The 57,671-nt window shown below is 57.3% G+C and carries 48 protein-coding genes and 2 tRNA genes (1 of these 50 running past the window's edge); 16 read left to right on the forward strand and 34 right to left on the reverse strand.

The window, feature by feature from the left end; genetic code table 11:
* Positions 1-356 precede the first annotated feature (356 nt).
* Complete coding sequence (gene katG / locus ACR0DH_RS14900) at positions 357-2,558, reverse strand: catalase/peroxidase HPI (protein WP_480550267.1); 2,202 nt, start codon at positions 2,556-2,558, stop codon at positions 357-359.
* A gap of 393 nt (positions 2,559-2,951) precedes the next feature.
* Between katG and ACR0DH_RS14905 the strand changes: the two genes are divergently transcribed.
* On the forward strand, positions 2,952-4,571 hold the full coding sequence (locus ACR0DH_RS14905) for a GMC family oxidoreductase (protein WP_480550269.1): 1,620 nt from the start codon (positions 2,952-2,954) through the stop codon (positions 4,569-4,571).
* A gap of 6 nt (positions 4,572-4,577) precedes the next feature.
* Here ACR0DH_RS14905 and ACR0DH_RS14910 read toward each other — a convergent pair whose 3' ends face one another.
* Positions 4,578-5,423 carry an SDR family oxidoreductase gene (locus ACR0DH_RS14910; RefSeq protein ID WP_480550271.1) on the reverse strand — a complete coding sequence of 282 codons (846 nt, stop codon included), beginning with the start codon at positions 5,421-5,423 and terminating at the stop codon, positions 4,578-4,580.
* A gap of 87 nt (positions 5,424-5,510) precedes the next feature.
* Here ACR0DH_RS14910 and ACR0DH_RS14915 point away from each other — a divergent pair, with 87 nt between their 5' ends.
* Positions 5,511-6,143 carry a class I SAM-dependent DNA methyltransferase gene (locus tag ACR0DH_RS14915; RefSeq protein WP_480545319.1) on the forward strand — a complete coding sequence of 211 codons (633 nt, stop codon included), beginning with the start codon at positions 5,511-5,513 and terminating at the stop codon, positions 6,141-6,143.
* A gap of 67 nt (positions 6,144-6,210) precedes the next feature.
* Here the strand turns inward: ACR0DH_RS14915 and ACR0DH_RS14920 are convergent, their stop codons facing one another.
* From ACR0DH_RS14920 to ACR0DH_RS14930, 3 genes are read right to left on the reverse strand one after another with little or no spacing between them, the layout of a single operon-like run.
* Positions 6,211-6,990: a carnitinyl-CoA dehydratase gene (locus ACR0DH_RS14920; protein WP_170534515.1), complete on the reverse strand. Its 780-nt coding sequence runs from the start codon at positions 6,988-6,990 to the stop codon at positions 6,211-6,213.
* Positions 6,987-9,002 carry an acetate--CoA ligase family protein gene (locus tag ACR0DH_RS14925; RefSeq protein ID WP_480550273.1) on the reverse strand — a complete coding sequence of 672 codons (2,016 nt, stop codon included), beginning with the start codon at positions 9,000-9,002 and terminating at the stop codon, positions 6,987-6,989. The genes ACR0DH_RS14920 and ACR0DH_RS14925 overlap by 4 nt, the downstream gene beginning before the upstream one ends.
* Complete coding sequence (locus tag ACR0DH_RS14930; protein WP_480550275.1) at positions 8,999-10,159, reverse strand: acyl-CoA dehydrogenase family protein; 1,161 nt, start codon at positions 10,157-10,159, stop codon at positions 8,999-9,001. The genes ACR0DH_RS14925 and ACR0DH_RS14930 overlap by 4 nt, the downstream gene beginning before the upstream one ends.
* Before the next feature lie 77 nt (positions 10,160-10,236).
* Between ACR0DH_RS14930 and ACR0DH_RS14935 the strand changes: the two genes are divergently transcribed.
* Positions 10,237-11,178, forward strand: a complete 942-nt coding sequence (locus tag ACR0DH_RS14935; RefSeq protein WP_480550277.1) for a GlxA family transcriptional regulator — start codon at positions 10,237-10,239, stop codon at positions 11,176-11,178.
* On the opposite strand, the gene ACR0DH_RS14940 is transcribed toward ACR0DH_RS14935, so the two are convergent.
* Entirely contained in the window at positions 11,175-12,164 is a 990-nt protein-coding gene (locus ACR0DH_RS14940; protein ID WP_480545308.1) for a sterol desaturase family protein, read from the reverse strand. The genes ACR0DH_RS14935 and ACR0DH_RS14940 overlap by 4 nt on opposite strands.
* A gap of 21 nt (positions 12,165-12,185) precedes the next feature.
* Complete coding sequence (locus tag ACR0DH_RS14945; protein WP_480550279.1) at positions 12,186-12,941, reverse strand: class II aldolase and adducin N-terminal domain-containing protein; 756 nt, start codon at positions 12,939-12,941, stop codon at positions 12,186-12,188.
* A gap of 111 nt (positions 12,942-13,052) precedes the next feature.
* Between ACR0DH_RS14945 and ACR0DH_RS14950 the strand changes: the two genes are divergently transcribed.
* From ACR0DH_RS14950 to ACR0DH_RS14970, 5 genes are all read left to right on the forward strand, one after another.
* Complete coding sequence (locus tag ACR0DH_RS14950; protein WP_480550281.1) at positions 13,053-13,913, forward strand: LysR substrate-binding domain-containing protein; 861 nt, start codon at positions 13,053-13,055, stop codon at positions 13,911-13,913.
* Positions 13,914-14,059: 146 nt separating this feature from the next.
* On the forward strand, positions 14,060-15,862 hold the full coding sequence (ade, locus tag ACR0DH_RS14955; RefSeq protein WP_480550283.1) for an adenine deaminase: 1,803 nt from the start codon (positions 14,060-14,062) through the stop codon (positions 15,860-15,862).
* Complete coding sequence (locus ACR0DH_RS14960) at positions 15,859-17,319, forward strand: AMP nucleosidase (RefSeq protein WP_480550285.1); 1,461 nt, start codon at positions 15,859-15,861, stop codon at positions 17,317-17,319. The genes ade and ACR0DH_RS14960 overlap by 4 nt, the downstream gene beginning before the upstream one ends.
* Before the next feature lie 130 nt (positions 17,320-17,449).
* The gene (locus ACR0DH_RS14965) at positions 17,450-17,737 is read left to right on the forward strand and encodes an HU family DNA-binding protein (RefSeq protein ID WP_170453278.1); all 288 of its coding nucleotides are present in this window, start codon (positions 17,450-17,452) and stop codon (positions 17,735-17,737) included.
* 1,436 nt (positions 17,738-19,173) lie between these two features.
* Positions 19,174-20,061 (forward strand): DMT family transporter, encoded by an 888-nt coding sequence (locus ACR0DH_RS14970; protein ID WP_480550287.1) that lies wholly within the window; start codon positions 19,174-19,176, stop codon positions 20,059-20,061.
* Here ACR0DH_RS14970 and ACR0DH_RS14975 read toward each other — a convergent pair.
* Positions 20,037-20,558 (reverse strand): glutathione peroxidase, encoded by a 522-nt coding sequence (locus ACR0DH_RS14975; protein ID WP_480550289.1) that lies wholly within the window; start codon positions 20,556-20,558, stop codon positions 20,037-20,039. The genes ACR0DH_RS14970 and ACR0DH_RS14975 overlap by 25 nt on opposite strands.
* A gap of 142 nt (positions 20,559-20,700) precedes the next feature.
* On the opposite strand from ACR0DH_RS14975, the gene msrB reads away from it, so the two are divergent.
* Positions 20,701-21,147 carry a peptide-methionine (R)-S-oxide reductase MsrB gene (msrB, locus tag ACR0DH_RS14980; RefSeq protein WP_170534495.1) on the forward strand — a complete coding sequence of 149 codons (447 nt, stop codon included), beginning with the start codon at positions 20,701-20,703 and terminating at the stop codon, positions 21,145-21,147.
* Positions 21,147-21,656, forward strand: coding sequence for a peptide-methionine (S)-S-oxide reductase MsrA (gene msrA, locus ACR0DH_RS14985; protein ID WP_480550291.1), 510 nt, complete (start codon positions 21,147-21,149; stop codon positions 21,654-21,656). The genes msrB and msrA overlap by 1 nt, the downstream gene beginning before the upstream one ends.
* Positions 21,657-21,687: 31 nt before the next feature.
* Here the strand turns inward: msrA and ACR0DH_RS14990 are convergent, their stop codons facing one another.
* The 8 genes from ACR0DH_RS14990 to ACR0DH_RS15025 form a co-directional block, all read right to left on the reverse strand.
* Positions 21,688-23,691: a hydantoinase/oxoprolinase family protein gene (locus ACR0DH_RS14990; protein ID WP_480550293.1), complete on the reverse strand. Its 2,004-nt coding sequence runs from the start codon at positions 23,689-23,691 to the stop codon at positions 21,688-21,690.
* Positions 23,692-23,762: 71 nt separating this feature from the next.
* The gene (gene queG / locus ACR0DH_RS14995) at positions 23,763-24,800 is read right to left on the reverse strand and encodes a tRNA epoxyqueuosine(34) reductase QueG (protein ID WP_480550295.1); all 1,038 of its coding nucleotides are present in this window, start codon (positions 24,798-24,800) and stop codon (positions 23,763-23,765) included.
* Positions 24,801-24,865: 65 nt separating this feature from the next.
* Entirely contained in the window at positions 24,866-25,531 is a 666-nt protein-coding gene (fzlA, locus tag ACR0DH_RS15000; RefSeq protein WP_170534489.1) for an FtsZ-binding protein FzlA, read from the reverse strand.
* Positions 25,532-25,589: 58 nt separating this feature from the next.
* Positions 25,590-26,324: a monofunctional biosynthetic peptidoglycan transglycosylase gene (gene mtgA / locus ACR0DH_RS15005; protein WP_480550297.1), complete on the reverse strand. Its 735-nt coding sequence runs from the start codon at positions 26,322-26,324 to the stop codon at positions 25,590-25,592.
* A 39-nt stretch (positions 26,325-26,363) separates the two neighbouring features.
* Positions 26,364-27,278: a Hint domain-containing protein gene (locus ACR0DH_RS15010; protein ID WP_480545295.1), complete on the reverse strand. Its 915-nt coding sequence runs from the start codon at positions 27,276-27,278 to the stop codon at positions 26,364-26,366.
* A gap of 186 nt (positions 27,279-27,464) precedes the next feature.
* Positions 27,465-31,997, reverse strand: a complete 4,533-nt coding sequence (gltB, locus tag ACR0DH_RS15015; RefSeq protein WP_480550300.1) for a glutamate synthase large subunit — start codon at positions 31,995-31,997, stop codon at positions 27,465-27,467.
* Positions 31,994-32,428 (reverse strand): GFA family protein, encoded by a 435-nt coding sequence (locus tag ACR0DH_RS15020; protein ID WP_480545293.1) that lies wholly within the window; start codon positions 32,426-32,428, stop codon positions 31,994-31,996. The genes gltB and ACR0DH_RS15020 overlap by 4 nt, the downstream gene beginning before the upstream one ends.
* A 27-nt stretch (positions 32,429-32,455) precedes the next feature.
* Positions 32,456-33,889: an NAD(P)-dependent oxidoreductase gene (locus tag ACR0DH_RS15025; RefSeq protein WP_480550302.1), complete on the reverse strand. Its 1,434-nt coding sequence runs from the start codon at positions 33,887-33,889 to the stop codon at positions 32,456-32,458.
* 229 nt (positions 33,890-34,118) lie between these two features.
* Here ACR0DH_RS15025 and ACR0DH_RS15030 point away from each other — a divergent pair, with 229 nt between their 5' ends.
* The gene (locus ACR0DH_RS15030; RefSeq protein ID WP_480550304.1) at positions 34,119-34,922 is read left to right on the forward strand and encodes an undecaprenyl-diphosphate phosphatase; all 804 of its coding nucleotides are present in this window, start codon (positions 34,119-34,121) and stop codon (positions 34,920-34,922) included.
* On the opposite strand, the gene ACR0DH_RS15035 is transcribed toward ACR0DH_RS15030, so the two are convergent.
* Positions 34,923-35,906: a complex I NDUFA9 subunit family protein gene (locus ACR0DH_RS15035; protein WP_480550306.1), complete on the reverse strand. Its 984-nt coding sequence runs from the start codon at positions 35,904-35,906 to the stop codon at positions 34,923-34,925.
* 201 nt (positions 35,907-36,107) lie between these two features.
* On the opposite strand from ACR0DH_RS15035, the gene ACR0DH_RS15040 reads away from it, so the two are divergent.
* A tRNA-Leu gene (locus ACR0DH_RS15040) sits at positions 36,108-36,194 on the forward strand.
* 101 nt (positions 36,195-36,295) lie between these two features.
* Here ACR0DH_RS15040 and ACR0DH_RS15045 read toward each other — a convergent pair.
* The 9 genes from ACR0DH_RS15045 to ACR0DH_RS15085 form a co-directional block, all read right to left on the reverse strand.
* Positions 36,296-37,558 (reverse strand): O-antigen ligase family protein, encoded by a 1,263-nt coding sequence (locus ACR0DH_RS15045; RefSeq protein ID WP_480545289.1) that lies wholly within the window; start codon positions 37,556-37,558, stop codon positions 36,296-36,298.
* Between the two features lie 76 nt (positions 37,559-37,634).
* Entirely contained in the window at positions 37,635-39,479 is a 1,845-nt protein-coding gene (locus tag ACR0DH_RS15050; RefSeq protein ID WP_480550307.1) for a GumC family protein, read from the reverse strand.
* A 294-nt stretch (positions 39,480-39,773) separates the two neighbouring features.
* Positions 39,774-41,000 (reverse strand): flavin monoamine oxidase family protein, encoded by a 1,227-nt coding sequence (locus ACR0DH_RS15055; RefSeq protein WP_480550309.1) that lies wholly within the window; start codon positions 40,998-41,000, stop codon positions 39,774-39,776.
* 17 nt (positions 41,001-41,017) lie between these two features.
* Positions 41,018-41,854, reverse strand: a complete 837-nt coding sequence (locus ACR0DH_RS15060) for a sterol desaturase family protein (RefSeq protein ID WP_480545286.1) — start codon at positions 41,852-41,854, stop codon at positions 41,018-41,020.
* Positions 41,854-42,408, reverse strand: coding sequence for a TetR/AcrR family transcriptional regulator (locus ACR0DH_RS15065; protein ID WP_480550311.1), 555 nt, complete (start codon positions 42,406-42,408; stop codon positions 41,854-41,856). Before ACR0DH_RS15065 ends, ACR0DH_RS15060 begins: the two co-directional genes overlap by 1 nt.
* A gap of 158 nt (positions 42,409-42,566) precedes the next feature.
* A complete protein-coding gene (locus tag ACR0DH_RS15070) occupies positions 42,567-43,163 on the reverse strand; it encodes a rhomboid family intramembrane serine protease (RefSeq protein WP_480550313.1) in 597 nt (198 codons plus the stop codon).
* Positions 43,164-43,209: 46 nt separating this feature from the next.
* Positions 43,210-44,316 (reverse strand): saccharopine dehydrogenase family protein, encoded by a 1,107-nt coding sequence (locus ACR0DH_RS15075; protein ID WP_480550315.1) that lies wholly within the window; start codon positions 44,314-44,316, stop codon positions 43,210-43,212.
* Positions 44,309-45,022, reverse strand: a complete 714-nt coding sequence (locus ACR0DH_RS15080) for a DUF4166 domain-containing protein (RefSeq protein WP_480550317.1) — start codon at positions 45,020-45,022, stop codon at positions 44,309-44,311. Before ACR0DH_RS15080 ends, ACR0DH_RS15075 begins: the two co-directional genes overlap by 8 nt.
* A gap of 42 nt (positions 45,023-45,064) precedes the next feature.
* Entirely contained in the window at positions 45,065-45,628 is a 564-nt protein-coding gene (locus tag ACR0DH_RS15085) for a GbsR/MarR family transcriptional regulator (protein ID WP_480550319.1), read from the reverse strand.
* Between the two features lie 246 nt (positions 45,629-45,874).
* Between ACR0DH_RS15085 and ACR0DH_RS15090 the strand changes: the two genes are divergently transcribed.
* A complete protein-coding gene (locus ACR0DH_RS15090; RefSeq protein WP_480550321.1) occupies positions 45,875-46,846 on the forward strand; it encodes an alpha/beta fold hydrolase in 972 nt (323 codons plus the stop codon).
* A 72-nt stretch (positions 46,847-46,918) separates the two neighbouring features.
* Here the strand turns inward: ACR0DH_RS15090 and ACR0DH_RS15095 are convergent, their stop codons facing one another.
* Both ACR0DH_RS15095 and ACR0DH_RS15100 read right to left on the reverse strand, forming a co-directional pair.
* Positions 46,919-48,898 carry a bifunctional 2',3'-cyclic-nucleotide 2'-phosphodiesterase/3'-nucleotidase gene (locus ACR0DH_RS15095; RefSeq protein ID WP_480550323.1) on the reverse strand — a complete coding sequence of 660 codons (1,980 nt, stop codon included), beginning with the start codon at positions 48,896-48,898 and terminating at the stop codon, positions 46,919-46,921.
* Positions 48,899-49,175: 277 nt separating this feature from the next.
* Positions 49,176-49,251 (reverse strand) — tRNA-Lys (locus tag ACR0DH_RS15100).
* Between the two features lie 211 nt (positions 49,252-49,462).
* Between ACR0DH_RS15100 and dapF the strand changes: the two genes are divergently transcribed.
* Positions 49,463-50,305 carry a diaminopimelate epimerase gene (gene dapF, locus ACR0DH_RS15105; protein ID WP_480550350.1) on the forward strand — a complete coding sequence of 281 codons (843 nt, stop codon included), beginning with the start codon at positions 49,463-49,465 and terminating at the stop codon, positions 50,303-50,305.
* Entirely contained in the window at positions 50,302-51,558 is a 1,257-nt protein-coding gene (gene mtaB, locus ACR0DH_RS15110) for a tRNA (N(6)-L-threonylcarbamoyladenosine(37)-C(2))-methylthiotransferase MtaB (RefSeq protein WP_480550351.1), read from the forward strand. Before dapF ends, mtaB begins: the two co-directional genes overlap by 4 nt.
* Before the next feature lie 143 nt (positions 51,559-51,701).
* Here mtaB and ACR0DH_RS15115 read toward each other — a convergent pair whose 3' ends face one another.
* The 3 genes from ACR0DH_RS15115 to petA are packed head-to-tail and all read right to left on the reverse strand — an operon-like array spanning position 51,702 to position 54,438.
* Positions 51,702-52,490, reverse strand: coding sequence for a cytochrome c1 (locus tag ACR0DH_RS15115; RefSeq protein ID WP_170534384.1), 789 nt, complete (start codon positions 52,488-52,490; stop codon positions 51,702-51,704).
* A 17-nt stretch (positions 52,491-52,507) separates the two neighbouring features.
* A complete protein-coding gene (petB, locus tag ACR0DH_RS15120; RefSeq protein ID WP_480550353.1) occupies positions 52,508-53,839 on the reverse strand; it encodes a cytochrome b in 1,332 nt (443 codons plus the stop codon).
* Positions 53,840-53,853: 14 nt separating this feature from the next.
* Complete coding sequence (petA, locus tag ACR0DH_RS15125) at positions 53,854-54,438, reverse strand: ubiquinol-cytochrome c reductase iron-sulfur subunit (RefSeq protein WP_480550355.1); 585 nt, start codon at positions 54,436-54,438, stop codon at positions 53,854-53,856.
* A 458-nt stretch (positions 54,439-54,896) separates the two neighbouring features.
* On the opposite strand from petA, the gene ACR0DH_RS15130 reads away from it, so the two are divergent.
* On the forward strand, positions 54,897-55,340 hold the full coding sequence (locus ACR0DH_RS15130) for a c-type cytochrome (protein ID WP_480550357.1): 444 nt from the start codon (positions 54,897-54,899) through the stop codon (positions 55,338-55,340).
* Between the two features lie 43 nt (positions 55,341-55,383).
* Here ACR0DH_RS15130 and ACR0DH_RS15135 read toward each other — a convergent pair whose 3' ends face one another.
* The 3 genes in view from ACR0DH_RS15135 to ACR0DH_RS15145 are tightly spaced (each overlapping or abutting the next) and all read right to left on the reverse strand, a layout consistent with a single transcriptional unit that may run on beyond the window.
* On the reverse strand, positions 55,384-56,880 hold the full coding sequence (locus ACR0DH_RS15135; protein ID WP_480550566.1) for a mannitol dehydrogenase family protein: 1,497 nt from the start codon (positions 56,878-56,880) through the stop codon (positions 55,384-55,386).
* Positions 56,880-57,653, reverse strand: a complete 774-nt coding sequence (locus ACR0DH_RS15140; RefSeq protein ID WP_480550359.1) for an L-iditol 2-dehydrogenase — start codon at positions 57,651-57,653, stop codon at positions 56,880-56,882. Before ACR0DH_RS15140 ends, ACR0DH_RS15135 begins: the two co-directional genes overlap by 1 nt.
* Positions 57,650-57,671, reverse strand: the 3' end of a protein-coding gene (locus tag ACR0DH_RS15145) for an ABC transporter ATP-binding protein (protein ID WP_480550361.1). The gene runs 983 nt beyond the window's last position; 22 of the gene's 1,005 nt are visible here — the last part of the coding sequence; the start codon falls outside the window, past its right edge; its stop codon occupies positions 57,650-57,652. The genes ACR0DH_RS15140 and ACR0DH_RS15145 overlap by 4 nt, the downstream gene beginning before the upstream one ends.

A 57,671-nucleotide genomic window follows, 5' to 3' on the forward strand; every position in this document is an offset into this window, starting at 1 on the left:
CGGTCTCTCCCGAGCGTCTCAACCGTCTCTCCGGCCCGTCTCCGCCATCTCTAGCATCCCAGCAACAACCTCAGCGCCGCCGGTGAAGGGGTATTTACGGATTAGGTCAGACACCTGCAACCCCCATTTTGAAAAAACTTCACATTTCTCGGCAGAAACTTGTCCAGGTCAATGAAAACAACAGGTTAGCTTCAGAAACTTCGCAGAAAACCTGCTGACCCATTGCTTCGATCCCAGCAAAGACCAACCATCCAGTGGATTCGTACCCAATGCTTGGTATGCACACCAGAGCCGGGTCAAAGAAAACGCCGCCCGAGTCTCCTCGGGCGGCACAACTTGCTTGAATAATAGTAGGCTTACTTCAGATCGAAGCGGTCCGCGTTCATCACCTTGTTCCAGGCCGAGACAAAGTCACAGACGAATTTGCCCTCGGCACCGGCCTGACCGTAGACCTCGGCCAACGCCCGCAATTGCGAGTTCGAACCAAAGACCAGATCGACACGAGTGCCTGTCCACTTGACCTCGCCACTCGTGCGGTCGCGTCCTTCGTATACGCCTTTGCCAGACGGCTTCCATTCTGTGCTCATGTCCAGAATGTTGGTGAAGAAGTCTGTACTGAGCGTTCCAACACGATCTGTAAACACGCCATGTTTGCTGTCGCCAAAGTTGGCGCCCAGTACACGCAAACCGCCCACAAGCGCTGTCATCTCGGGTGCTGACAGAGTCAGCAGCTGTGCACGGTCGACCAACAGCTCTTCTGGCGAAACAGTGTATTCAGCCTTCTGATAGTTACGGAATCCGTCAGCGGCAGGCTCCATCACGGCGAAACTGTCCACATCCGTCTGCTCTTGCGTCGCATCGGTGCGGCCCGGAGTGAACGGAACCTCGACATCCTGACCACCAGCTTTCGCTGCCTGTTCGACACCTACAGCGCCGGCCAGAACGATCACATCGGCCAGAGACACTTTCTTGCCCCCAGACTGCGCATCGTTGAACGCAGACTGAACGCCTTCCAGTGCGCCCAACGCCTTGGACAGTTTCATCGGCTCGTTCACATCCCAGTCTTTCTGCGGCGCAAGGCGGATACGGGCCCCGTTGGCACCACCGCGCTTGTCCGAACACCGGTATGTCGAGGCCGAGGCCCACGCGGTCGAGACCAGCTCGGATACCGACAGGCCGGTGGCGGCGATCTTGGCTTTGAGGTCGGCAACATCCGCATCATCGACCAGATCGTGATTGACGGCGGGGACGTTGTCTTGCCACAGCAGCTCCTCGGTCGGGGCTTCTGGGCCGATATAGGCCGCGCGTGGGCCCATGTCGCGGTGGGTCAGTTTAAACCAGGCGCGGGCGAAAGCATCAGCGAACTCTTCCGGGTTCTCGTGGAAGCGTTTCGAGATCGGGCCATAGATCGGGTCCATGCGCATCGCCATGTCGGCGGTGGTCATCATGGTCTTGACCTTTTTCGACGGATCATGCGCCGCCGGGGCCATGTCTTCTTCTTTGACATTCACCGGCTCCCAGATCCACGCGCCCGAGGGGCTTTTGGTCAGGTTCCAGTCATAGCCGAACAGCAGGTCGAAATAGCCGTTGTCCCATTGGATCGGGTTCGCGGTCCATGCGCCTTCGATGCCTGAGGTCGTGGTGTCATCACCTTTGCCCGAGCCGAACTTGTTGATCCAGCCAAAGCCCATGTCCTCGATCGGGGCGGCCTCAGGGTCCGGCCCCACCAGATCGGGATCGCCCGCGCCATGTGCCTTACCAAAGGTGTGGCCACCGGCGACCAGAGCGACAGTTTCTTCGTCATTCATCGCCATCCGGCCAAAGGTGTCGCGAATATCCCGACCCGAAGCCAGCGCATCAGGCTGTCCGTCTGGACCTTCTGGGTTAACGTAGATCAGACCCATTTGCACGGCGGCCAGTGGGTTTTCCAGATCACGCTCGCCCGAGTAACGGCTATGCGGGTTGTCGGTCGGGGCCAGCCATTCGGTTTCCGAGCCCCAATAGATGTCTTCCTCTGGCGCCCAGATGTCTTCGCGACCACCGGCGAAACCGAAGGTCTTACCACCCATTGATTCAATCGCGCAGTTGCCCGCCAGAATCATCAGGTCGGCCCAGGAAATCTGGTTTCCGTATTTCTGCTTGATCGGCCACAGCAGGCGGCGCGCCTTGTCCAGGTTGCCGTTATCCGGCCAGCTGTTCAGCGGCGCAAAGCGCTGGTTGCCGGTCGAAGCCCCGCCGCGGCCATCTGCCGTGCGATAGGTCCCCGCGCTGTGCCAGGCCATCCGGATGAAGAAACCACCATAGTGGCCGTAATCTGCGGGCCACCAGTCCTGTGAATCCGTCATCAGCGCATAAATGTCGTCTTTCAGCGCCTTCATATCCAGCTTCTGGAATTCTTCTGCATAGTCGAAGTCAGCATCCATCGGGTTCGAAGCTGGCGCATGCTGATGCAAGATCGACAGGTTAAGCTGATTGGGCCACCAGTCACGATTTGATCGTGTCCCGGCACCATGCATCACGGGGCATCCGCCCGTTTTGGGGTTATCACTTCCATCCATATCGATCTCCAATGCTGGCTAAGGACTTGCGGCTTTGCGCAGTAAAACTTGCAATCAACAAGATTACAGAAAGATGTCACCGATATCGTTTTCAAGCCTAAGCCCAGAAAGATAATGTGGAATCTTCACTGCTCTCTTGCGTCGCGCCTCGTATACCAAAGTGAAGCCATGAGAATAAGTTCTCTTTTTGGATGGCAACAATAGGTTTTTCTTATAGCTTAACGACTATTGAGGCAGACACTATCCTCGCTTTTCAAATGACCCTGTGTCCGAACTGAAATTGGCGATTGTGTTTCTACATCCCGCTCGGGCACAGTCGGATTCATTACCACGCGCCGTTCCCCCTGACCCTCAAATACCACGCGGCGCTCCCAAAACGTTAAAGGCACTTATATGGAATTTGACTATGTCATTGTCGGTGGCGGCTCGGCGGGATCTGTCCTTGCCAACCGTCTAAGCGAAGATCCAAAAAAAAAGGTTTGCTTGCTCGAAGCTGGGGGGGCCGGCGATCACCTTATCATTCGAATGCCCGCCGCCATCGTCGCCGCGTTACCGGGGCGCCCAAAGATCAGCAACTGGGCGTTCGAGACAGTTCCTCAACCCGGTTTGAACGGGCGCAGGGGCTATCAGCCGCGCGGCAAGGCCTTGGGTGGATCAAGTGCCATCAACGCGATGCTTTACGTTCGGGGGCAGCGACAGGATTATGATGGCTGGGCCGATCAAGGGTGCATCGGTTGGGATTGGGACAGCGTCTTGCCCTACTTCAAAAAGTCCGAGAATAACGAACAGGGCGCTGATGATGTGCATGGCGACAAAGGCCCGCTGCAGGTGTCATATCAAAAAGAACCGCGCCCAGTGACCCATGCCTTTGTAGAGGCAGCAGAGCAACTGCAACATAGGCGCACCCAAGATTTCAATCGCGGCAATAACGAAGGCGTGGGCCTGTATCAGGTCACCCAGTTTCATGATCCGGACAGAAATGGCGAACGCTGTTCGACCGCAGCTGCCTATGTTCACCCGGTGATGGACCGCCCCAATCTGACGGTGATCACCTATGCGCACGCAAAGGAACTGACCTTTGAAGGCAAACGCGCCACAGGTGTGATCTACAAGCGAAAGGCGAAAGGCCCCGATCTTAGTGTATCTGCCAGACAAGAAGTGCTGATCTGCGCCGGGGCGCTTCAATCGCCGCAACTGTTGCAGCTTTCGGGGATCGGCGCCGAGGATGAGCTGCGCCAAAACGGAATACCCGTACGGCACGCGCTGCCCGGCGTAGGCAAGAACCTGCAGGATCACCTTGATTTCATTCTGGCTTACAAAAGCAAGGACACCGATAATTTTGGTCTGGGTCTGGTTGGTGCAGCGCGCCTGTTGGGCCACCTCTGGCGATGGCGCAAAACCGGTGCGTCGATGGCAGCGACACCCTTTGCCGAAGGGGGGGCTTTCTTAAAAACCTCTCCGGATCTCGACCGCCCCGATATCCAGCTGCATTTCGCCATCGCGCTGGTCGATGATCACGCCAGAAAACTGCATTATGGCTACGGCTATAGCTGCCATGTCTGTAAGCTGCGCCCACACAGCCGCGGCTCGGTCGGGCTGCAGAGCGCCGATCCGTTTGCCGCCCCCGCCATCGACCCCGGCTTTCTGTCCGATGACCGCGATCTTGAGACCATGATCAAAGGCGCCCGCATGATGCGCGAGATTATGCAAGCGCCTGCTCTGTCCAAGTTCAGGAAATCCGAAATGTTCGGAACCGACACCGCAACCACGGATGCGGATTGGGAACAGCATATTCGCGCCCGCGCCGACACGATCTATCACCCCGTCGGGACATGCAAAATGGGCCTGGATGATATGGCCGTAGTCGACCCCGAGCTTAAGGTGCACGGTATCAACGGACTAAGAGTTGTCGATGCCTCGATCATGCCGACGCTGGTATCGGGCAACACCAACGCTCCCACGATCATGATCGCTGAAAAAGCGGCTGACATGATCAAAGCGGCGGCGCGATGAAACGGGCTATTGCCCTTTCAGCAACGCCTCAAGACCAACGCGATAATTGGGGTACAGCAGCTGCACCCCAAGCTCGTCCTTGATCCGATCATTCCGAACGCGCTTGTTTTCATTGTAAAAGCTGCGCGCCATCGGGGTCAGATCAGCTTCGTCATAGGGTACGGCTGGCGGGAGAGGCAGGCCTTGTAACTCCGCCGCGTAGCCGATCACATTCTGCGGCGGTACGGGTTCATCATCACACACATTGTACACTGCGCCAGGATTGGGTGCCGTCATAGAGGTCGCCAAAACCTGCGCGATATCGTCGACATGGATACGTGAAAACACCTGCCCCGGTTTTATGATCCGCCGCAACCCACCGCGTTTGAGCTTGGAAAACGGTCCGCGTCCCGGTCCATAGATCCCCGCCAGACGGAAGATATGAACGGGCAACCCTGGAATTGCCTTCCATTGCTCCTCGGCCCGTAAACGCCAGCGGCCCCGCTTCGCCGTGGGCGCAGGCGGGGTAGCTTCGTCCACCCAAGCGCCCTGATGATCGCCATAAATCGCCGTGGTAGATAAATACCCCACCCAGGTGAACTGAGCCGCCCGCGCCACGATCTCATCCCTCAACGCCGCCAGAACAGGATCACCCTCTTCGGTCGGCGCCGTGGAAATCAAAACATGTGTCACACCGTCCAGGTCCGGCAAATCTCCGGGCCAGACCAAGGGCACGGCCCCAGACGCTCGGATCGCAGCCATTCCATCGGCGTCACGCGTGGTCCCGATGAGGTTCCACCCATCCGACGCCAAGCGGCGCGATAGGGCCTGCGCCGAATAGCCGTGGCCAAAAGAGAAAAGCGTTCCTGTCATCCCCCCTAGATGATCTGGACGGAACCGGGATGCAAGCATCTCATGGACGACTTGATTCGAATCCCCTCCTGCGCCTTTCATGACAGCATGACCAACAAAACACCCGACCTGCACGCCGCCTATGCGCTGACCTCGCCCGAGGACAACAAACGTCTCTATGCCGAATGGGCAGGCGACTATGATGACGGTTTCGCCATGCGCGAGGACTATCAGCTGCATATCCGCACCGCCCGCGCCTTTGTAGGCGCCTTCGGGCAGGGCCCGGTGCTGGACGTAGGCGCAGGCACCGGCCTTTGCGGAGCAGTTCTGACCCGCCTGGGCGTAGGACCAATCGATGCCACCGATATCAGCGCAGAAATGCTGGAACAGGCCATGCGCAAGGACATCTACCGTGATGCGATCGAGGCCGACCTCAACACCGGTATCCCCGTGCCGCGACACAACTATTCGGGCATCGTATCCTCAGGCACTTTCACCCATGGGCACCTCGGCCCTGAGGTACTGCCCGCCCTGTTGCGCGTCGCGCGACCGGGCGCGCAGTTCGCGCTGTCGATCAATACGAAGCATTTTGAAAAACTGGGCTTTGCCGAAGCGCTCCGCCACTTGGAACGGGGTCAGATCCAAAACCTCTCCCTACCCGAAGTCAAAATCTACGGCGATCTCGCCGCCGGCCCCAACAAAGACGACACCGCTTTCATCGCATTGTTCGAGCGCATTTGATCCGAACTTCATCTGGCCAAAAATATCCCGGGGGAGGCGCGGACTGCCGCGCCGGGGGCAGAGCCCCCTATCGCCCTTTCCAAACCGGATCGCGCTTTTCAGCAAAGGCGCGCGCGCCCTCTAGGTTGTCCTCAGACCCGTACAGCACATCCACACTGGGCAGTTGCCGCTTTGTGATCCGGTTCATCGCGTCCTGGAACTTCGCATCCTCGGCATCGCGCACGATCTCCTTGATCGCCGCATAGACCAGAGGTGGACCGCTGGCCAACAACCGCGCAAGTTCCCAGGCGCGATCCATCAGTTGATCGCCGGGCACGATTTCGTTGACCAGCCCCCAACGATGCGCCTCATCCGCGTCGAACCAGCGCCCGGTCAGCAACAGCTCCATTGCGATATGATACGGGATGCGCTTGGGCAACTTGACGCTGGCCGCATCGGCCACTGTCCCTGACCGTATCTCGGGCAAGGCAAAACTGGCGTGATCTGCTGCGATGATCATGTCAGCGCTCAGCGCCAGTTCCAGCCCGCCACCGCAGGCGATACCGTTGACCGCAGCGATCACAGGCTTGTTCAGACCGCGCAGCTCCTGCAACCCTCCAAACCCGCCGACGCCATAATCGCCATCCACCGCATCCCCATCAGCGGCCGCTTTCAAATCCCAGCCCGGGCAAAAGAACTTCTCTCCGCCGCCGGTCAGAATAGCCACACGCAACTCGGGATCATCGCGGAACTCCTGAAACGCTTCACCCATGATCCGGCTTGTGGCCAGATCAATCGCATTGGCTTTGGGCCGGTCCAAAGTAACTTCGAGGATGGCGCCATCACGGCGGGTTTTGATCGGACTCATTGGCTTGCCTTTCGGATCAGCGCATCCACTGCAACCGCGTCCTCGGCGGTGCAGATCAGCGGGTTAATCTCAACTTCTTCGACTGTTGCCGCGTTGGCAATGACATAGTTCTGCACCGCCTCGACCGCGTCCAGAATCGCGTCCATGTCGGCAGGTGCTTTGCCGCGATATCCCGATAGCAAAGGTGCACAGGCCAGCCTGCCCAGCGCCGTCTGAACAGCGGCCCGAGAGGACGGGATCAGAACCGAGACCGTGTCGCGCAGGATTTCGGTCAGCACCCCTCCGGCCCCGAGGGTCAGAACATAGCCATGCGCCGGGTCGCGGGTCACACCGATCAACAGTTCGGCCACAGCACCGGTTGCCATCTCCTCGATCAACACCCTATCGGTGCCAATCAATCTGGCGGTTTCGACCAAGGCGGATCGCGCAACGCCCAGCCGAACTGCGCCATGTTCAGACTTATGCGCCAGCCCGACGCCTTTCACGGCAAAGGGCTCTTGCAGATCGTCTGGAATCTGCGTTGCGTCTTGCGCTGCAATCTCACAACTGCGCGGGATGCGCAGACCAAAACCCGCAAGTGCCGATTTCGCCTCTGCCTCGCTCAGAACCTGATCTGCGGGTGTATCTGAAGGCAGCAACACCGGTTCAGATGCGGGCGGCAAAGGTCGTGCTGCGGCCTCAACGGCTGACAATGCCTCATGCAGCCCGGAAAAGGGCACGACCCCACCATCTGACAATTGACGCGCCACGTGTTCAGGCATCAGCTCCGGCAAAGTCGCCGTCACAGCAAACGGTCGACCAGTCGCAGCAACACAGTTCAGCGCGGCTTGCGTGGCACACACCCAATCTGTCGCGTCCGTATGGGGATAATCCACAATTGCCATGGTCATGCCCTTGTCTGGCCCTGTCATCCCCGACCAGGCGCGGGTCATCGCCTCGGTATCGCGCCAAATATAGGTGTGATAATCCAGCGGATTTGCCAGCGCCACCATCGGGCCCAGAGCGGCACGCAGGTCCGTGCGCTGTTGATCGGTCAGGGGCGGAAAATGCAGATCTCGCCCTTCGGCCATGTCAGCGGCCAGGCTGGCCTCACCCCCCGAGCAACTGATCATGCCCAAACCGTTTCCGTCCAGCCGCCCCGCAACATGCAACAGCTTGAGGCATTCCAGAAAACTGGGGATATCATCAAGCCGCGCAATGCCCAGTCGATCCAGAAACGCCTGTGCTCCAGCATCACCACCCGCCAGTGAGGCCGTGTGCGAGATCGTCGCCGCCTGCGCGTGTTGCGACCGGCCCATCTTCAACGCAATGATGGGCACGCCCCGGTTCTGAGCTTTTGCGGCCAAAGCCTCCCATTTCCGCAGATCACCGAACCCTTCGATATGAACACCAATCGCAGTGATCCGGTCATCATCCAAAAGCGCCGAGGCGATATCGGCCTGATGCGTCTGCGCTTGGTTCCCGCAGGTCAGCATGAACGCCAGCGGCAGCGCGCGTTGCTGCATCGTCATATTGATGGCGATGTTCGAGCTTTGCGTCAGGATCGCCACGCCCCGGTCAACCGGCCGCATTCCGTGCTGATCCGGCCAGATTGCGGCACGTTCCAATCCGTTGACGAAGCCATAGCAATTTGGCCCAAGGATCGGCATGTCCCCTGCCGCAGCAACCAATTGGACCTGAAGATCGGCGCCCTGATCATCTTCGGCCTTGGCTTCGGTAAACCCGGACGCAAAGCAAACCGCACCGCCCGCACCCGCAGCCGACAGTTCTGAAATCACAGGGATCGTGGCATGGCGATTGATGCCAATAAAGGCCACGTCCGGCGGACGCGGCAAATCCGCAATCGAGGGCACAGCACGCTCGCCCGAGACCTGATCCGCCTTGGGGTGAACGGGCCAGATATCCCCGGTGAACCCGAATTTCCGGGCCTGAGCAATAACATCTGCACACCAGGCGCCACCGCCGATCACGGCCATCGATGACGGGTTCAGAACACGCCCCAGGGGCCTCATGCGCCCAGCGCCCTCAGCAAATCCCGGCTGATGATATGACGTTGGATCTCGCTGGTGCCATCCCAGATACGTTCGACCCGCGCATCGCGCCAGAACCGTTCAAGCGGATAGTCATCCATCAGACCCATCCCACCATGCACCTGAATTGCTGCATCGGTCACTCGTGCCAGCATTTCAGAGGCATAGAGCTTGGCCGAGGCAATCTCGCGATTCGCGGGCAGGCCTTTGTCCAGCCGATCCGCCGCCGCCAAGGTCAACAAATCCGCCGCGTCGATTTCGGTGATCATGTCGGCGATCTGGAAGGATACACCCTGAAACTTGCCGATCTTCTGGCCAAACTGCTCGCGCGTGGCCGCATAGTCCAGCGCATAGTCAAAGGCTCGCCGTGCGCGCCCGACTGACATCGCGGCCACGGTGATCCGGGTGGCATAAAGCCAGGTGTTCATCACCTCGAACCCGCCATCAACCTCGCCCAGAACCTGGCTGTCGGGCAAGCGACAATCATCGAAATCCAGAACCATGTTCTTGTAGCCACGATGGCTGACCGATTTGTACCCATCGCGGATGTTGAAACCAGGCGTGCCGCGATCCACCAAAAACGCGGTGATGCGCTTCTTCGACCCTTTCGGCGTCTGATCCTCACCCGTCGCGATGAAGACGATGATGAAATCCGCGTGCTCGGCGCCCGAGATGAAATGCTTGGTCCCGTTGACCACCCAATCCCCGCCATCCCGAACGGCGGCACATTTCATCCCGCGCACATCCGATCCCGCGCCGGGCTCAGTCATGGCCAACGCATCCATCCGCTCACCCCGTACGGCTGGCATCAGGTACCGTTCGACCTGTTCACCCTCGCAGGCCATCAGGATGTTCTGCGGACGTCCGAAGAAATGGTTCAACGCCATCGAACCGCGCCCCAGTTCCCGTTCGACCAGCGCGAATTCAAGATGGTTCAAACCCGCACAGCCGACGCTTTCGGGAAAGTTGCATGCGTAAAAGCCCAACTCGAGGGTCTTGCGCTTGATCTCTTCCGCAATCTCATGCGGGACTTCGCCGGTGCGTTCGACCAACTCTTCATGCGGGTAAATTTCGTTCTCGACAAAGCTGCGCACGGTCGAGGCGATCATTCCCTGTTCGTCGGACAGACCATATTGCATCTGAATTCTCCACATCTGAGCCTGCGCATATGGTGACCGGGCTTGAAAATCAGATCATGCAGAGATAGCCATTTATCATGCGAGTTTGGACTAAATCCGCTGCCGCACCGCAGCAAATTGGTGTACTTCTGTTCGACGGGTTTTCAAACCATTGCCTGGCCAACACGGTTGAGCCGCTGCGGGCCGCAAACATGCTATCGGGGCGAATTCTTTACCATTGGACGTTCCTGTCGCTGAGTGATGGGCCGGTGACTTCGTCATCAGGTTTGGAGGTCGCGCCGCATGGCAAACTGCAATCTGCTAGTGGCGACATTTTGATGGTGATGCCGTCTTACGGGTTTCAGGCTCATAGCGGTTGGCAAACCCTCTCGGGTCTCAGATCGGCCGCGCCACGTTTTGAGACATTGGCAGGGCTCGATACCGGCAGCTGGTTGCTGGCGCTGGCGGGTCTTCTGGATGGGTATCGCGCGACAATTCACTGGGAAGAACTGACAGGCTTTACTGAGCGTTTCCCGGATGTTGATGCGGTGCGCGAGCGGTTCGTGATTGATCGGGATCGCATCACATGTTCTGGCGCGATGGCAGCGTTTGATCTGGTTTTGCACCTGATCGGACAGGCACAGGGGCAGGCATTGGCGCTGGAAGTAGCGCAGCTGTTCATGACCCGCGATTCTGCCAGATCCCATACGGGTGGCGCAGGTGCGACCAGCGGATATGTGAACAAGGCACTGGCGCTGATGCAGGAACATCTGGAAACACCCCTTCCGATATCCGAGATCGCCCGGCGCGTTGGCCGATCTCACAAGGCGCTTTCCCGGCGGATGCAATCCGAGTTAGGTGCAGGGCCTGCACAGGTCTATCGACGGCTGCGGTTAAACCTGGCCCGCAAACTGGTGTCCGAGACAGACCTGAGTATTGCCGAGATCGCCTTGCGCGCTGGCTACGAAGACCCCAGCGCCCTGACCCGCGCGTTCAGAACCGAATTCGGGCTGGCCCCGCGCGCGCTAAGGGCGCGCTAGGTATACATCTGTTTTTTGTAAGCCCGCGTACGGGTTGTCGCCTCGGCTGATCCGTCGTGATAGGTGCCAAACCACTTGTCGAACGGGATTTCCGAAGTGCCATAGTTGCACTCGAAATACCGGTGGTGCAGCTGGTGGAAAAAATCCCCGGCGCGCGCGGCCTCCGTATCCCCCGCCTTGAGTTTTTCGAACCCGGAATGGGACAGGACCGGGCTGATCTGCTGAAAATACGTGTGGAACAGCAGGTGCATCGGGTGTGACGGCACGATCAGGTGGATGAAGTAGGTGGTGAAATACAGGAGGTTCTCAAACCAATGGTTCGAGATCCCTGACCACGGACCGATATTCACGTTTCGATGATGCACCGCGTGGACGTGTTTATACAGCTTAGGGTGATGCTCTAGCCGATGCACCCAATAGAAATGCAGACCTGACCACATGGGGATGAACAGCATCCATAAGACGAACCAAACCGGCGCGGCGGCCCAAGTTACGGTCGGGACATAGCCGTTGGCCATCGCCCAGTAGATCACCCATTGATAGACGGTCGCCACAGTCATCGCGCTGCCCAGCGTCCACCAGATATTATCCAGAACTTGATTGCGGAAGGTGAAGTTTCCGTTGTCGCGGGTCAGATCGCGGCGGTCGAATTTTTTGTACATGCCCTGCCCTTTGCGCATGTACAGCCACCAATGCAGGCCACCAGCGACCAGGATTTGAGGCACCATGTTCAACAGCCAGATACGGAACATCCAACCGGCCGAAAAGTTTCGCATAGACTCTAAACCGGGAAAAAACAGCACATAGGCTGTGATGGCCAAGCCCATACACAGGGTCAACGCCGTGATCTGCAACCACGCCCCGCTGTACCATTTCAGCACGGCACCCGGGCGCGGTGGCCAATTGAACAGCGGGTTCAATCCCACCGGGCCTTCGGGGTGGTAATTCCAGCGGGCGGCTTCGGGGTCCTGAGCGGTGTCGGTCATGGCAGTCACTCCGGGTAGAGGTCAGGTTGCGTAGTCCGAGCCTTCGGCATCCAGCATCGCTTTGATCTCACGCAGATGCGCCTCGGCCTGATCGGGGTAGTCATCCAGTTCCTGAGCGGTCTTTTCGGCGATCTCTTCCGAGAGCACGCGCAAAGGCTGTCCGGTTTGTAGCGCGCGGATATAGGTTTCGGCGGCGCGCTCAAAATAATAGAGTCTATTAAAGGCATCTGCCGGATCACTACCGATGATCAGTACACCATGGTTGCCCATGATCATCACCTTTTTCTTCGGGTCCGAGAGCATTGAGGCGCAGCGTTCGCCCTCGCTTTCAAAAGCCAGTCCGCCGAATTCCTCATCAATGACATAGCGGTTGTAGAACGTGGCCGTGTTCTGATCGATGGGCGGCAGATTGCTTTCAGCCAATGAGGCCAGCACAGTCGCAAAGATCGAATGCACATGCATTACGCATCGCGCGTGGGGACAGTGACGGTGGATCGAGCCGTGAAGCCCCCAAGCCGTTGGGTCCGGCGCGCCGGGTTGTGTCATCACGTCGGGATCATTCGCGTCCAGCAGCAACAGGTCCGAAGCCCGAATACGCCCGAAATAAATCTGATTGGGGTTCATCAGGAACTGCGTGCCATCTTCGTTCACCGCCAGACTGAAGTGATTGGCCACGCCTTCGTGCATGTTCAGACGTTCAGTCCAGCGAAACGTCGCGGCCATATCCACACGCTGAGGCCAATGGTCGATATTGGGGCGAAGATTGGCAACACTCATGGCATGGCTCCGTGGCAGCTGAACTATTTAAAGCCTGCCTTGCGCCGGGAAATTTGACCAACAAAAAAATCGCATCTATCCCATTAGTAAAACTTATGCTGAGGTTATGCCATGCAGAACACTCTTCCACCTCTGGGCTGGCTGCGCACTTTCGAAGCAGCGGCGCGCAATCTCTCGTTCACCGGAGCAGCGCGTGATCTGAATATGACCCAAAGCGCTGTCAGCCAGCAGATCAAATCGCTGGAGGGACATCTGGGTCAGCCTTTGTTCCTGCGTCGCCCCAAGGCGCTTGAATTGACCGAGGCCGGAATCACCTATCTGCCCGTTGTGCGCGAGGCGTTTCGAACGCTGGTGCGTGGTACACAGGCTGTGACGGGGGCGCAGCAGAATGCTGTACAGGTTCAGTGCAACATCAGCTTCGCCGTGAACTGGCTGGCCCCTCGCCTGCCTGCATTCCAGGCTGAACACCCGGATGTGCAACTGAACATCTTCACTGAATTGTGGGAGCCCCGGGAAATGGCGGAAGGCGCGGCGGTAGAAATCCGATTCTCACTGCGCCCTGCCGATACTGTTCGAACCGAGTTGTTGCGGCAAGAATACTACTATCCTGTTTGCGCACCGGGTTTTCCGGTCACTTTGGACACTTTGCAGCAGCAGCCGCTGTTTGATTGTTCGAACCTGCTGTCAAATTGGGCAAGTTGGGCCGAAGAACAGGGTCTAAATTGGGAAAAACCTACGATCACCTATGCAACGACGTATCTGGTCTGCCTATCGGCGGCGATGGCTGGGGGTGGGCTATGTCTGGCTCATGACGCTATTGCAGGGAGGCTGATCGAACAAGGGCAGCTGGTCGCCCCGTTCGACCATCGCGCCCCGATGCCCGAGGCCTATTATCTGTTGCTCTCCCCTCAGGCCGAGGAAACCCCGGGTGCTGTCGCTTTTGCCAATTGGATAAGACGCGAGATCGGGTAGCTCCCGCCCATCGTCGTTGCCCCTTGCGGGGCATCTCCTCTGGTTGGGCCGCACAGCGCTGGCGCGCTGCGGGCAAGTTTTGTGATGATTTGATGACCTAAAATTACCGGGGTTGCACCCGACCGCGACTTCATGAAAGTTGAGCCATGGAATACACACCTTTCCCAAGCTGGCCCGATGTCGCCCCTCGTTTGATCGCCGTTGCCGCCGGACGCGACGCCGCCGATATGGTCATTCGCGGTGGCATCTGGGTCAATGTGCACAGCCGCGAGCTGCTGCCTGATCATTCGGTCGCGATTGCTGAGGGGCGTATTGCCTTTGTCGGGCCGGATGCCACCCATTGCATCGGCCCAAGGACGCAGATCGTCGAAGCAGAAGGGCGCTATATCCTGCCTGGTCTATGCGACGGCCACATGCATATCGAATCGGGCATGCTGACACCCGCAGAATTTGCGCGAGCCGTGATCCCGCATGGCACCACCTCGATGTTCACCGATCCGCACGAGATCGCGAATGTGCTGGGCATAAACGGCGTGCGCATGATGCATGACGAAGCGATGATGCAGCCGGTGAACATCTTCACCCAGATGCCCTCTTGCGCGCCGTCGGCTCCGGGATTGGAGACGACGGGTTACGCGATCACGCCCGAAGATGTCCGCGAAGCGATGAACTGGCCCGGCATTGTCGGGTTGGGTGAAATGATGAATTTCCCCGGTGTGATCCACGGTGACCCTAAGATGCTGGCCGAGATCGCAGCTACTCAACGCGCCGGGAAAACGGTAGGCGGGCATTATGCTTCGCCTGATTTAGGGCCTGATTTCGCAGCCTATGTCGCGGGCGGGCCCGCAGATGACCACGAAGGTACGTGTGAGGCCGATGCCATTGCCCGCGTGCGACAAGGGATGCGGTCGATGATGCGGCTGGGCTCGGCCTGGTATGACGTGGAAAGTCAGATCACAGCCATCACCGAAAAGGGCCTGGACCCGCGCAACTTTATCCTGTGCACAGATGATTGCCACTCGGGCACTTTGGTGAACGACGGGCATATGAACCGGGTTGTGCGCCACGCGATTGCCTGCGGCTGCGATCCGCTGATTGCGCTGCAGATGGCCACGATCAACACCGCCACCCATTTCGGGCTGGAACGTGAGATCGGTTCAGTCACTCCCGGGCGACGGGCGGATATCATTCTCAGTTCCGACTTAACTGATTTGCCAATTGAGACAGTGATTGCGCGCGGGCAGGTGGTTGCAGAGGGTGGTGAGATTACAGTTGACTGCCCACATCTGCACTGGCCCGACAACGCCCGCAATACCGTGCATCTGGGCCACGCGCTTAGCGCGGGTGATTTCGAGATCAAACCCCCAGCGGGGGCCAACCGCGTACAGGCCAACGTGATCGGAGTTGTCGAAAACCAGGCCCCAACCAAAGCGCTGAAGGCCGAACTGCCGATCATTGGCGGGCTGGTTGAAGGCGAAGGTGATGTCTGCCAAATCGCGCTGGTGGAACGTCATCAGGCGACAGGCGGGGTGACGAATGCCTTTGTCTCGGGCTTTGGCTATCAGGGCAAAATGGCCATGGCCTCAACCGTGGCGCATGACAGCCACCACATGATTGTAGTCGGCACCGACCGGGAACAGATGGCCATGGCGGCCAACCGGCTGGCCGAAGTGGGAGGCGGGATCACTTTGTTCCGCGATGGGCAAGAGCTTGCGTTGGTCGAATTGCCCATCGCTGGTTTGATGTCCGACAGTCCCGCTTCTGAGGTCGCAGCAAAAGCTGAGAATATGGTCGAGGCTATGCAGGCCTGCGGCTGTACCTTGAACAACGCCTATATGCAGCACTCTCTTTTGGCGCTGGTCGTGATCCCGGAATTGCGGATCTCGGACCTGGGGCTTGTAGATGTGCGCACATTTGAAAAGATCGAACTTCTGGAACCACTGGCATGACAAAAATAAAAACACCTGATGCAATCGCACCGGAAAAATTCACAGACCCCAAAGCAGCCGTAGCTCGGCTGGAAGTGCTGTACAAACAAGCCACCGAATATCTGTGTGACCGCTTCGCCTCGGCCCTGCAAGACGGCGCGCCAGAGGGACGGATCAGAGCCTATTACCCGGAAATTCGCATCAAAACCACGTCTTACGCGCAGGTCGACAGCCGGTTGAGCTTTGGCCATGTATCCGAGCCCGGCGTTCACGCAACCACCGTTACCCGGCCCGATCTGTTCCGATCCTATCTGGAGCAACAGATCGCCCTGCTGATCAAAAACCATGGCCAGCCCGTGACCATCAGCGCATCTGATACGCCGATCCCGGTGCACTTCGCGGTTGCCAACAATCCAAATTTGATGGTGCCACAACAGGGGGCCGCCGGTTTCACCCTGCGCGATGTCTTCGATGTGCCCGATCTGAACACAACCAACGATGACATCGTCAACGGTGTGCTCGATCATGACACGGTCGGCCCGCTGGCCTTGTTTACCGCACAGCGTGTGGACTATTCGCTGGCGCGACTGGCGCATTATACGGCAACGGATGCCGGGCATTTTCAGAACCACGTGTTGTTCACCAACTACCAGTTCTATGTCTCGGAGTTCGAGAAATACGCACGTGAACAACTGGCCGACCCCGAAAGCGGTTATACCAGTTTTGTTTCGACCGGGAATGTTGAGATCACGACCCCGGATGCTGACCTGGAACAGCCCCTGAAACTGCCGCAGATGCCGACCTATCACCTGAAACGCGCGGATGGGTCAGGGATCACGCTGGTCAATATCGGGGTCGGTCCGTCGAACGCCAAAACCGCAACCGACCATATCGCCGTCTTGCGGCCGCATGCCTGGCTGATGGTCGGGCACTGCGCCGGGCTGCGCAACACACAAGCGCTGGGGGACTTCGTTCTGGCCCACGCTTACTTGCGCGAGGACAAGGTGCTGGACGATGACCTGCCCGTCTGGGTGCCGATCCCACCGCTGGCCGAGGTTCAGGTCGCGCTGGAACACGCCGTTGCCGAGGTGACAGAGTTGCAGGGCTATGAGCTTAAACGGATCATGCGCACGGGCACGGTGGCTTCGGTTGACAACCGCAATTGGGAGCTACGCGATCAGTCCGGCCCGGTGCAGCGGCTCAGCCAATCCCGCGCAATCGCGCTGGATATGGAAAGCGCCACCATTGCCGCAAACGGCTATCGTTTCCGGGTGCCATACGGCACATTGCTTTGCGTATCAGACAAACCCCTGCATGGCGAATTAAAGCTTCCCGGCATGGCATCCTCGTTCTATACCACCCAGGTCAGCCGCCATCTGGCAATCGGAATACGGGCGATGGAACACCTGCGGGGCATGCCGCTAGAGCGCCTGCACAGTCGGAAATTGCGCTCTTTCGACGAAACAGCCTTCCTGTGACGTAAAAAAGCAACGAAATCCCCATATTTTTAGGGGTTTTGGCGCTACTATTCGTTGTGTTCACCCACAATATCCCGTTACAGTTACGCGGTGAGGCCCAATTTATCGGGCACGTTAAGGAGACCAAGAAATGGCAAAGCCTATGACAAAGACTCAGCTGGTTGCTGCTCTCGCTGAGGAAATGGGGACTGACAAGAAATCAGCGAATTCCGCGCTGGAGGCCATCACCGGCCTGATCACCCGCGAAGTTTCGGCTGGCGGCGCAGTCACCCTGCCCGGCGTTGGCAAAATCTACTGCCGCGAGCGCCCCGAGCGCATGGTGCGCAACCCCGCCACCGGCGAGCAGTTCAAGAAAGAGGCCGACAAGGTGGTCAAGATGACCATTGCAAAGGCGCTGAAAGACAGCGTGAACGGCTGATCCGAGCTGTCACCGCAACATGATCAAGAAGGGCCACCGTTTGGGGGCCCTTTTTCTTAGTGGGATCGATGCATACTCGAATTTGCAAGCATCGCTGTTCTCGCCCTACTCAAGTTCTTATTTGCCATGGTCAAGTTTCCACAAAGAGCGCTGATGATAGCTGCCAGCCCGGAGTTGGTTGGGTCATTTTCCGGCGTGAAGGTTCCAAATGGCGCACGCTATTGCCTAAGCCTGTCTACGATATGTCGTGTCGACTAAAGAACTGCCGAATTACGGCAGCACTATTCATTTAGACAAAGCGCAAACTATTGAGTGAGCAGCTTCACTGACAAGAAAACAACCATCAGTTAAAAACTGGGGGTTCTTCCAGTAAAATTGGAGTTTTTCTTATGTATCTTAAGCTATTAATATCATTAGTAATTGCATATCTTGGGCAAGCAACCTTTCTTCTTGCACAAGAGACTCAAACTGAGACGATAACGTCTAATACCTTGACTAGACTGAATTACGAAGTTGTCGAGCATGGAACAGTTAGCATTTTTCTTCCCGCGCAAATCCTGCCAGGCGATACTTTGTCCAGTCGAATTCGAACGAAAACCCTGCCGGATGGAAAGCTCGACAGCTATCGAATTCGAATGGCGAACAAATCGCACCCCGTGCAGGACGGCTTGGTCGAGTGGACCGTTCCGAACGACGCAAGCGCAGAGGTTAACTTCGAGTTAGTCGATGCATCGGGCGACGTTTCTGCCCGAGTTGCACTGTCGCTTGCCAATCATCCTACCAAATCCAAAGGATCGCCGGGACGCGATGGCACCGGTATCAAAGCACTGCCGATGCGTCCAAGGTCAGGATCATATACGCCTATAGCAGACGACTTTTTTGAAGGCATTGAAATCGTAGCCGCGTCTCCTCGTGAACTGATAATCTTTGACAGTCTTGTTCTCGATATTCGACCTGATCCGGTTTTATGCTGTTCGGAAGGCGGGCCATGCGGACTAACCAGCTGCTGCGACTTCATACCGTCCAGCAGTTGTTTACACTGCAACGTGTCAGGGTACGATGTTTGCCTTGCGGACGCAGGACCCCCGACACCTAACCCAAATCCTGACTAATCGTTCGTCGATATAGTCTCGCTTGAATAAGCAATTCCCGCGATGCAACTCAACAAAACATCGGAGCATGAATACACTCGATAGAGGCAGATGCTTAATAGAGCATCTGCTTCAAATGACCTAACTAACGTGATCTGGAAACCAACTTAATAGTTCCGAAGCGAATATCCTGACGTTCCAGAACTAGGTTGATATGAGTTTCATGCTTTCGTTCAAAGATCGCTAGCTTTGAATTTGTTGGTTATCGCCTCCGATTGTTCGTGGGCACTTCTTGCAGATGTTTCAATTTTCGGGAATGGTCCCCACGTTGAGACGGGGGCCGTTATGGATCTACGCGCCATTGCAATGGGGCTGACATTTGCATTCATCTGGTCTTCGGCCTTCACCTCGGCCCGGATCATTGTGGCAGATGCGTCTCCTCTGTTCTCCCTTGCCCTGCGGTTTTTGATCTCGGGCCTGATCGGCGTCGCCATTGCACGCGCCATGGGGCAAAGCTGGGCGCTGACGCGAGCGCAGTGGCGGGCGACTATTCTGTTCGGAATATGCCAAAATGCCCTGTATCTGGGTCTGAATTTCTATGCGATGCAAACGATCGAAGCCTCGGTTGCAGCCATCATCGCTTCGACTATGCCCTTGCTGGTGGCACTGGCCGGTTGGCTGTTTCTCGAGGACAAACTTCGGCCCCTAGGGGTACTCGGCCTACTTGCCGGATTCGCCGGGGTCGCCCTGATCATGAGCAGCCGCGTTACCGCTGGGATCGACCTGTTTGGTGTGATGCTGTGCGGCATAGGTGCCCTGGCGCTGACTTTTGCCACGCTTGCGGTGCGGGGTGCGACCTCGGGCGGGAACTTCATGATGGTTGTTGGTCTTCAAATGCTGGTGGGGTCGGCAGTTCTGTTCGTTGCAGCGCCTGTTTTCGAGAGCATCTACATCAACCCAACCGTCCCTCTTGCGCTGGCGTTCATCTACACAACCCTTTTCCCCGGCCTTTTGGCGACGTTGATCTGGTTCCTGCTGCTTGACCGTATCGGCGCCACCCGCGCGGCCACATTCCACTTTCTGAACCCGGTCTTTGGGGTTGCCGTCGCAGCGATCATACTCGGAGAGAAACTTGGGCCGTTGGACCTGTTAGGCGTTGCCGTCACAACCCTTGGCATCTTGGCCGTGCAGATGTCCCGGCAACCCGCTCAGCGCAGCAGCGCTTCGACCTGAGACAACAGTTTATGCGAGTCTGGCCTGACATTCGATCCAAAGGTCGCCGCAACCTCGCCGTTGGGATCAATCAGGATCTTGTTGAAATTCCAGTTGGGCACAAAACCTGTCTGACTGGCAACTGCCTGATAGAACGGATGGGCGTTTCGACCTGTGACCGGTGTGATATCCGTCATCGGAAGGGTCAAACCATAGTTCATTTCGCAGAATTGTTTGACCTCATCCGCTGATTCCAGCTCCTGATTGAAGGAATCGGACGGAACGGCCAGAACCACAAGACCTCGGTCCGCGTAAGCTTCATACACATCTTGCAACACAGCATATTGCCCGGTGAACCCACATTGAGACGCTGTGTTTACAACCAAAACCGGCTGCCCACGCCAGTCTTCGATCGACAGCGTGCCGCCATCTATCGATTCAAACTCACCCACCAGCGGGGCCGCCTGAACTACGCGTCCCACCAATATCAAAGCAGTCAAAAGCATTAGTCTCAACACTGACCATCCTCCTTTTAAGACTTCTACGTCCGAAACGGGCCGGCAGATCACTTGCACGAAGGCGCGAGGCCTCTGAAATATGACTTTGCTTTCCCGCGCTCAAACCCCAAATATTGGGCAAAAGCCACGAAAAGGAGACGCCATGACCCGTTATACCAAAGACCCCGAGGCCATTGCCGCTCTTTCCCCTGAAGAGTTCCATGTGACTCAGCGCAACGGCACCGAACGACCCGGAACTGGGAAGCATCTGGGCAACAAAGAACCCGGCATCTATGTGGACATCGTTTCGGGTGAACCCTTGTTTGCGTCGACCCATAAGTACGAATCCGGCTGTGGCTGGCCCAGTTTTACCAAACCCATCATCCATGAACATGTGGAAGAGTTTCGCGACACCACCCATGGTATGATCCGAACCGAGGTCCGCTCGAAACACGGTGACAGCCATCTGGGGCATGTATTCCCTGATGGCCCGCGTGACCAGGGCGGGCTGCGCTATTGCATCAACTCAGCCGCCTTGCGGTTCATCCATCGCGATGAGATGGAGGCCGAGGGCTACGGCGACTACCTGAATCATGTGGAGGAAATCTGATGACCATTCAACGCGCCGTTCTGGCAGGGGGCTGCTTTTGGGGTATGCAGGACCTGATCCGCAAACTGCCCGGTGTATCGCGCACGCGTGTCGGATATACCGGTGGCGATGTGCCCAACGCCACCTATCGCAACCACGGCACCCATGCCGAGGGGATCGAAATCTGGTTTGACCCTGCAGGCATCACCTATCGGGAACTGCTGGAATTTTTCTTCCAGATCCATGATCCAACCACCCCGAACCGTCAGGGCAATGACCGCGGGATGAGCTATCGCTCTGCCATTTACTACGTCGACGAGGCACAGAAACAGGTGGCGCTGGACACGATTGCCGATGTGAACGCCAGCGGTCTGTGGCCCGGTAAGGTTGTGACCGAACTAGAATCCGTGGGTGACTTTTGGGAGGCCGAGCCCGAGCATCAGGACTATCTGGAACGCATTCCCAACGGGTATACATGCCACTTCCCGCGTCCCGATTGGGTCTTGCCCAAGCGCGACGCGGCAGAATAAACATCGGCCCCTGTCAGAGGTCTGAAGGGGGCTATCCCGTCGCCACGCGCGGGCGGCCACTGGCCTCAACGGTCAGCATCGCCTCGACAAACACGTCTCGCTCTTCAATCCGGGCTGTTCGGATGTCGCGGTCGACGACCACCCGAATATCGTCGGCCCCGGCATCCCTTACCGCACCCTCAGCCTCAATACGCAGCACCCGCTCCAACAGTGCGAGCGCCTCGTCTGATGCACCAAAATCCTGTGGCCCATCTTCCAGATGAACGCGGTATCGCCCTTCAGAAGGCGATGTGACGGTGCCCGACCGCCGCAAGGTCAGCCGCCCGACCACCGCACCGATGGCATTGGCGACACCTGCATGTTCAGGCAACACCATCTGACAGCGCAACCGATCCCCCACTGCAGGGTAATAGCTGGGGGCAGACGCGCCCAGCCCCACCACATCCACATTCAACGCTGCATCTAAAGCCAGCAAACCCCGGTGTTGCGCCAAACCCCGTTGGGTCAAAACATGGCGGGCAAGGTCTTTTGCGGGCAGGTCGAAATCCTCTGCTTCTTCGGCAAAAGCAGTCTCTAACAAGGTCAAACTGGTTTGCTCGGTGAGTTGATCGATGATCATCTGCGCCAAATGTTCAGGCGACGTAGCCAGCATATCACCCGACCCAACCCGCTTACGGGCCACCAGCTCCAGTCCCTTGCGCGCAGCATCGGCATCCCAGGCATCTACGCGCCCCAGCACATGGCTGGCATCTGACGGGGTAATACCTGAGACCTGCACGAGCCCTCGATCCACCAGACGAGTCAGCGCCCCGTTCTCCATTCGCGTCCGCAACAAAGCGCTCAGCGGCAGAACCTGATCGCCAAGCCGATCGAGCAAAACCTCTTCTCGCGTGCCAACACCATCCGCGTGAACCCCGGGCACGCGACGGGCAAACCGGGTATCATGCTCGCCAACCGTGGTTGAACGCAGTTGTTCGTCAAGCACCGAATGCACCACTTCAGGCGCCTCCGAAGCGATGAGAGAAACCGGCAGCACCCGTCGCGGCCCCAGGAAAACGCCGCCGCCCAGCCCTTCAGTCACCACATGCGCCTGGCTGTCTCCGCCTAGCCCATGGGTGCGCATTGCCACGGCTTCGACCATGGTCCGAAACCCGCCAACCTGCGCCCCCGCGGGGTCAATCGCGGGCTTCCCATCGCGGATCAGCGCCACATCGGTCGTCGTCCCGCCAATATCCGAGACCAGAGCATTCTCGGCCCCCGTCAACCAGCGCGCACCTACAATCGAAGCAGCAGGACCGCTGAGGATCGTCTCGATCGGTCGCTCACGCGCCTGTTCGGCGCTCATCAACGCGCCATCGCCGCGCACGACCATCATCGGGGCCGTAATGCCCAACGTCAGCAACTGATCTTGCGCACGCCCGATCAACCGGTCGATCATCCCGATCAGACGCGCGTTCAAAACGGCTGTCACAGCGCGCTTCGGCCCGTTCAGCTTGGCCGACAGATGATGAGAACATGTGACGGGCGCGCCCGTCTTCTCTGCAATAATCCGCGCTGCCTCCAGCTCATGCGCCGGGTTGCGTGTTGCGAACTGCGCAGCAACCGCAAAGCCGGAAACCCCTTTATAAGAGTCTAAGAAACCCTCCAAAGCCTCGATATCCAATGGCTGAGCCTCACCACCCGCGTGACTGTGCCCACCGGCCACAACTAGCGCTGGGTCGTCTTTCAACGCATCCCTTAGGCCATGCTTCTCAAGATCACTTTCCTTGAACCCGATATAGATCAGCGCGACCCGGCCACCTTGTCCCTCGACCAGCGCATTCGTCGCTAACGTCGTCGAAAGCGACGCCATAGAGATTTGATCGGGCGTAACCCGCGCCTGATCCAGCACCGCCGAGATCGCCTTACCCACGCCAATCGCCAGATCAGCCCGCGTGGTCAGTGATTTGGCCGAGGCAACCACCTCAGCCTCATCCCGGATCAAGACCGCATCGGTATAGGTTCCGCCCGTATCCACCCCCAAAGCCAGCGCCATCGGGTCCTCCATTCGTTCGCTTTGGATGGGTGTAGCGGTTTGGACCGATACGTCCAGCCTGTTTGCGGCATTCAAGTCAATCGTTGAACCGCCCAGCGCGCCGCATCAGCCACCGTCGGATCGGAGTCATCGGTCAACGCCTCAGCAACCGGCCGAAGACCCTGCTTCCCGGAGTTCCCTATGGCGTACAACACATTACGCACAAACCGATCCCGCCCGATCCTTTTGATCGGCGAGCCTGAGAATTTCGCCCGAAACCCGGCGTCATCCAGAACTGCCAGGTCCGCCAACACAGGAGCCTTCAGGTCATCGCGGGCCGCATACCGAATATCGCTCGCCGCAACGGCAAACTTGTTCCAGGGGCAGGCGGCCAGACAATCATCGCAACCGTAAATCCGGCTACCCAGTTTACCCCTTAGATCCTCGTCAACGGGACCTTTATGCTCGATGGTCAGATACGATATACACCGCCGCGCATCCAACTGATACGGGGCCGGAAACGCATCCGTCGGGCAACTGTCCAAACACGCACGGCATGATCCACAGTGATCGACCTCAGGAGTGTCCGTAGGCAACTCCAACGTGGTAAAAACAGACCCTATGAAAGCCCAATTGCCCCAATCTCGGCTCACCAGATTGGTATGTTTGCCTTGCCAACCCAGCCCGGCAGCGTGCCCTAAGGCCTTCTCGGGCACCGGAGCCGTATCGACGAACACTTTCACCTCGCCGCCGGACTCAGCAATCAACCACCGCGCCAATCGCTTTAGGCGCTTTTTGACCAGGTCGTGGTAGTCCTTGTTCTGCGCATAAACTGAAATCGCCCCGCGCTCGGGATGCGCCAAGACCTCGGTTGGGTCATGTTCAGGCGTGTAACTCTCGGCCAACATGATCACCGAACGCGCCTCGGGCCACAAAGCCGCCGGATCACCCCGCCAATGGGTCCGTTCCGCCATCCAACCCATCTGCCCGTGATAGCCTGCCTCAAGAAACGCCTCTAACCGCTCAGGCACATGGGGCACATCCCACGGCCGACACACCCGACAGGATACGAACCCCTCGGCCAACGCCTGCGCGACCAGCTTGCTTTTTAGAACCGATTCATTCTTCATCTGGCCAAAAAACACCTTCGGGGGGTATCGCACCCCAGGCGCGGTGGAGGCAGACAGCCACCCTATCAGAAATCCAGATCGGCGTAATGGGGCGGAGGCCGAAACCCCGGCACCTGATCCGCCAGAATCGACCGGAACGCAGGGCGCGACTTGATCTTGGCATACCAGTCCTTCACCGCCGCACTGCGATTCCAATCCACGTCCGAAATATAATCCAGCGCCGATAAATGCGCCGCAGCCGCGAAATCAGCCAGAGTCATCTGATCCCCGGCCAACCAGCGACGATGATCCAGCAACCACGCCATGTAATCCAAGTGATACTTGATTGCCCGCGCACCTTCTTTGACGTTCTTGCTGTCCGGATAGCCCTGTCCGGTCATCTTCTTGTTGACCCGCTCATACAACAACTTCGATGTCACCTCATGATGAAACTTGTCATCGAACCACCCGACCAAGCGGCGCACTTCAAATCGCGCCTCGGGCGTTTTCGGCATCAGAGGCGGTTCGGGTCGCGTCTCTTCGATGTATTCACAGATTGCCGCACTTTCTGACATAATCTGCCCATCCAACCGCAAGACAGGCACTTTGCCCGCCGGGTTGCGGCGCAGGAAATCGGGGTCCTGTTCCCAGTACTTCTCCTCAACCAGCTCGACCTCGATCTTCTTTTCCGCCAGAGACAGCCGAACCTTGCGGCAATACGGGGACAGGGGAACGTGAAACAGACGCGCCATGGGCTTCCAATCGAACCAGTGAGTACTTCTCAGCTTTAGCCCCGAGAGGCGATGAGTTTCAATCCTCGAAACAATCCGCGCGACCATCTGCGCGGATGGTAGCCGCCCCCTGCAGGATGGCCGCAGCCCGCCTGCGGGTAAACACCGATGGATCCGTGACCGACCGTTTGCGCGGTGATGGCAAGATCGCCGCGATCCGCGCTGCGTGTGTCGGCGTCATGTTCGCCGCGCTGACACCGAAATTGCGCTGTGCCGCAGCCTCAACTCCAAACACGCCTGTGCCGGTTTCAGCGAGGTTCAGATAGACTTCGAGAATGCGCTGTTTGCTCCAGAAAATCTCGACCACCGGCGTAAGCGAGGTCTCCATCGCCTTGCGCACCCAACTGCGGCCCTGCCAAAGAAACACATTTTTTACGACCTGCTGCGTAATGGTCGAGGCGCCACGGTTGCCGCCATCCTCCAATGCATCACGGATGGCCGCGACATCAAACCCCCAATGCAGGCAGAAATTCGCATCCTCGGCCGCAACGGCCGAACGCGCCATGATTGGGTTGATTTCTTCGATCGGAACCCAATCCCGCTCGACTTTGCCCAGCCGCCGCCATTCGGACCAGATCGTATGGGTGATCGGTGGATTCACCACAGAGTAGAGCAACACCAGCGCTAAAAAGAAACACATAATACCCAGAACCGCGCGCGTTACCCAACGGCGCAGTTTCTGACCCAATGGCATTGTCTTTTTGCGTGCCTTGCTCTTTTTACCGCTCGATTTGCGGGCTGCTTTCTTTGCCATATCACAGCTATACGACGCGCGCCGCTGCTTTGGAACGGCCTATATTGCGATTGCTCGCGCCTCGCGGGGTGGAACCACAGGCCGGGCGGTATCAGGCAGCTTTGCATCGCGCGCTTTCAATTCGGGGAACAGCCGCAGGATTTCGGCCTGGGTGTCGCGTTCCGACGCCGTCAGCGCATGGCCGGGGTAGTAGCTTTCGCTTTTGGCCCCGTTGGCAATGACAATTTCATGCTGCTTGAACAGCAGATGGAAATAGACAACTTCGCCACCTTCGACGCGCGTGACCGTATCGCCATTGACCAAGGTATGCGCGGCCACCAGCGCTTCGCTATAGCCAAACATGTAACCCGCCCGCCAATCGTCGATCAGCATCCGGTGCTGCGGAGAAACCAGCAAGGGCCGTTCCAATCCCAGCACACCCGCCGCGAACTGTATTGGGGCAAATTTACCCTGCGCCTCGACCTTGGTTTCACCAACCCAGATCAATGGCTGTGGACCATGATCCACTGTCATCACCAGATCGCCTGCCGTCAGGCTTTCCACCGGGCGTTCGCCTTCTGGTGTTGCGATCATGGTTCCGGGCGTAAAACAGGGTGGACCCAGATCGCCAACTTGCAACGGACCCTGCGTGTTTACAAATGTCGACGACACAAACGTACCAGGTTGCAGCACCTGACCGTCCGTTGGTGTAAAGACCCGTGTTCCATCGGCAAGATAAAAGGTCGTGCCGGTATAGGTGACATTGCCCACACCAGTTACATTGATCGTTACGGTATCGCCCGGCCACGAATCTGTAACGTCCTGTCCGTTTACGGTATCCCCGCTAGGCGCGTCGATTTCGCCGTCATCATCCACATCGGTCAGGTTGAACTTGTCAACGACAACCGCCGTGCCACCTGGGGGCGGATTCGCAGGGTCAAACGAATAGAACTGATCAAGATATGTCGTTGGCATTTGATGCCTCCGGTGTACTCACGTGTGTTGAAACGCAATATGGCAGAAATTCCAGATCAAACTATGGCAAAATTTATATTTGGTTTATGCGGATGTGGCAAAATTGTGGCGAAAAGCCCTGATTGAGAAGAACCCCGCTTGCGTCAAAGCGCACGCGGGGTCCTTAACCCAAAAAGGGCCACAGAACTATTCGGCCGGGACTGCGGTTGCCTCAACGCTCAGCGGATGAATGAGCTTGTTCAGCATCTCTTTGGGGCAGACCTGAAGGAAATGAGCCTTCTCGACATCCCAGTGTTGTAAGATATCCGCGGCCTTACGGCTTGAGGTTTCCCTGGCGTGACGTTCGATTAGCGCTTTCAACTGATCTTCCCAATGGTCGACGGTCACCAGGCAAGTCACCAGCGTTTCCATGTTCATAAGCAATTCGGCCTTGCCCTCTGGATCATACAGATAGGCCATACCCCCGGTCATGCCGGCGCCAAAGTTAGCCCCGATATCACCCAGAATGACGGCTACTCCGCCCGTCATGTATTCGCACCCGTTCGAACCGCAGCCCTCAATCACCACTTTGGCACCCGAGTTACGCACGGCAAACCGCTCACCCGCGCGGCCTGCTGCGAACAGATGGCCATCGGTGGCACCGTATAGGACGGTGTTGCCAATGATTGTGTTGTCATCTGCCTTCAACGGGCTGACCTGCGGCGGGCGCACGACGATCATACCACCCGAGAGACCCTTGCCCACGTAGTCATTGGCGTCACCCGACACTTCCAGTTTCAGACCGGGCGCCGCAAACGCGCCCAGCGATTGACCCGCCGAGCCCTGCAGTTTCACATGCAGATGGTCGTCCTGGAACGTATTCCGCATACCGAAGTTCTGAACGATATGGCTGGAGACGCGCGTCCCCACGGTCCGGTGCGTGTTCTGGATCGCGTAAGATAGCTGCATCTTTTCACCGTCTTTGAGGAACCGCGCCGCGTCGCGGACGATTTCAGCGTCCAGCGTATCCGGCACCGCATTCCGGTCCTTGTCGCGGTTGTAGACAATGTCATGCGCGCCATCGACAGTGATCAGCAGCGGGTTCAAGTCCAGATCGTCCAGGTGAGCCGAGCCCCGGCTGACCTGAGCCAGCAGATCGGCCCGTCCGATGATCTCATCAATCGAACGTGCGCCGAGGCTTGCCAGCAACTCGCGCACTTCCTGTGCGTAGAAAGTGATCAGGTTGACGACCTTATCCGCGTTGCCGGTGAACTTGGCGCGCAGGCTTTCGTCCTGTGTGCAGACGCCGACCGGGCAGGTGTTCGACTGGCACTGACGCACCATGATACAGCCCATCGCGATCAGGGCAGCGGTGCCGATGCCATATTCCTCGGCCCCCATCATCGCGGCCATGACAATGTCGCGACCAGTCCGCAGGCCACCATCGGTCCGCAGAGTCACGCGGTCGCGCAGGTTGTTCATCGCCAGAACCTGATGCGCCTCGGTCAGGCCCATCTCCCACGGAAGACCGGCATATTTGATCGACGTCGCCGGCGAGGCGCCGGTGCCACCATTGTGACCCGAAATAAGGATGATATCCGCTTTTGCCTTAGCCACACCGGCTGCAATCGTGCCCACGCCCGAGGACGCCACCAGTTTCACAGTTACCTTGCAGCGCGGGTTGATCTGCTTGAGATCGTAGATCAGCTGTGCCAAATCCTCGATCGAGTAGATGTCGTGATGCGGCGGCGGTGAGATCAGGGTCACGCCCTTGGTCGAATGCCGCAGGCGCGCAATCAGGTCGGTGACCTTCATGCCCGGCAGCTGACCACCCTCGCCGGGTTTTGCACCCTGGGCGACCTTGATCTCCAGCTCTTCACACTGGTTCAGGTATTCGGCGGTCACACCAAACCGGCCCGAGGCCACCTGTTTGATCTTGGCCGACGGGTTATCGCCATTCGGCTCCGGCACGAAATGGGCCGGATCTTCACCACCTTCACCACTGTCGGATTTCGCACCGATCCGGTTCATCGCCACATTCAGTGTCTTATGCGCCTCGGGCGACAGCGCACCCAAGCTCATGCCCGGGGTAACGAACCGTTTGCGGATCGAGGTGATCGATTCAACCTCTTCAATCGGCACCGGTTTGCCCAGCGGTTTGAAATCCATCAAGTCGCGCAGATGGATCGGCGGATTCGATTGCATCTTGGCCGAGTACTGCTTCCACAGTTCATATGAGGCTCTGTTACAGGCCATTTGCATCATATGCATCGAGGTCGCTTCCCATGCGTGGGTCTCACCCGACTTGCGCGCCTTGTAGAAACCACCGATGGGCAGCACGTCCAGACCGCTGTCCCAGCCTTTGGCATGGATTTCCTCGGCCTTGGTCTGAATACCGGTGACGCCGATACCCGAGATCCGGCTGGTCATGCCGGGGAAATACTCGGCCACCATGGCGCGGCTGAGGCCCACGGCTTCAAAGTTCAGACCGCCGCGATAGGACGAGATCACCGAAATCCCCATCTTGGCCATGATTTTCAACAGGCCCTGATCGATGGCTTCGCGATACCGCGCCACGTTTTCGGTCAGCGAGCCGTCCAGCAGGCCACGATCAATACGGTCGGCCAGCGAATCCTCGGCCAGATAGGCGTTCACCACGGTCGCACCACAGCCGATCAGAACCGCGAAGTAATGCGGATCGACGCATTCGGCGGACCGTACGTTCAGCGAACAGAACGTCCGCAGCCCCTGCCGCGTCAGATGCGAATGCACCGCGCTGGTCGCCAGGATCATCGGCATAGCAACACGACCCTGACCCGAGTTCAGATCAGTCAATACCAGATGCCCTGCACCCGAACGCACGGCCTCTTCTGCTTCGGCTCTAATGCGTGCCAAGGCGGCGTTCAGAGCACCACGCCCGGGTTCAAAACTACAGTCGATTTCAGCCAGAGGAGAGTTGAAGTTTTCAACCAGCTTGTCCCACTGCGCGTTACCGACAAAGGGGCTTTCCAGCACGATGATCTCGGTCTGGCTGCTGTCTTCGTCCAACACGTTCTTCAGGTTCCCGAACCGTGTTTTCAAGGACATGACGCGGTATTCGCGCAAACTGTCGATGGGCGGGTTGGTCACCTGGCTAAAGTTCTGACGGAAGAAATGACTCAGCGGACGGTATTGCTTGGACAGAACCGCTGACGGTGTGTCATCCCCCATTGAAGCCAAAGATTCTTTGCCATCCTCGGCCATAGGGGCAAGAATTTGCTCCAACTCTTCCACAGAATAGCCCGCTGCGATCTGGCGCTTGCGCAATTCTTCGCCCGAAAAGATCGGCGTCTCGGTCACTCCGGCAAGCGATTCATCAACGTCATTGATCTTGCCAACCCATTCGCCAAAGGGCAGTGCGCGGGCCAGCTTATCCTTGATCTGTTTGTCGCGGAACAGCTTGCCCTTTTTCATGTCGACAGCCAGCATCTGACCCGGCCCCAGTGCGCCTTTTTCGGTCACGCTGGCCTCATCAATCGGCACCATCCCGGCCTCGGACCCCGCGATGACCAGGCCATCACCGGTTACGACATAACGCATCGGTCGCAGACCGTTGCGGTCCAGACCAGCACAAACCCAGCGGCCATCGGTCATGGCCAGAGCGGCAGGGCCGTCCCACGGCTCCATCACTGAGTTGCAATAGGAATACATGTCGCGCCACGCCTGCGGCAGCTCAACCGCCTGCTTGGACCAGCTTTCCGGCACCAGCATGGTTTTCGCCATCGGGGCCGAACGACCCGCGCGTACCAGAACCTCAAAAACCGAGTCTAATGCGGCCGAATCCGACGATCCGCCTGCGATGATAGGTTTGATATCCTCGGCATAGTCGCCAAAGGTTCCGCTGGCCATCCGGATTTCATGGCTTTTCATCCAGTTGATGTTGCCCTTCAGCGTGTTGATCTCGCCGTTATGAGCCAGCATGCGGAACGGCTGGGCCAGCCACCATTGCGGGAAGGTGTTGGTCGAATAGCGCTGGTGATAGATCGCAAAGGCCGATTCAAATCGCTCGTCCATCAGGTCGGGGTAGAACACCGCCACCTGTTCGGCCAGCATCATGCCCTTGTAGATGATCGACCGGCAGGACAGCGACGCCAGATAAAGGCCGGAGATCCCCGCTGCCGCAGCCGCTTTTTCGATCCGGCGACGGATCACATACAGCTCGCGCTCGAACGTTTCTTCATCGACGCCTTTCGAGTTAGAGATCAGAATCTGTTCGATCTCGGGCCGGGTCGCGTTGGCCTTTTCACCCAGGCAGGTCACATCGACCGGCACATGGCGCCAGCCATAGATGTAGTAACCCATACGCAGAACTTCGGTTTCCACAATGGTCCGGCATTGTTCCTGCGCACCAAAATCGGTGCGAGGCAGAAAGACCTGACCAACGGCAATAAACTCATCCAGGTTGGGTTCATGGCCGGTGCGACGGATCTGGTCGTAGAAGAATGGAACAGGGATCTGCACGTGGATACCCGCGCCATCGCCGGTCTTACCATCAGCGTCCACGGCACCGCGGTGCCAGATTGCCTTAAGCGCGTCGATCCCGGCATCCACCACCTTGCGTGATGGCTTGCCATCGACGGACACAACCAGGCCCACACCGCAGGAGGAATGCTCTTCTTCCTCGGAATAGAGACCGTTTTCGGCCATCCATTGACGTTTGGCTTCTTCGGCTCGGACCCAATCGGCATCATATTTGGTCACTGGCTGTCTCCTTCTTCCGGCAAGGCGTACATGGCTTCGACCTCTGCTTTGGTCATCTGCCGGCGTTCACCTGCGAACGCGTACCCGTCGGGCTTTTTGTCGATATAAAGTTCCAGTTGCAGCGCGTTGCCCGTGTCTGGGAACAGGCCCGCCGCCATTTGAGTTTGTCCGTGCATCTCGCCCGGCAGCGTGATCCGGTACCAGAGTGCGGATCCGCAGTCGGCGCAGAAGGCGCGTTCGGCCCAATCGGACGATGTGAACGTCTTGACCGGGCCCAAAGCGGCATATCCGGGTTCGGCAGGAAACGTCACCAGCATTGAACTGGTCCACCGGCGACACTGGTCACAATGGCAGGCGCCAAGCGAATCTTTTGCTGGGGTGGCGCTGATCGTGACCGCACCGCACATACATTGGCCTTTCAATTCAGGCATCTGAACTCTCCTGTCGCGGGGCGTTGATCACTCGGCCGCAATTGCAGCTTTTGCGTTGAACCGTTCGATGATCGCGTCGGCACAATCGCGCCCATCGCGGATCGCCCAAACGACCAGAGAGGCGCCGCGCACGATATCTCCGATGGCATAGACACCGTCCATTTCGGTCTCACCCGTCTGGAAAGCCGCCTTGACGGTGCCCCAGCGGGTCACGGGCAGATCGGGCTGGCCAAACAGGGTCGGCAGGTCCTCGGGCTCAAAACCCAGCGCCTTGATCACGAGATCGGCGTCTTCAACATAATCCGCGCCTTCTATCACCTCGGGCGCTTGGCGGCCAGATGCGTCAGGCTGACCCAAGCGCATTTTCTGCACCATCACACCGATGACATTATCATCGCCGGTGAAGCCCTTTGGTGCGCTAAGCCATTCGAACACAACGCCTTCTTCCTCGGCGTTTTGTGTTTCGCGCTGCGAGCCGGGCATATTCGCGCGGTCGCGCCGATACAGGCATTTGACCGAAATCGCTCCTTGTCGGATCGAGGTGCGCACGCAATCCATCGCGGTGTCGCCGCCGCCGATCACAACGACCTTCTTGCCCGCAGCGTTCAAGCGGCCATTGTCGAAATCTTCGACGTCGTCGCCAAAGCTTTTACGGTTCGAAGCAGTCAGGAAATCGATCGCCTTTTCGATTCCATTCAGCCCGCTTCCCGGCATCGACAGATCGCGCGATTTGTATACACCTGTAGCAATGATGACCGCGTCGTGCTGCGCCCGAATTTCATCAAACTTAGCTGCGTCCACATCGCAGTTCAGAACAAATTTGACCCCGCCATCTGCCAACAGGTCGTTGCGGCGCTGTACGACGTCTTTTTCTAATTTAAAGCCTGGAATTCCGTACATCATCAATCCGCCCGCACGGTCATAGCGGTCATAGACTGTAACCTGAACACCCGCGCGCCGCAGCATATCCGCCGCAGCCAACCCGCCCGGGCCGCCGCCGATAATGCCAACGCTTTCACCGCGCTCAGAAGCTGGAACAACGGGCTGTACCCAGCCTTTGTCCCAGGCGGTATCAGTAATGTATTTCTCGATCGTGCCGATGGTGACGGTGCCGTGTCCCGACTGTTCGATCACACAATTGCCTTCACACAAGCGGTCCTGCGGGCAAATACGACCGCAAATCTCGGGGAAGGTATTGGTGGCCTGACTGGTCTGGTAAGCCTCTTCCAGGCGGCCGGTTGCTGTCAGGTTCAGCCAATCAGGAATATTGTTGTGCAATGGACAATGTGACTGGCAATAAGGTACACCACACTGGCTGCACCGGCTGGCCTGCTCTGCCGCTTTTTCTGCAGCGAATTCCGCATAGATTTCATCAAAATCTTCTCTACGGTCATCGGCGGCACGCTTTTCGGGCATGGCACGGTCGATCTGCACAAATTTCAGCATCGGTTGCTTGGCCACGGGTCAGACTCCATGAATTGGCTTGGTCGGCATTCTTTACGAGATGCGATTTCAGATGAAAAGTCAATTATACTGACCTAATTTAGAAAAAGTGCTCGCAAAGAGAGATTCTAGTGAGTTTTCGCGCTAATTTTAGTTCCGCTTCGGACCTATCAACCTGCTTTCCTTTTTACGGGCGCCGGAATACCCATGAACCTGAACACAAAACGGTAGCGGTACGGCAGGTTCAATGAGTCTCTTTCACTTGATTCTGGTGGCGGTCATTCAGGGACTTACAGAGTTTCTGCCAATATCTTCATCAGGTCACTTGATCCTGCTGCCAAACCTGACAGGGATGCAGGATCAAGGCCAAACTATCGATGTCGCTGTTCATGTGGGCACGCTGGGCGCGGTCGTGTTGTATTTCTGGAGCGACGTGAAAGATGCCATCCTTGGCTTGCCGCGTGCCCTGTTGGGTCGTACGGATACCCCGCAATCACGGCTGGCACTTGGGCTTATCATCGCAACGATCCCAACTGTGATTGCTGGGCTGATCCTCTATCTAACGGGACTGGCCGAGGCATTGCGTTCTATCGCGGTGATAGGCTGGACGATGCTTTTGTTTGGTCTACTACTTTACTGGATGGATCAGAAGGGACCGCAAACCAAAACCGCACAGGATTGGGGTCTGCGTGATGCAATTGTCATGGGCCTGTGGCAGGCCGTCGCCCTGATCCCCGGCACTTCGCGTTCGGGCATCACGATCACCGGCGCACGCCAACTTGGATACACCCGAGAGGACGGCGCCCGGATCGCCATGCTGATGTCGATCCCGACCATCATCGCCTCGGGGGTTTTGCTATCTGTAGATGTTATCCAGCAGGCGAATGCACAGCTTGCAAAAGACGGAGCAATCGCTGCGGCCTTCGCCTTTGTCTCAGCTCTACTGGCCCTAAGCCTGATGATGCGCCTGTTGCGCAGCGTTAGCTTCACACCTTACGTGATCTATCGCGTGGTTCTGGGCATTATCCTGTTGGCAGTCGCCTACAGCTGATCAGGTTCGCAGATTGTCGGCTGAATTCTGAATGTCATCATACTGGCCCGAGGGACGGAACTTCCACAGATACTCCGGCAGTACCGACGCCAGTGTCGTTGGCTCGATACCCAGCTCCTCGAAGGACATAGCCCCATCCGAAACCACATTGTCGTGACGCAAGCTTTTGAGCTGGTCGCGGGTCAGGATATTGTTGGGGAACAGCTGAAAGCTGACGAATTTCACAATGTCCAGTACACCGGCCATGATCTTCGCCACAAAGAAGGGCACACCCAGAATGATCCGGCGACGGTGGATCACCTCAAGCATCTGCTGCATCAACGCGCGGAAGGTCTTCACTTCGGGCCCGCCAAGCTCATAGACACCAGCCGCTGCTTGCCCCAAAATGCCCTTGACCGCAGCCTGCGCCACATCATCCACATAGACCGGTTGAAACTGCGTTTCCGCACCGACCAGTGGCAGGAACGGACCCATGCGCGCCATACTGGCAAAGCGATTAAAGAACTGATCTTCGGTACCAAAGATGATCGACGGCCGCAGGATCACAGCACCGGGCATATGCTGTAGCACGCCAGCTTCACCTTGCGCTTTGGTGCGAGAATATTCGCTTTGGGCATCCGCATCCGCCCCGATCGAGGACAGATGCACCATACGGGAAATACCCTGCGCGGCAGCCAATCGCGCGATCCGTTCGGCGCCTTCGGCCTGAACCGCAGGAAATTCGTTCTTGCCCAATTCGTTCAGAACGCCCACACAGTTCACGACCGCATCCGCGCCCTGCATCGCTTGCGCAACGGATGCGTCATCGCGAATGTTGCACAAGACCGGCTCGACCTGACCAACAACGCCATAGGGTTTGACGAACATCGCCTCATTCGGGCGCCGTACCGCAACCCGGACACGCCACCCCTCGCCGGCCATGCGCCGCGCGATGTAGCGACCGACAAAACCTGACCCGCCATAGATCGTGACCAGTTTGGACATGAGAGGCCTCCTGTTCGAAGTGTACGCCATAGACCTAACGCCCACTCAGCCCCGGAACAAGGCGCTAAATCGCCACGCAATACCCATTGTCTTTTGTCCAATCTAGGGTCCAGATCAGCGGGTTCAAAAAACTTTCAGGATTCTTCCCGAATCCGGTTGACGCCCTCCGTCGCTGGGCTTAAACGCCCCCTCACGACACCTGCCCAGGTGGCGGAATTGGTAGACGCGCTAGCTTCAGGTGCTAGTGTCCGTATGGACGTGGAGGTTCGAGTCCTCTCCTGGGCACCATTTCTTCTGAACATAGATAGATACGACTGCTCGGTTTCATTGAGCTTGCTACTTACGTTCAACTTGCAGCCCATCCGAACACCTGCTGCAATGCGCAGGCGTCAAGTTCCGCCACGTACCTGCGCCTTATGCAGCCAATCCGGGCGCATCGGGCTGTACAAAAGCCCGATTGAGACAATCCACGGCACCAGATACGCGCGATGGTAGATGTGGGTGAAGCTCACCATCAACGCAGCAAAGGTCAGCGTCGCCGTTATGACCGTCGTGCGCGCCGCGGTTCTATACGGCGTATCGGGGCCCGCCAGAGTGGCATAGGTAATCGCTGCCAGATACAAAAACAGCAGACCCATCAATGACATCAGGCCACCTTCGTTGGCCAGCAGCAGATACAGATTATGGACCGGCAGATCATGTGAACTGAGTTCGCGGTACTGCTCGGCCCCCATGCCCAGAACATAGTAGTCGGGCAGGAACCGCCAGGCCTCGATCATCAGCTCAGCACGATCACTGAAGGTGCCGACACCCTCGATATTCCCTTGCTGAAGTGGGCTGAGAACGCGTTCGACAAATTTCTGCGGTAGGATCTTGTCGGCAAATGTAATGCCCACCCAGGCAGTCACGGCAAACACCGCCGACCAGATAAAGAAAATACGGAATTTTCCTAGCAAGAACAGATAGATGGCGCCGCTGATCAGCGCCCCTGCCAGATTCGAGTTGGAGCTGGTGAAGATGAGCCCGGTAAAGGTCAAGGCGAAGAAACACGCAAATGTAATCATCTTATAGGCGCGCACCAAGCCGAGATACCAAAGCACCGGGAACCACAGCACGATGATTGCCGCAAAGGCGTTGGCGTTGTCGGTCAAACCCGTCAGTCGGTTGTTGCCTGCAACAAGCGCAAGCTGCCGTCGGTGCCCGCCATTATACCCGATTGAATAGGCGCCAAGGCCGACAAGGCAGCTTATGACAACGGACATAACGCCCATTTTGGCGAGCAATACCGCCTCTTTGTGCGGGCGGCCAAGAATGGCGAGCGGCAATGCGACAAATGAAAAGAAGTACTGGATCAGGACAACCACAGCATCCACCGGATCGCCATAGGCGATGCTGCCGATCAGCAGCCCGGTCATCAGCATCGCGATACCCAGCCACCACATCGAAGAGGCTGCCTGCATCGGGTATAGCGGGATGGCCCTGATAAATCGGAACAAAAGCCCGAAGGTGATAAAAAAATCGCTGACCGTGAAGGAGGCACCGGGATGACGCAAAGACGCAAAAGACGAAAACAGCACACCCAGGACGACGCAGAAAAACTCGGCGCTTTCCAACGATGACCGAGGTCGCTTGAGTGTTTCGCTGCTGATCATCTTGTCATTCAACCTATGTCATCGCGTGGATGTCACCTTCCCCGGTCGAGCCTGCTAACCGCCGATCTCCAAGGCGCTATTTGTAATAGTCATAGTGCCCATAGTAGCCTTCATATCCGATCCAGCGGAACTTTTTGGGATCGACGTCATTCAAGATGGTTCCGATGACATTGACATCGGCCTGAGATAGGCGCCGCGTGACCGCCTGCACGGCGTCTTGGGGCGATCTGCCCCAGCGAACCACAAGGATCGCGGCATCGATCAAAGTGTTGTTCCGATAGACCTCATCCATGACCAGCGCGGGCGGGGTATCGATCACCACCAGATCGTACCTGGATGTCAGCGTGTCCTTCAGCTTGCGCAGCTTCATTTCGGCATCATCTGTCAGCTCGCGCGTTGGGGATTCGACCGTGATCAGGTCCAGCTTACCCGGCGCATCCTGGGCGCCAACAACCTGTTGCGGAGCGATGTCATACGAGTACAGGTCCGAGCATTTGATATCAGCGCTGTCCGGGATCAGAAGCTTGGTTGCCCCTTTTCGGTACACATCCAGATCAACAAGGGCGACATTCATTCCATCTGCGGCCGCCGTGGTCGCCAGCACCGTACTGATGAATGATTTCCCTTCGTTGGGCAGCGCCGATGAAACCAATACCACCTTCGAGTGTTGAAACTTGATGCAGTTGGTCAGAATCCCGCGTGCCGTTTCTGCCAGAGGGGTCCGTGGGTTCTCAATCGGTTCGAACACGGCAGCAGCACGCCCTTTTGGCCCGTATTTCTGCTTTACGAAATAGCCAAGATTCTGCAGCCCTGTCGCATTGAAAATCTGTTTCTCGGTCTTGATTGTTCGATCAAGCCCTTCCCGGATCAGTGCCAGAACAAAGCCGATCATGATCGACATCGCTCCGGCCAGGGCAACTGTCAGCGCACGATTGGGCGCGTATGGCACTTGTGGAACGCGGGCGACGGACACCTGGCTTGTGCCTGCTTCGATCTGGCCGCTTCGGGTTTCCAGCAGATTCAACTCATCAACCGAGGCCTGATACCGCGACCTGAGCAGCTCGATTTCCCGCTCCTTACGCAGCAGCGTCAGCTCTTGCCGGGTTCTGAGTTGAAGCCGTTCCTCAGCGGCGGCCAGTTCTTCACGCAACACCAGTTCTTCTTCCGGTGGAACGTTTTGCTCCAGACCAATGGACAGGATGGTGCGGGCCCGCTCGGCCGCGCTGCGCAATTGGTCCAACAGCTGCTCGTCATCCAGATTGTCCGAGCGGATAAAATTCGCCAGGTCCGCTTCGTTGCTGGTAAGTTCTTCGCCCAGCAAATTGACACGCCGCCGTACGTCATCGATGTTTTTGTCCAAACGATTAATACGTTCGCCAAGCTCGTTACTTATGTACTGCGTGATGACCGTATTGGCCAAAGCAGCAGACAGTTCGGCATCTGTGGACCGACCCTCCACCGAAATCGCTAAGCTTTCGCCAGCGCGGGACAGGCTGTATGAGCCCAGAACTTTGTCAATCACAGCCTCGCGATGCAGCGCCGCAGGTTGTTCGAGCCCGGTATCGGGGTTTACGCGCGAAACGAAACTATCATCCTCAAACAGGCCCAGTGTTTCCGCCACTTGACCCGCGAAATCGCGCGATTTGAGCTTTTCGATCTCGGTCTCGATACTTGATCGACCCAGTTCAATGGTTTCAAGACGCCCCGTCGTGTCACTGTATCGTGTCTCTGACAAAGACAGCACCATCTGGGCGACGGTGCGGTACCTGTCGGGAACCGTCCGCATGTACAGAGACGTCAAAATCACTGCGATTCCAAACAGGAAGGCCACAGGAAGCAGATTGCGCCGGATCACCAGCCATATGCTGACAAACTCTCCCGGGTCGCCCTGACCACCTTGAAAACCATTGTTGGAAAGCACAGGAATACTCCAAAATTTCAGATACAATCTTCAACTGGCCCAGAGGCGCTGCGCGCAAGAAGATTGAAATACCGGGTGTTTGTAAAGCTACTTTAACGGCCTTGATTTACGATCTGTAGGCGTCATCAATCACCAGTCATGATGCCGCTCTTCGGTTTGGTAGAACTTATTACAATACTGGGCGGAAATAGAAAGCTCTGCAGCGCAGCTTTTGAAACTGGCCGTCACTGCTGAATAAGGATTGGGAACGCCAGATTTAAGAGAATACGACGCCTTGCAGAGGTGCGGCGACCGCTAATCAAAAATAGGATATGCAGTGTCGAGTGTTTTCTGGGCGCGTTCGACAATCTTTGCATCAGACAAATTCGCCAAATCCCGCGCAGGCTGTGCGCCGTTAAAGGCCATGATGATCGGCTGCCCGGTATAGGGATAAAGGTTTAGCCATTGGTTGAATTGGCCCTGCGGCAAACCGGTTTCCGGTGTGATGATCCATGTTTTGTCGGCATCCCAGAAGACATCTTTATACCGCAGATACACTTTGTCTAACGTCCCCATACCAAGACTTGCGATGGCGCTTTGCTTTTCAGCTGGCAAAGGCGGAGAGAAGGTGATCGAACCCTGTTTCAGCACACCCAACGGAACCGTCACGATAACTGTGTCGAACCTGTCCGATTGCCCGGCCTTGTCTTCCAATCGAACGCCTTCGCCATCAAACTCGACACGCGCCAATTCGCGATTCAACTGGATGTCGAAGTCGTTGGAAAACGCGTCGAGCAGCTGTGCATAGCCCCCCGGGAAGACCACCTCTTCCCCGCCATAGTCAGTATCTCGCAGATAGGCCAAGACATTGATCTCGGCAGTATCCGCGCCTGCGCTGTGCTGAACGGACACAACATTATCAACCCAATCAGGGGTATCATCAACCGGTATTTCGCGCCCATCACTGCCACGAATGACATAGCTATTCGTCGTTGCCAGGGTTGCTACGCCCTGTGATTTCGCAAGCTGTGTTAGCGGATTGCCATCGGTGCCGTGTATCCAGCTCGCGCCCAGATCAAGCGCTGCGCCAAGGCGATTGTCGGTCCAGATGCGTCCATCAATACGGTCGCGCGCTTCCCAGATCGTGATATCATATCCGCGCCTTGCCAGCGCATCCGCGGCGGCAAGCCCGCTCATCCCCGCGCCAATGATAGCAACGGTTTTGGCACCTGTTTCAGAAACCGCCTCTGACGCCATGATCCCGGATTCATAGGCGGCATGCACCGTGCTGTTATAGGATGGATGGGTGGCCTCGCCTGCAAAAAACAGACGATCACCGACTGGACGGCCAAGGGCTGCGTGATCCTTACGCCACGATCCTTTGGCAAGATAGGAATAGGACCCAAGGCTATATGGATCGCGGCTCCAATTTGTTCGGATGTATCCGGTTGCAGTACGTGTGCCTTTTGCAGCCCCGGCAATGGGCACAAAGCCAGACGTCAAGGCACCCAAAGCTGCGGCTATGAAATCTCTGCGATCCATTGTAACCCCGCGTCTGATCACTTCTTCGGCTCCCAGCCCGGAGGCCTGATCAGAGTAGAGAAAGCTTCTTGGATGCTCTTTGACCGGGCAATATCCCGGATCAGGTCCGGCCATTCCGAGAACCAGACTTTGATAGGGTTCCGGCTGTCAAAATCGCGTGTCAGGCCATAGCGGGGGGTCTCTTCCTCGATCTGGAATGTGCCCCAGATCCGATCCCAGATGATGAAGATACCACCATAATTTTTGTCCAGATACTTGTCATCACACCCGTGGTGGACACGGTGATGAGACGGCGTGTTCATCACATATTCAACCGGCCCCAGCTTGCCGATCAGTTCCGTGTGCAGCCATGTCTGATAAGCCAGCACTGCGATCACGCCAAACACAATTGCCTCGGGTGCGAACCCCATAAGGGCCAGCGGAATATGGGCGATCAGGGACCATACGCCTTCCAAGGGGCCAAATCGGATACCGGTGATGATGTTCATATCGCGCGAGGAATGATGCACCGCATGCTGGGTCCAAAGCAGGCGCACCTCGTGGGCAATCCGGTGTTCCCAATAATAGGTGATGTCGGCCAGCACGATCACCAAAATCACGCTCCACCAGGTCACGGGGATGGTCCATGGCAGACCCTGAGAGATGATCCAATACAGCCCGTAGGCCCCAGTCAGAACAAAGGTTTCGACCAACAGATACGGGATCTGGGTCGATGCGCTTGCCAGCATTTCGCCAAAGGTCTTGGCTTTGAAATCGCCTTTGAAAATCATCTCGGCGATTTCGATCAACAAGATCGCAGCGCCGATCAGAAAGAACACCTCGTCGATCTGTGTGGTCAGGGTTTCGAGGTTCATTACGCCTCTCCTTTCAATCCTTGGGAAAGTGTCCGCCAGGCCAAATCGGCAGCTTGCTTGGCTGTTGCCTCGCCGGATTGGACAAGGGACCAGGCGGCGTAGATGAGGTTTTCATAGGCCTCGACAATCCAGTCAGTTGGAACGTTCGGGTCAAACGCGCCTTCTTGTTTGGCCGCGTCGACATCGCGCCGAAGCTCCTGAAGGCCTTTGTCATAGGCTGCGGCTATTTCAGGGTCTGCCTCCAACCCCTCATTGGCCAGAAACAACTGACGGTTTGCCAGTGGAACAATTGCGTGCAGTGACAGCCGAAAGCCTTCTTCATAGCTTGTTGCATCTGCCGTGGCCTGTTCAACGGCTTCATCAAGTTCGGCCATTGCAATCTTTGCCAAGGCGCGCATCAGTTCGGGCCGTCCGGGGAAATGCCGATGCAGCGTCGCACGGCCCACGCCGGCATGCTGTGCGACATCGCCAAGTGAGGCGGCTTGGTTTTGCGAAAAAACCTCGAACGCGGCTTCGATGATGGCATCTTTGGTGGTTGGACGAATTACACTCATGAGACACAGATGTATCATACGAGACTTGAATTCAACCCCACCCGCGATCTTAAATGCTTACCCGGCCGGCAAGCCCGCAATCAGCTATCGTTTTTAGGGATCGAGCCAAAGATGACCGCAAGCATGTCTCTTCCAGTCGTCCTTATCGGACGCCCCTATCATTGTTCGACATTCGAGATACGCGGCGCATGAACATGGGTGCGGATCACAAGGGCTGCGAGGGCTCCGGCCAGGGCGCCAAACAGATGCGCCTCCCACGAAATCCCGGGCTGGCCGGGCAAAACACCCCAGATGATCGAACCGTAGACCAGTGCCACCAAGAGCGCGGCCCCGAGTGTCACCGGAGATCTGTCCACCACACCACGCGCGACAAGAAACCCGAACCATCCAAACACCAAACCAGATGCACCGATATGGATGGCGTTGCTGCCAAAAAGCCAAACGAGCGCGCCACCCAAGGCGATAATGATGACATTCACCAACAAAAGCGCGCGCGTTGCGGTCAGCGCAAGCAATGTGCCCATCAACACAAGTGGCGGTGTGTTTGACATGAGATGAGAAAAGCTGGCGTGTAGAACCGGCATCCCGAAGATCCCATCAATCCCACCCAAATGCCGAGGGATCAATCCGAAGGCCAGGTTCAATCGATAGCCCAGCGCCCAGTTGATGACCTGTATCGCCCAAAGTGCGGCGATGAAGATAGCCAACGCCCAAAGCCGTTTGCGAACCACACTGTTGTTGTTCTGATCTGTCATCTGGACCAGATAGTTCCTTCGTAAAAACCGATCAAGAAGGGCTGGGTTAGACCGTCTCGTCCAACCGAATGGTAATCGCCAGATCGCTCATGACGTCCTCAACAACACGTCTTGGCAGCTCAGCCATACACGGGCGCGCGCCGGGACGCGGCGTAACAGTCCCGCGCAGGATTGCACGACAGGTGATACCAGGCACAAACGGGCCATCTCCGTCCTCGGCGATCAGGGTCCATGTTCGGGTAATGCTCTGCCCGTTCCGCCGCCCTGTGACACGCACCTGCATCCCCCCGCGATCTGTTCCAAACGGATAGAGCGCTTTCGACAACCAATAGAGCGCGGAATAGGCCACATCGGACAGGGCAAGACGCCAGCGGCGGCGAAGCCAAGCCAATGCGGACAGCGATGCATTCATCACCCCCAGTTCCAAACCCGCCCGAAACATGACGGTTGAGGCGGCAATCCTGTCTGGCAGCAGGTGTATGTCGGGGACGTCCACGAAATAACCAGCACGCCGCAGACCCGGCGCAAGCGAGTAGATTTTGCGATCTGTCCAGCCCCGCACGGTCTGCCAACTGCCATCCCGAAGAACCTGTGAGGGGCGGCCAACGCCGCTGACAATGCTCTTGATCACCGACATCCCGCGCGGCGCCCGGTTGCCCGGCAGTATTGCAATGTCGATAAGGTCGATCTTGTCCAGCCCGTCTATCAGATCGTCAACGATGATCGAGGACAGGCCCGATACGCTGGACGCGCCCGAAAGCACAAAGACATTTGCCGCCTCGGCCTGTGCGTTCAGCCGCGCGATACCCATTGTGAATTCTGAACTGTCGGACAAATCCAGATAATGGCAGCCGTGCTGAACACATAAGCGCGGGACAAGATATGGATCCTGGCCATAATGTTGGAACGGCCCCGCCGCATCTATGACAACATCCGGCGCGACACTGAAAATGATTTCGGGTGCAGAGTGAATATCGACCGCCAGGGTCTCTGCCCCGAGTTCTCGGGCAAGAGCGCAACCCTTCGAAGGTTGCCGGCCGGCCAACCACAGTTGATGCCCATCGCGCGCAAGCAAACGGGCAGTCAACGCACCAAAGACGCCATATCCACCGATGATCACAACCTTCATGGTGTGGTTTGGAAGATCAGGCATCGGTCGCCTCAACGATCTCGGCATCGAAGAAGACCGCATCCTGATATATGACCGAACCCAACAGCCGATGAGTCAGTGCCAGTGTGAACTTGAACTGCCCATCACCCAGTTCTTCATGCCCGATGACAAGATTGCCCGGGCATACCCATTTGGGCAAAGGGATGCGCCTGCGGCCCAGTTTCACAAAATAGCTGTCACTGATGAACAGCAAGGCGTTCCGGGTGCTTTGCAACCGCAATGCAATGCCAATTCCATAGCCTATGTATTCCTCTAACCCGGTCGGACCGTCGAAGCGTTTGGAGCTGCTGACAATCTGCGGAAACCCCGAGGACCGGCCATATTGCCTAATCCAGAATTGACCCCCGGTTGCAACGTCTTCGGTGACAACCACAACGGCAGAGCGCCCGGCCGATGTGCGATCAAATGGTAGCGGCGCGCCTATGGCTCGCATGACAAAAGCCAGCAATCGCCCGGCCAGATTCATCTGCATCTCGGACACGCGACCCTGATAAACAAGACTGGCACCTCCAGACAATCGTTTGCTAAAGCGCCGCCTGATCGCAGCGGGCAATCGGTTCCATCCGTCTTGCCCCAACAGCTCGAAGAAACGGGTATCCCCTTGGTGCCGATCAGATGGCTGCGTTTTGACATCAGCCTCAATAGTCTGCGCGTTTTGAAAGGGCTGTGCTTCGTGTTTTTCGAACATTCTGTTATTTCCGTCAGAAGAGAATTTATATGTCAAAAATTTTTAGCCGCTTGGCTTGCCCCCCGTGAGCTTCAGGAATGAGGCGACTTTGCTGCCCATCTTCATAAGCATGATCAGCTTGGGCCGAGGAACCGTCAGCATATCGTGATACCACTTGTCAGCCGTGCTCAGGAAATCCTGCATCGCCTGCATACGCTGCAATACCTCCGGCTCTAGCCCACTTTCGCTTTCAGCCTGCGCGACACATGTGCGAATGGCTGCAGCAGCGGGATCGATCTCACGCTCTTTGCGGCCTTGCGCGATGCGGATCACCATCTCCCAAACATCGGTCTCGGCCTCGAAATGTTCGCGCCGCTCACCCGGAATCGGCACCCGCCGGATCAAACGCCAGCTGACAAGTTCTTTCAAAGAGTTCGACACATTTGAACGCGCGATCCCAAGCGCCTCGGAGATTTGTTCCGCATTCATCGGCTTGGTGCTGAGGAACAGCAGCGCGTGGATCTGCGCCACCGATCGATTGACGCCCCATTGGGTGCCCATATCGCCCCAATATAGGATGAACTGACTGGATGCGTTGGATTTCGATATGTCAATAATTTCTGTCATGACAGAAATATCAGATGCAACAATGCAAAAGTCAAGTCTGAAGAGTCGATCTGTGATCTCTTTGCCGTGTGCTTTGATCCGGTATACTCTGATCAGACGGGCCGTTGCCGAAAGCCTTGCAATGGTCGATTTGAATGAATGTATTGAGCTGAACCAAGCCGTGGTTGACAGAAGCGCCTAGCCTACACCTTTGCGGATGTGGCGAGATTCAAGGCGCGACACCCCATCCACCATGGCGCATTTTATATGACAATCACAGCGACGGTCGGAATGTGCCGAAGCAATTCAAGGAGATTGGGTATGGGGATTTTGGAATCAGAATGGCGGAACGATGAATACGCGCGCAAGGTGATGGTAGGCCCCGACCATAAGCCGTCGCCCGAGTGTTTCTTGGATCTCGAACATGGCCAAACCTACTATGAGTTAGACAACAAAGAGGAGGACAAAGGTAAACCTTTGCTCATCTGCATTCACGGTTGGTCAACCGCAAGCTATGTGTGGACCGCGCTGAAACCCGAGCTGCGCAAGAAAGGCTACCGCATCCTCAGCTATGATCTGTACGGGCGTGGATATTCCAGCCGTCCCGATAATGTGGCGCACACGGCAGAGCTGTTCACACGCCAACTGACCCAAATACTGGTACACCTGAAACTGAATGACCAAAAACTGAACATCGTTGGATACTCGATGGGTGGTGCCATTGCCGCGCGTTTCGTGAGCGAACGGCCGGGTGACGTCGAACGTCTTCTGCTGATTGCTCCGGCTGGCATGGCGGTTCAAAAACCGTTCCCCCGCTTCGTCGCCCGGCAGATTCCCAGGCTTTCCGATCCAATCATTTCAGAGTTTTTACCCTGCGCCCTGTGGAAACAGTTCAAGAGAGCAGCAAGAGACTTTCCGAATGACAAGAACGTGCAGTTTGTCCTTGAGAATCAACTGGCAGAGCTGGAGTACCGGGGGTACATCCCAGCGCTGTTATCCTCATTAAAGGGAGTGCTGGCATCCAAGATGAGGGCCGAGCATGAGGCGATTGCAGATTCAAACGTGAAAGTTCTGGCAATCTTTGCGGACCAAGACAGCACCATACCTCATCCTGATGCGCAAAGGCGCTTTGACAGATGGAACCGGAATCAAGTTAGCCACGTGATCGAAGGGGCAGGTCACGCAGTGACCTATACCCATGCGCAGGAAATCATTACAAAAACTGGTAACTTCTTGTAGGCCTTCCGCCACTGGGTCTTCCGCCACCGCAATATTACCGTGGCGGAAGAAGTCATCAAATTGGATCAGGCGTCAGAGTTTGATCCGGAAGGCGGCAAACCCGTCTGCACCTTCGCCGGCATCCTCGATCGTGACCCCTTTGACATCGCTCATATAGTCGCGGGCTTTCGGGCCGGTTTCAAACAGAACCGTGGTGCCCTCAAGCGGAGCAAAGGACCAGTTGGCGTCTGCCTTTGGATCGATGGTGCCCTGCTCAACGATGTAGCGCACTATGACATCGCGGTTGGTATCAGGCGCTTCGAACACCACTGTATCGCCCAACGCGCCAGGGAAGGAGCCCCCACCCGAAGCGCGATAATTGTTGGTGGCGATGATGAACTCCATGTCATCTGTAACCGGCTCACCGTTGAAGGCAAGGTTCACGATCCGGGCGGCGTCTGGGTTGACCTCTTCCCCTTTCGGTCCAAAGCGCGAGGGTTGTGATAGGTCGATCTGATAGGTCACGCCATCCATCACGTCGAAATTATAGGACGGGAAATCCGGGTTCAGCAGGATCGCATCTTCCGCACCAACTTCAACCTGATTGAACATGCCCGCCGACCGCTCTAGCCAGCCCCGGACCTGAGCGCCGTTCACACGCACCGCGCGCACCGTGTTGGGGTACAGATACAGGTCAGCCACGTTTTTGATCGCCACATCACCGACTGGAACATCGGTGTAGTATTCAGGACCGCCCCGGCCACCAGCCTTGAACGGAGCCGCTGCCGAAAGAATCGGCAGGCCTTCGTGCTCGGTGCCCTTCATCATCTCTTCGACATACCATTTTTGCGCGATTGAGACGATCTGGACGGACGGATCATCCGCGACCAACGCAAAATAGCTGTGCAGCGGGGCCGAGGTTTTGCCAACAGCGCGCCGGACATAGGCCAGCGTTTCATCGTGATCCTGCGCAACCGAGTCGAGCACCGTCTGATCATCACCCACCAAAGCGGTGATGGAACGATCTTCGTTGCGTTTGGAAATCGGGCGCGCCTCGGACGTGGTGGTGACCACCCGCCATTCATTTCCATCCCGCTCCAACAACAGATCCAGCAGACCAAGATGCGAGCCCCAGAAGCCACCCATGACAGCGGGCTTGCCCATCAGCGTGCCCTTTTCCACGTCAATACCAGGGCGATCCGCAAAGGTTGGTGATGGGAAGACAAGGTGATTGTGGCCCGTGACCAGCGCGTCGATGCCATCAACTCCGGCCAGAACGACCGAAGCATTCTCCATCCCGTCCGCATGATCGGCCTCGCCAATCCCCGAATGCGACAGCGCAATGATCAGATCACAGCCCTGTTCCTTCATCTCGGGCACATAGGCTTGCGCGGTCTCGACGATATCACGCGCCTCGACATTGCCCTCAAGGTGCTTGCGATCCCAGTTCATGACCTGCGGCGGGGTAAAGCCGATCACCCCGATCTTGATCGGATGCTTGGTGCCGTCGCCCATTTCAATCTCACGATCCAGGATCGCGTAGGGTTTCACCAAGGTCTTGTCATCGCGCGGGTTTGCGCCTTTTTCCTTGGCGACATTGGCCAGAACAACCGGGAATTCGGCCCCGGCCAGGGCTTTGTCCAAAAACTCCAGGCCGTAGTTGAACTCGTGATTGCCCAGTGTCGCCGCATCATAGCCAACCGTGTTGAAAGCAGTGATGATCGGGTGGCTGTCGCCTTCTTTCATGCCCCGTTCATAGGCGATGTAGTCACCCATCGGATTGCCCTGCAGAAAGTCGCCATTATCGACCAGCAGAGAGTTCGTCGCCTCTGACCGGATCTCATTGATGATCGACGCGGTGCGGGACAGGCCAACCGTATCGCGGGGTTTGTCTGCGTAATAGTCGTAGGGGAAGACATGGACGTGAATGTCAGTGGTTTCCATGATCCTCAGATGCGCCTGGTTGCTCGCTGCAGCCGCCGAGAACGGGTGCAACGTAATAGCCGCAACACTTGCAGTTGTTGTGGCGAGGAACTGGCGGCGAGAAATCTGATTGCGGCTGGAGAAAGACATAGGTCACCTTTCGAGTTTGTGAATCAACGCGCCTTTTCTGAACTTTTGACTACACGCGTGTGACAAGAGAGGTCAGATTTTCGGGTACGTCAAAATCAAGGGCAATGCGCTGCACCATATCTCAATATGACATGATTCCCAGAGCGTCACGGGATAAAGAACGGAATTCTGCCGAGGGATCCCGCCAGCTCGGCAAAGGGTGCAACCCGCCAGAGTGAACCGGCTCCCAATGGTCCAGGCCCGGAATCGCCACGTCAAACATGTTCTTTGAAAAAAGTGGTGAGCCGTGCAGGATTCGAACCTGCGACCCACTGATTAAAAGTCAGTTGCTCTACCAACTGAGCTAACGGCCCACTCTTTTGTTGGATCTTGCTGATCCGTGGCGCTCTGTAAGGTATTTTCCCGATCAGGTTCAAGACCTTATTTCACACCTCGTTTCGCCTGTGTTTTAGATGTTTCCGGCGACCCGATAGGCGGCCTACTTAGGCAGGTGGCGCGGGGGGGTCAAGACCTTTTTTCACGAATCGTGGCGACAGGGTGGATTCATTATTCCACCGACGTTATATGCCCGCCATGCAACAGAGACTCGATACCGGTTTGCGCTTCATGAAGATGCATGGGCTGGGCAATGACTTCGTCATTGTCGATGCACGCGAACATGCGTCATCGATCACTCCGGCTATGGCCAAGGCCATCGGGCATCGCCAGTTTGGCGTTGGCTTCGATCAACTGGCCGTTATCGAAAACGGCGCTGAGGATGCGCACCTGGTGTTCTATAACGCCGATGGTTCAACCTCGGCCGCCTGCGGCAACGCCACGCGCTGCATTGCCCGGTTTCTAATGGACGAGTCTGGAAAGTCCGAGCTCTCATTGACCACCGAACGGGGCTCTCTCGCGGCCAAAGATGCAGGCGATGGTCTGACCTCGGTCAATATGGGACAACCGCAGCTCAATTGGCGGGACATCCCTTTGGCAGAAGAGATGGATACGCTGGAACTGCCAATTGAAGGCGCGCCCACCGCGACCGGCATGGGCAATCCACATTGTACGTTTTTCGTAGACGACGCCGATGCGATTCCCCTCACTGAATTCGGGTCGCGGTACGAGTACCACCCGCTCTACCCCCAGCGCACAAATGTGCAGGTGGCACAGATCATTGGTAGCGATCATATTCGGATGCGGGTGTGGGAGCGGGGCGTTGGCATCACCCTGGCCTCGGGCTCGTCCTCCTGTGCTACAGCGGTCGCGGCCGCGCGCCGTGGGCTGACGGGCCGCAAGGTCCAAATCGAACTGGATGGCGGTACCATCTGGATCGACTGGCGCGACGATGGCGTCTGGATGACAGGACCAACGGCCCATGTATTTTCCGGCACCCTGACACCCGAATTCCTAAGGTCTTTGGGATGAGCGCCCCAAAGTTCACCACCCTGGGCTGCCGCCTCAACGCCTATGAAACCGAGGCGATGAAGGAACTGTCCCAGCAGACTGGCCTGACCGACGCGGTCGTGGTGAACACTTGCGCGGTGACGGCCGAGGCCGTCCGCAAAGCCCGTCAGGAAATCCGAAGGCTGCGTCGGGAAAACCCTGACGCGCGCCTGATTGTCACCGGCTGCGCGGCACAAACCGAACCTGAGACCTTTGCAAAAATGGATGAGGTCGACGCGGTCATCGGCAACACCGAAAAGATGCAGCCCGATACCTGGAAGGGGATGGCTGCAGATTTCATTGGCGAGACCGAGGCGCTTCAGGTTGATGACATCATGTCGGTCACAGAAACCGCCGGTCATCTGATCGATGGCTTCGGTACTCGATCCCGTGCCTATGTACAGGTCCAGAACGGCTGTGACCACCGTTGCACCTTTTGCATCATCCCCTATGGCCGAGGCAATTCACGCAGTGTGCCCGCAGGCGTCGTAGTGGATCAGATCAAGCGTTTGGTTGATAGGGGCTACAACGAGGTTGTGCTAACCGGCGTTGATCTGACCTCATGGGGCGCGGACCTGCCCGCGCAGCCCAAGCTGGGCGATCTGGTGATGCGCATTCTGAAGCTGGCGCCAGATCTGCCGCGCCTGCGGATCAGCTCGATCGATTCCATCGAAGTGGACGAGAATCTGATGCAGGCAATCGCGACCGAGCCACGCCTGATGCCGCATCTACACCTGTCCCTGCAACATGGCGACGACCTGATCCTGAAGCGGATGAAACGCCGCCACCTGCGCGATGACGCCATCCGCTTCACCGAAGAGGCGCGCAAACTGCGACCCGAGATGACTTTTGGCGCCGACATCATCGCCGGGTTCCCCACTGAATCCGACGCTCATTTCGAGAATTCTATGAAACTGGTCACTGAATGTGATCTGACCTGGCTGCATATCTTTCCGTACTCAAAACGCGACGGTACACCAGCCGCCCGCATTCCGCAGCAGGTCAACGGCACAATCATCAAAGCCCGCGCCGCCCGTCTGCGCAAAGCCGGTGAGACACAGGTCGCCAAACATCTCGCTTCCCAGATCGGCAAAACCCATCAAGTTCTGATGGAAAACACGCATATGGGCCGAACCGAACAATTCACCGAAGTGACCTTTGACGCGCCCCAAGCCGAAGGCCAGATCGTAACTGCAACGGTCACCGGTCACACTGCGACACAGCTAACAGCCTGATCCACTCTTCGTCTGGCCAGAAATATCCCGGAGATGAATTGGCCAAAGGCCAAGAAGGGGCTGGCCCCTTCAACCAACCTTCAAGCAAAAACCCCCGCGACCTGATGGTGCGGGGGTTTCCAATTCCAATCCGATAAGAACGATCAGTCCTTACGCGCTTTGCCCTTGTGCGGTGCCCAAAGGCGCTTGTTCACCAGATACAGCAGCACAGACAGAACCGTCAGGAAGATCACGCCGACAAAACCGGCATTCTTACGGTCGATCAACTTTGGCTCGGCTGTCCACATCAGGAACGCAGCCAGGTCTTCCGACATATGCTCAACGTCATTTGCGTGACCATCGGCAAACTCGACCTGCTCATCCGACAGAGGCGGTGCCATCGAGATCCAACCGCCGGGGAAGGCTTTGTTCTCGTACAGGATGGTTCCCGCCTCTTCTTTCTCTTCTCCTGTATAGCCATTCAACAGGGACGCGATGTATTCTGCGCCACCCATGCCTTTGACCAGCTGGTTGATCCCCAGACCATAAGGTCCGTGGAATCCTGCACGCGCCTTGGCCATAAGGCTCAGGTCAGGTGCGCCAACCCCTGTGTTGGCCGGGAAGTGATCGGTCGGAATCGCCGGGCGGAAATCGTCCAGCTCAGGGTCGAACACCTCAAAGTTGGCGGCCGCATAAGCGATCACCTGTTCTTCCGAATACCCCAGCGCTTCGAGATCACGCAGAGGCACATATTGCAGGCCATGGCAGGCTGCGCAAACCTCGGTGTAGATCTGAAGACCGCGCTGCAGCTGGAACTCATCCCAAGTACCAAACGGCCCTTCGAACGAGAACGCATAGTCTTCGATATGCTGCTCACCGCCACCTGCCGCAAAGGTCGAGGCGGGCGCAAGGGCCAAGGCAAACGCGGCACCGATTGCAAGTTTCTTGAACATGTTTCCGGTCCCTCTTCTTACTCGGCCGGCGTGGCTTCGGCGTCAGCCTTGCCATAATGCGCGTTGAAGTCTTCTTCGATCGTTTCAGGTTGTGGCAGCGGCTTCTCGATCACACCAAGTACGGGCAGGATCACGAAGAAATAGGCAAACCAGTAGGCCGAGGCGATCAACGAGAAGGTCGCATAGGGTTCTTCCGCAGGCATCGCACCCAGCCACATCAGGGCAAAGAAGTCGACGATCAGCAGCAGGAACCACCATTTGAACATCGGGCGATACTGACCCGAACGCACGTTCGACGTGTCCAGCCACGGGGCCAGCGCCATCGCCAGGATCGCGCCGAACATTGCAACCACACCAAAGAACTTGGCATCGACGATGCCGCCGGTGATGAAGCTGGCGAACTGTACAACCCAGACTTCGCCGGTGAAGGCCCGCAGGATCGCGTAGAAGGGCAGGAAGTACCATTCAGGCACGATATGTGCAGGTGTGACCAGCGGGTTGGCTTCGATATAGTTATCGGGGTGGCCCAGATAGTTTGGCATGTAGCCAACAATCGCCCAGAAGACGACCATGATGACGGCCAGAGCGAACAGATCCTTGATCACGAAGTAGGGCCAGAAGGGCAGCGTATCTTTCTCAGCCTCGGCCTTCGAACCACGGCGCACTTCAACACCCGTCGGGTTGTTGTTGCCGGTGGTGTGGAAGGCCCAGATATGCACGATCACCAGCGCCGCAATGATAAACGGCAGCAGGTAGTGCAGTGAGAAGAAACGGTTCAGCGTGGCATTGTCCACCGCAGGTCCGCCCAGCAGCCAGGTCTGGATCGCATCACCCACAAATGGGATCGCACCAAACAGGCCGGTGATCACGGTCGCACCCCAGAAAGACATCTGACCCCAGGGCAGAACGTAGCCCATGAAGGCGGTACCCATCATCATCAAGTAGATGAGCATCCCGATGATCCACGTGATCTCACGCGGGGCTTTGTACGAACCGTAGTAAAGGCCACGGAACATGTGAATATAGACCGCAACAAAGAACAGCGACGCGCCATTCATGTGCAGGTAGCGGATGAAGTAACCGCCATTCACGTTGCGCATAATGTGCTCGATACTGGCAAAAGCCAGATCGACATGCGGGGTGTAATGCATCACCAGAATGATGCCGGTGACGATTTGCAGCACCAGGCAGAACGCCAGAACGATACCCCAGATCCACCACCAGTTCAGGTTCTTGGGGGTTGGGATCATCAGGGTGTCATATAGCAAGCCGACGATGGGCAGGCGGCTATGCAGCCACTTTTCGCCATTTGTCTTCGGCTCGTAGTGATCGTGGGGAATTCCGGACATAAGTTGGGTCTCCCTTAGCCGAGTCGGATTGTCGAATTGTCGACCCATTCCGCAGGCGGAACAGGCAGGTTTTCAGGCGCGGGACCCTTGCGGATACGACCGGCCAGATCATAGTGCGAGCCGTGGCAGGGGCAGAACCAGCCACCAAAGTCCCCGGCATCGCCCAGCGGCACACAGCCGAGGTGCGTACACACACCCATCTGAACGATCCACGCGCCCGGCGCTTCGCCTTCGGGCGAGGGCATAACGCGGTTCGCGTCAGTTGCGGGCGCATCGGCGTTCAGGTTGAAGTTACGTGCCAGCGGATCCGGCAGGGCATCGACGCCTTCGGCGTCCTGCTGTTGCGCTTCTGCGATTTCTGCGCCGGTGCGATGACGAATGAAAACCGGTTTGCCCAACCACTTGACGGTCAATTGTGTACCCGGCTCAACCCCGCTGACATCCACGCGGATCGAGGACAGGGCCTGAACATCTGCGGATGGGTTCATCTGGTTGATCAGGGGCCATACGGCTGCCCCGGTAGCAACGACACCTGCGCCGCCAGCGACGTAATACAGGAAATCTCTGCGGGTGCCTTCGTGGTCTTCTGCGTGGGACACGAGGTAATCTCCGATTGTCTGGCGCCCGCGTGCGGGCAAATAGCTCGTACACCGCACGAAGGCGGTGTCTTAACCGCGTTGTCTACCGACGCAATTAGTATTCGTCCAGCGGTCATAAACGCGCAATACGCCGCATCTGTGTATTTTGTCACGACACACCGGGTTTTTTGGGGATTCTATATCACTCTGCTTGCCAAAAAAACGAATCGAATGGGCCTGATTCGGGCCCGCTTTCGGCACGTCTCGGCATCAGCTTTGCCTGTTTCGCTGCGCTTGGCTTTTGTAAGATTGGTTCGAAACCGGGCACGATCTGGGGCACGAATATCCCTTTGTTCCGCAACAAATAACACCCCTGAAATAGATGATTTTCGCGGCGCAGAATCCGGCGGAATATCGTTGCGCTTCACCCGGATACATCAGACATCAACCCCTGCGCGAACGTCAATCAGGAGACTACGATGTCAAAACCCCCCTTGGCTGCCGTTCTGTTAACGATTGCCCTGTCTTCTCAGGCCACCGCCGCCGGTGACCCTGTCAAAGGCGAACAGCTTTATAACCGTTGTTCATCCTGCCATGCGATTATCAAGGATGGCGAAGTACTAGTGAAAGGTGGAATCACCGGTCCCAATCTATATGGCGTAGTCGGCCGCATTGCCGGAACCGAGAACGACTACCGCTATGGCAGTGAACGTCTGCCCATCGGCATGTTCACCGATGACATGATCCGCGCGGGCGAGGAAGGTCTGGTTTGGACCGAAGCCAACCTTATCGCCTATACGCAAGATCCGATCGGTTTCATCAAAGAGTATCTGAACGACGAGTCCGCCCGCCCGAACATGAGCGTGAAGCTCAAAAAAGGTGCGGAAGATATCACCGCCTATCTGGCCACTTTCGGCGAATAGACAGGGTGGTTTTCAGTGAAAGCGGCCCGGTTTCGGGCGGGCTTTATGACCTGACATATCTGGCAATTGCGGCGCGGCTCCCCTCTTGCCAGATACAATCCAGCCAATCGGCGAAGGCTTGGGCAAACCGTGGGTCCTGCCCTGCCTCACCATAAAGGTTAGCCACATCCAGCCATTGCGCGGGATTAGCCCGAGCCGAGCGGGCGGCGGCCTGCAAGTCTGGCCAAATGGGGTCATTGGGCGCAATCGTGGTCCCATCCTCGCGCGTGCCAGCGCACATGCGGCACCAGAACGCTTCGGCCAAGGCTAACCCTGACAACGAGGCACCCGAGGATATCGCGTCGCGAAGCGATGGAAACAGAAACCCCGGATGCCGCGCTGATCCGTCAAAGGCCACACGGCGTGTGGAATCGCGGATCGTCGGGTTCAGAAACCTGCGCTCGACCTGCTTTAGATACGCATCTGGGCTGGTCTCGGGCACGCCTTTGATATGAGGCAGTATCTCTTCGATCTGGACCTTGCGAAAAAAGGCCGAGAGGTCTGTATCCAGCAGACAGTCCGAAATCGTAGGCAGGTTCAGAACTTCACCCGCGTTGGCCAAAATCTGGTGACCGCCATTGAGAATGCGCAGCTTCAACGCCTCATAGGCATGCACATCCTTGGTGATCGCCACACCAAGCGTTTCCAAAGGCGGGCGTCCGGCGCAGAAATCATCCTCGATCACCCATTGGCGGAAGTTTTCATGCGAAACCGGGGCGGCGTCCGTGATGCCCAGCGCCTGACATTGGCTGCGAAGGTCTTCCGACGTGGCAGGCACGATGCAATCCACCATCGAATTTGGAAAGGCCCCGTTCTGTTCGATCCACTCCGCAAGGTCGGGATCAGACAGGCGCGCCAGTCCGACCACACAGTCACGCAGGATCGCACCATTGCCTTGCAGGTTATCGCAGCTGAGCGCCGTGAAGGGCGCATGCCCGGCAACGCGCCTGCGCCCGAGCGCCGCTACCAGCGCGCCGAAAACGGTGTGCGGTTGTTCCGGGCTTTGCGCATCATGGCGAATATCACCATGTTCCGTATCGAACACACCCGTTTTGGCGTCCAGATAGTATCCGCCTTCGGTAATGGTAAGCGACACGATGCGGATGGCAGGGTCTGACATCCGTTCGATCAGCGGCCCGTTGCCCGGCTCAATCGGCACATAGTCGATCATCGGGCCAATCACCTCGGCGGATAAGGCCGCCGGATCAAGCTCAACCAGTGTTGTCAGACAATCCTGCCGGATCAGTTTTGCGCGTATCTCGGCATCATAGCTGCGGACACCTGCGCCGATGATGGCCCAATCCAGCGCCAGACCCTGCTGCATCAACCGATGTATATACCACGCCTGATGCGCGCGGTGAAAATTGCCAAGACCGATATGGACGATGCCGGGCGTCAGATCTTCGCGCCGGTAGTGGGGCGTTTTAACATCTGCAGGAAGCTGGGACAGATTGTCCAGCCGCAGCTTCACTGGTGTATGAGTACGCGCCAATGGATCCATCAGCTCATCCAATTTCCGCCATCCACGTTGTAGGTCTGTGCGACGATGTAGTCCGCCTCATCTGACGCCAGAAATACCGCCATCCCGGTCAGATCCTCGGCACGCCCCATACGGCCGTGCGGAACCGCTGCTGCGACCTCGCGCTTTTTCTGTCCCGGTGGTTTGCCCTCGTGTTTTGCAAAGAACGCATCGACCCCGTCCCAATGCTCACCATCCACCACACCCGGAGCGATCGCGTTCACATTGATGCCGTGTTGGATCAGGTTCAGCGCGGCGGATTGGGTCAACGAGATAACGGCCGCCTTGCTGGCGCAATAAACCGCGACCAAGGGCTCTCCGCGTCGCCCGGCCTGTGATGCCATATTGATGATCCGGCCTTTGACCCCGCGTTCAATCATGTGCCGCGCGACAGCCTGCAGGGTGAACAAAGTGCCAGCGACATTGATATCAAAGACGCGCTGGTAGTCGGTGTGCTCGATTTCAACAATCGGAGCGGCGGTAAAGATCGCGGCGTTGTTGATCAGAATATCAATCTGCCCAAAGCTATTCACCGTCTGCGCAATGGCACTATCAATACTGCTTTGGCGCGTCACATCCATCTCAACCGCAATCGCAGCTGCACCAATATCCTTGGCGGCGTCTTGCGCGCGAGTGATGTCGACATCGGCCAGTGCCACACGCGCGCCTTCGGCGACATAGGCGTTGGCAAAAGCCAGCCCAATCCCGCGCGCCGCGCCGGTGATCAGCGCCGTTTTACCCGCCAAGCGTTTCATTCGATCCGCAATCCTTTG

It is taken from the genome of Ruegeria sp. I1 (assembly GCF_056532675.1).

Bases quoted from the DNA above. Each gene is read 5' to 3' on its own strand.
- katG (WP_480550267.1), bottom strand. From the start codon at position 2,558: ATGGATGGAAGTGATAACCCCAAAACGGGCGGATGCCCCGTGATGCAT.
- ACR0DH_RS14905 (WP_480550269.1), top strand. From the start codon at position 2,952: ATGGAATTTGACTATGTCATTGTCGGTGGCGGCTCGGCGGGATCTGTC.
- ACR0DH_RS14910 (WP_480550271.1), bottom strand. From the start codon at position 5,423: ATGACAGGAACGCTTTTCTCTTTTGGCCACGGCTATTCGGCGCAGGCC.
- ACR0DH_RS14915 (WP_480545319.1), top strand. From the start codon at position 5,511: ATGACCAACAAAACACCCGACCTGCACGCCGCCTATGCGCTGACCTCG.
- ACR0DH_RS14920 (WP_170534515.1), bottom strand. From the start codon at position 6,990: ATGAGTCCGATCAAAACCCGCCGTGATGGCGCCATCCTCGAAGTTACT.
- ACR0DH_RS14925 (WP_480550273.1), bottom strand. From the start codon at position 9,002: ATGAGGCCCCTGGGGCGTGTTCTGAACCCGTCATCGATGGCCGTGATC.
- ACR0DH_RS14930 (WP_480550275.1), bottom strand. From the start codon at position 10,159: ATGCAATATGGTCTGTCCGACGAACAGGGAATGATCGCCTCGACCGTG.
- ACR0DH_RS14935 (WP_480550277.1), top strand. From the start codon at position 10,237: ATGCGAGTTTGGACTAAATCCGCTGCCGCACCGCAGCAAATTGGTGTA.
- ACR0DH_RS14940 (WP_480545308.1), bottom strand. From the start codon at position 12,164: ATGACCGACACCGCTCAGGACCCCGAAGCCGCCCGCTGGAATTACCAC.
- ACR0DH_RS14945 (WP_480550279.1), bottom strand. From the start codon at position 12,941: ATGAGTGTTGCCAATCTTCGCCCCAATATCGACCATTGGCCTCAGCGT.
- ACR0DH_RS14950 (WP_480550281.1), top strand. From the start codon at position 13,053: ATGCAGAACACTCTTCCACCTCTGGGCTGGCTGCGCACTTTCGAAGCA.
- ade (WP_480550283.1), top strand. From the start codon at position 14,060: ATGGAATACACACCTTTCCCAAGCTGGCCCGATGTCGCCCCTCGTTTG.
- ACR0DH_RS14960 (WP_480550285.1), top strand. From the start codon at position 15,859: ATGACAAAAATAAAAACACCTGATGCAATCGCACCGGAAAAATTCACA.
- ACR0DH_RS14965 (WP_170453278.1), top strand. From the start codon at position 17,450: ATGGCAAAGCCTATGACAAAGACTCAGCTGGTTGCTGCTCTCGCTGAG.
- ACR0DH_RS14970 (WP_480550287.1), top strand. From the start codon at position 19,174: ATGGATCTACGCGCCATTGCAATGGGGCTGACATTTGCATTCATCTGG.
- msrB (WP_170534495.1), top strand. From the start codon at position 20,701: ATGACCCGTTATACCAAAGACCCCGAGGCCATTGCCGCTCTTTCCCCT.
- msrA (WP_480550291.1), top strand. From the start codon at position 21,147: ATGACCATTCAACGCGCCGTTCTGGCAGGGGGCTGCTTTTGGGGTATG.
- ACR0DH_RS14990 (WP_480550293.1), bottom strand. From the start codon at position 23,691: ATGGCGCTGGCTTTGGGGGTGGATACGGGCGGAACCTATACCGATGCG.
- queG (WP_480550295.1), bottom strand. From the start codon at position 24,800: ATGAAGAATGAATCGGTTCTAAAAAGCAAGCTGGTCGCGCAGGCGTTG.
- fzlA (WP_170534489.1), bottom strand. From the start codon at position 25,531: ATGGCGCGTCTGTTTCACGTTCCCCTGTCCCCGTATTGCCGCAAGGTT.
- mtgA (WP_480550297.1), bottom strand. From the start codon at position 26,324: ATGGCAAAGAAAGCAGCCCGCAAATCGAGCGGTAAAAAGAGCAAGGCA.
- ACR0DH_RS15010 (WP_480545295.1), bottom strand. From the start codon at position 27,278: ATGCCAACGACATATCTTGATCAGTTCTATTCGTTTGACCCTGCGAAT.
- ACR0DH_RS15020 (WP_480545293.1), bottom strand. From the start codon at position 32,428: ATGCCTGAATTGAAAGGCCAATGTATGTGCGGTGCGGTCACGATCAGC.
- ACR0DH_RS15030 (WP_480550304.1), top strand. From the start codon at position 34,119: ATGAGTCTCTTTCACTTGATTCTGGTGGCGGTCATTCAGGGACTTACA.
- ACR0DH_RS15035 (WP_480550306.1), bottom strand. From the start codon at position 35,906: ATGTCCAAACTGGTCACGATCTATGGCGGGTCAGGTTTTGTCGGTCGC.
- ACR0DH_RS15045 (WP_480545289.1), bottom strand. From the start codon at position 37,558: ATGATCAGCAGCGAAACACTCAAGCGACCTCGGTCATCGTTGGAAAGC.
- ACR0DH_RS15055 (WP_480550309.1), bottom strand. From the start codon at position 41,000: ATGGATCGCAGAGATTTCATAGCCGCAGCTTTGGGTGCCTTGACGTCT.
- ACR0DH_RS15060 (WP_480545286.1), bottom strand. From the start codon at position 41,854: ATGAACCTCGAAACCCTGACCACACAGATCGACGAGGTGTTCTTTCTG.
- ACR0DH_RS15065 (WP_480550311.1), bottom strand. From the start codon at position 42,408: ATGAGTGTAATTCGTCCAACCACCAAAGATGCCATCATCGAAGCCGCG.
- ACR0DH_RS15070 (WP_480550313.1), bottom strand. From the start codon at position 43,163: ATGACAGATCAGAACAACAACAGTGTGGTTCGCAAACGGCTTTGGGCG.
- ACR0DH_RS15075 (WP_480550315.1), bottom strand. From the start codon at position 44,316: ATGCCTGATCTTCCAAACCACACCATGAAGGTTGTGATCATCGGTGGA.
- ACR0DH_RS15080 (WP_480550317.1), bottom strand. From the start codon at position 45,022: ATGTTCGAAAAACACGAAGCACAGCCCTTTCAAAACGCGCAGACTATT.
- ACR0DH_RS15085 (WP_480550319.1), bottom strand. From the start codon at position 45,628: ATGACAGAAATTATTGACATATCGAAATCCAACGCATCCAGTCAGTTC.
- ACR0DH_RS15090 (WP_480550321.1), top strand. From the start codon at position 45,875: ATGACAATCACAGCGACGGTCGGAATGTGCCGAAGCAATTCAAGGAGA.
- ACR0DH_RS15095 (WP_480550323.1), bottom strand. From the start codon at position 48,898: ATGTCTTTCTCCAGCCGCAATCAGATTTCTCGCCGCCAGTTCCTCGCC.
- dapF (WP_480550350.1), top strand. From the start codon at position 49,463: ATGCCCGCCATGCAACAGAGACTCGATACCGGTTTGCGCTTCATGAAG.
- mtaB (WP_480550351.1), top strand. From the start codon at position 50,302: ATGAGCGCCCCAAAGTTCACCACCCTGGGCTGCCGCCTCAACGCCTAT.
- ACR0DH_RS15115 (WP_170534384.1), bottom strand. From the start codon at position 52,490: ATGTTCAAGAAACTTGCAATCGGTGCCGCGTTTGCCTTGGCCCTTGCG.
- petB (WP_480550353.1), bottom strand. From the start codon at position 53,839: ATGTCCGGAATTCCCCACGATCACTACGAGCCGAAGACAAATGGCGAA.
- ACR0DH_RS15130 (WP_480550357.1), top strand. From the start codon at position 54,897: ATGTCAAAACCCCCCTTGGCTGCCGTTCTGTTAACGATTGCCCTGTCT.
- ACR0DH_RS15135 (WP_480550566.1), bottom strand. From the start codon at position 56,880: ATGGATCCATTGGCGCGTACTCATACACCAGTGAAGCTGCGGCTGGAC.
- ACR0DH_RS15140 (WP_480550359.1), bottom strand. From the start codon at position 57,653: ATGAAACGCTTGGCGGGTAAAACGGCGCTGATCACCGGCGCGGCGCGC.